A 56,015-nucleotide genomic window follows, 5' to 3' on the forward strand; every position below is an offset into this window, starting at 1 on the left:
ATGCCGCCGAAAGCGTCGACGGCGGCCGCGGCCATGGCCTGGCAGGACCGGGGATCGGCGACGTCGACGGAGACGCCGATGACCTTGCCGGACCCGAGGCCATCGAGGCCGGCGACAGCGGTGTCGAGGTCGTGCAGCGACCGGGCGGCGACCGCGACGTTGGCCCCGGCGGTGGCGAACACGGCGGCGATGCCGTAGCCGATGCCCTTGGTGCCGCCGGTGACGATGACGTTCTTGTTGGTGAGATCGAACACGGGTTGTCCTGTCGTCAGTGGATGAGAGTCGGTGCAGCGGCGGGAACGTCGACCCGGAACCAGGATGGGTCGGTGAGGTAGGCCTGCGCCAATTGCGCTGTGCCGGAGGCATAGTGGCCGCCGAGGGTCTGTGCCGGCCCGGATTCGGGATGGGAGCCGATCCAGGCCGTGAGCATCAGGCGGCGGAGCATGACGAAGGTGGGGATCTCGACGAGGTCGGCGGCGGGAATGTCGCGGACGCTGCGGTACCCCGACAACCACTCGTCGACGATGCGCGCGGCGCCGGGGGAGTCCTCGACGAACGACACCACGGCACCGAGGTCGGCGAGGTACCACGACCAGCCGCAGTCGTCGAAGTCGATGACGGTGATCTTGCCGCCGTGCACCATCAGGTTCGACATCCGCAGGTCGGCGTGGACCAGCCCGAAGCGTTCGGGCCCCATGCCGTACTCGGTGAGCCGATCGATGACCTTGCGTTCGGCTGCTTCGATCACGGCGGCGTCCTCGGCCGTCAGGGCCGGGGCGTCACGCCAGTTGCCCCACCGGCCGGCGGCGCCGAGCATGGTGTCGAGGTCCCAGCGGAACCGCGTGAAGGTCTCCGGTCGCTGCCAGCGCTGGACGTGCTCGTGCAGTGTCGCGGTGATGGCGCCCAGCTCGCTGAAGCTGATGTCGGAGGCGTCGTCCTCTGCGATGGTGCCCTCCACGAACGTGAACAGATCGACCAAACAGCTCTCGTCGCCGATCCGCGCCTCCACCACGCGGCGGCCGTCGGGAGCCGCGATCACCTGCGGCGTCGTGATGGACGAGTCGGTGCGCAGGCTCTCCATCCAGTCGAGTTCGGATTCGATGGCGGGCAGCGAGTGGTAGCCGGGTCGGTGCACGCGCAGGACCTGTCGCTCGTTCCCTGATTCCACGAGGAAGGTGCCGTTCTCCGAGTAGCTGAGCAGCGTGACGGTCGCCGCGTCGAGCCCGTAGTGCGGGAGCGCGGCACGCGCGAAGCGTTCGTAGTCGGCGGCGGCCATGTCGCTCATTGTGGCTCTCCTGAACTGGCGGTGTGGGCACGGTCACGTTTTGGTCTGGTCAGTTGTACCGCACTTCGAGCCGAAAGTGAACCAAATCCAAAAATTGGTAACGACGGATTTACGCGCCGGAAACGCGGCAAGATTGGGGTATTGACCACGCTAAACCGGTCTGGTACCAATAGCGCTGTGCCGATGGCCTGGGGGTCCATTGGTCCACTGGATAGCTGAACTGCCGCTCGATAGAGCAGACCAAAGAAACCAAAACCAGATCCGGATCGGTTGGCACCCATGAGTGAGATCGACGATTACCCACGAACTGCCCCAGTCACGGCGGCGCCGGATGGCGCCCCCGGAGTGCAGCGACTCAAACGAAACGCCGTCGGCTTGGTCGGCGTGCTGTTCATGGCGGTGGCCACTGCCGCCCCCATCACCGCGATGGTCGGCAACGTGCCCATCGCCATCGGATTCGGCAACGGCGCGGCGGCCCCCGCGGGGTACCTGATCGCGACGATCGTGCTGGGGCTGTTCTCCGTCGGCTACGCGGCGATGTCAAAGCACATCACCGCGACCGGCGCCTTCTACGGCTACATCTCCCACGGCCTCGGCCGGGTGGTCGGCCTGTCGGCCGGTTTCCTGACCATGCTGGCCTACGTCGTGTTCGAACCGGCTCTCGTCGGCATCTTCGCGTTCTTCTCCCGGGACCTGTTCACCTCGCTGTTCGGCGTCAAGCTGCCGTGGCTGATGTTCGCGGTGGCGATGATCGTCGCCAATGCCGTCCTGACCTACTTCGACGTCAACCTGGCCGCGAAAGTGCTTGGTGGACTGCTGGTTACCGAGATCGTCATGCTGACCCTGATGGCCGGGTCCGTCGTCGTCAGCGGTGGTGGCCCTGAAGGTTGGTCGCTCGGATCGCTCAACCCGATCAACGGGCTGAAGGGCCTGAACGCCGTCGTGCCGAATGTCAACGGCGTGGGCACCATGGCCGTGGTGGGATCGGCGGGCGTCGGACTGTTCTTCGCGTTCTGGTCCTGGGTCGGTTTCGAATCCAGCGCCATGTACGGCGAGGAATCCAAGAACCCCAAGAAGATCATCCCCATCGCGATCATGTCGTCGGTGCTGGGCATCGGTGCCTTCTACGTCGTGGTGTCGTGGCTGGCGATCGTCGGCACCGGACCCGCCAAAGCCATTGCGCTGGCGCAGGATACGAACACGGCCGGCGAGATCTTCTTCGGTCCGGTGCGCGACCACCTCGGCGGGTGGGCGGTGACCATGTTCCAGATCCTGCTGGCCACCGGCTCCTACGCGTGCGGCATGGCCTTCCACAACTGCGCGGCGCGTTACATCTACGCGATCGGCCGCGAAGACATCATCCCCGGGACCGCGAAAACCGTTGGGCGCACCCACCACATCCACGGCTCGCCGCACGTCGCCAGCTTCGTGCAGAGTGGCCTGGCGCTGCTCATCGTCGTGTGGTTCGCCGTCTCGGGCCGCGACCCCTACAGCGGGCTGTACGGCCTCGGCGCTCTCCTGGGCACCGCTGCCATCCTGATCGTGCAGGCGCTGGCGGCGTTCTCGGTGGTCTCGTACTTCCATGTGCGCAAACAACATCCGGAGACGGCGCACTGGTTCCGCACCTTGGTGGCGCCCGGACTGGGCGGTGTCGGGATGCTCTATGTGATCTACCTGCTGATCAAGAACGCGTCCTTCGCCGCCGGTACCGCCTCAGAAGACATCGTCTTCACCTCGATCCCGTACGTGGTCGGCACCACCGCCACCGTCGGAATCGTCATCGCCCTCGTACTGCGGGCCCGATCCCCGCAGCGCTACGACCGGCTGGGCCGCGTCGTACTCGACGACGAGCGCTGACGGCACACCCGCACCCAGCGCCGACCGCCACTATCGCAAGGACAACGAACATGGCTTTCTCCACAATCATGGACTCCAACAGCTACACCGGCGGGGAAGCGCTGGACCCCACCACCGATGCCATGGTGGAGAAGCGGCGTTCGACGCTGGGTCCGTCGTACCGGCTCTTCTACAGCCGGCCCGTCCACCTGGTCAAGGGCTCCGGCGCCCACCTGTTCGACGCCGAGGGCAACAAGTACCTCGACGCCTACAACAACGTGGCCAGCGTGGGGCACTGCAACCCGCGGGTGATCGAGGCGGTGACCCGCCAGATGTCGGAACTGAACACCCACACCCGCTACCTGCACGGCGGCATCCTCGACTACTCCGAGCAGTTGCTCGCCACGTTCCCCGCGGAAATCTCCTCGATCATGTTCACCTGCACCGGATCTGAGGCCAACGACCTGGCCGTCCGGGTGGCCGAGCAGTACACCGGCGGGACCGGGATCATCGTCACCGAGGAGGCGTACCACGGCAACAGCGCGCTGATCTCGGCGATGTCGCCCTCGCTGGGCGTCGGGCTGCCGCTGGGCACCAATGTCCGCACCGTGCCGGCCCCGGACTCCTACCGGATCGATCCGGCGGAACTGGGCCGCTGGTTCGCCGACCAGGTCAGCGCCGCGATCGCCGACCTCGAACGGCACGGCCACAAGTTCAGTGCGCTGCTGCTGGATTCGATCTTCTCCTCCGACGGCATCTACGTGGACCCGACGGTGCTGGGGCCCGCGGTCGAGGTGGTCCACCGCGCCGGTGGCGTGTTCATCGCCGACGAAGTTCAGCCCGGTTTCTCCCGGACCGGCGAAGCGATGTGGGGTTTCCAGCGGCACGGCGTCGTGCCCGACCTGGTGACCATGGGCAAGCCCATGGGCAACGGCATTCCCGTCGCCGCGATGGCCGCCCGCCCGGAGATTCTCGATGCCTTCGCGCGGGAGACCCCGTATTTCAACACCTTTGGCGGAAATCCGGTGTCGATGGCCGCGGCGCAGGCCGTCCTCGACGTCATCCAGGGTGACGGGCTCGCCGCGCACGCCGTCGAGGTCGGTGATCAACTGCGCGCCGAACTGCGCGCGCTGGCCAAGGACCACCCGTTCGTGGGTGACGTGCGCGGCACCGGGCTGTACACCGGTGTCGAGATCGTCACCGACCCCGGCAGCAAGGAACACGACCGGGCCCAAGCGCAGCGCATCGTCGACTTGATGCGGGAAAACCGGGTTCTGATCTCTGTGTGCGGCGGACATGGCAACATCCTCAAAGTGCGCCCACCTCTTGTGTTCTCGATGTCGGACCTGGACTGGTTCATGACGGTGTTTTCCGCCGTGGCCAAGGAGGTCTCGTGAGCGCCTATCGCGAGGCGTTCGAGGCCGCTGCGCAGCGGCCCGACAACTTCTGGCTGACGGCCGCCGAGGCCATCGACTGGACCGTCCCGCCGACCCGCGCGCTCGACGATTCCGCGGCGCCGCACTACCGCTGGTTCCCCGACGGACAGCTCAACACCTGTTACAACGCCCTCGACCGGCACGTCGAGGCCGGCAACGGGGACCGCACCGCGCTGATCTACGACTCGGCGATGGTGGGCGTGCAACAGTCCTTCACGTACGCCGAGCTGCTCGACCGCGTGGCGCGCTTCGCCGGAGCACTTGCCGCACAAGGCGTCACCAAGGGCGACCGCGTCGTGGTGTACATGCCGATGATTCCCGAGGCGGTCGTCGCGATGCTGGCCTGCGCCCGCATCGGCGCCGTCCACTCGGTGGTTTTCGGCGGGTTCGCGGCCAACGAGCTCGCGGCCCGCATCGACGACGCGCAGCCGGTGGCCCTGCTGACGGCCTCGGGTGGGCTGGAGCCAGGGCGGACGGTCGAGTACCTGCCCGCTGTCGCCAAGGCGCTGACGTTGTCGTCTTCGGTGCCCGCGACGGTGATCGTGAAGAACCGCGGCGAGATCGCCGGTGCGGCCTCCGACTACCCGGGTTACCTGGACTGGGACGAGCTGGTGGCGGACGCTGCGCCGGTCGCTCCCGTGCCCGTCGCTGCCACCGACCCGCTCTACATCCTCTACACCTCCGGGACCACCGGGAAGCCCAAGGGCGTCGTGCGCGACAACGGTGGGCACGCCGTCGCGCTGGCCTGGTCGATGAAGAACGTCTACGACATCAGCGCCGGCCAGGTGATGTGGACCGCCTCGGACATCGGGTGGGTCGTCGGCAGCTCGTACATCGTCTACGGACCCCTGATCGCCGGTGCGACCACGGTGCTCTACGAAGGCAAGCCTGTCGGCACCCCCGACGCCGGCGCCTTCTGGCGGGTCGTCGAACAGCACGGGGTGCAAGCGCTGTTCACCGCACCGACCGCACTGCGCGCCATTCGCAAGGCCGATCCGAACGCGTCGATGCTTGCGGGGCATGACATTTCGACTTTGCACACGCTGTTCGTCGCCGGCGAACGCCTGGACCCCGACACCTACGAGTGGGCGTCGGACGTCCTGCACTGCCCCGTCGTCGACCACTGGTGGCAGACCGAAACCGGCTGGGCCATCTGCGCCAATTTGCGCGGGCTCGAGCCGATGCCCATCAAGGCCGGATCGCCGACCGTGCCGGTGCCCGGTTACCAGGTCGGCATCGTCGACGCCTCCGGTAACCCCGTCGCATCCGGCGTCGAAGGCAACATTGTCATCAAGCTGCCGCTGCCGCCCGGCACCCTCGCCGGGTTGTGGCAGAACCCCAAGGGATTCGTGCAGTCCTACCTGACGGCGTTCCCCGGCTACTACCTGACGGGCGACTTCGGCTACGTCGACGACGACGGATACCTCACCGTACTGGGCCGCACCGACGACGTGATCAACGTTGCGGGACACCGGCTTTCGACCGGAAGTATCGAGGCGGTCATCGCCGGGCACCGGGCAGTGGCCGAGTGCGCCGTCATCGGTATCCACGACGACCTCAAGGGGCAACGGCCGAGTGGCTACGTCGTGCTGAAAGCCGGCGCGGACATCGACGGCGGGGTGCTGCAACAGGAACTCGCGGCGATGGTGCGCGACCAGATCGGGGCGGTCGCCACCTTCCGCGACGTCACCGTCGTCGGCGCCCTGCCCAAGACCCGGTCGGGGAAGATCCTGCGAAAGACCATGCGGCAGATCGCTGAAGGCGTCGACTACGTCGTCCCGTCCACCATCGAGGACAGTTCGGTGATCGACGCGCTGATCCCGGTGCTGCGGCCGACGTCGTAACCCGCGGCGCCGGGTAAGTTGGCGGCAATGTGGGGTTCTGTGGCGGTGCTGGCGCTGCCGATTGCGTTCGACCCGGTGCGCCTCGGCGTCAACCTGTTGCTGATCTCCCGGCCGCGCCCGGCGCAGAACCTGCTGGTGTACTGGGTCGGCTGTGTGGCCGCGAGCGTCATGCTGCTGTTGCTTCCGCTGCTGGCGCTGCACGTCACCGATGTCGCGTGGGTGCACGATCTGGCCAACCCGCGGACCACCGCCAGCGCCACGATGCGGTACATCCAGGTGACTGCGGGCGTGCTGCTCCTGGCCATCGCGGCGCTGATGGCGGTGCGGATGGTGACGCGCAAGCGCGCTCCGGACACGGACGTCTCACCCATCTCGAAGTTGTTGCAGCGGGACCCGGACGCGCCTGCGCGGGGCGGATTGTTGGGACGTGCCCAAAGAGCCTGGGAGAGCGGGGCATTGTGGGTCGCGGCGGTGATCGGCTTCTGGGCCGGCCCGAACCCGTCGCTGGTGCTGTTCGCCCTCACGACCATCCTGGCGTCGGGCGCCGCGATCGGCACCCAGCTCGGCGTCGCGGTGGTGTTCATCGTGGTGAGCCTCGCGGTCGTCGAGGTGGTGCTGCTCTGCAACGTCGTCACCCCCGCGAAAACCCAAGCGATGCTGCGGAAAGTGCACGATTGGGCACGTGGCTATCAGCAGCAGATCGTGGTGGCGATCATGACGCTCGTCGGCTTGGCGTTCGTCGCCAAGGGCGCCGGGTTGTTGAACTAGGCCCGACGGGGCGCGGCGAGGCGCTCGGTGCGGAGCAGGTCGACCTCGGGCAGTTCCAGGGGCGGCAGGTCGCCGACCACCTGGGCCAGCAGGTAGTCGGCCAGCTCCGGATTACGGGCCAGGCACGGGCCGTGCAGATAGGTGGCGACCACGCTGCCCTGCACGACGCCGTCGTAGCCTGAGCCCGCGCGGTTGCCGGCGCCCTTCTCCACTCGCGCCAGGGGTGCGGCCAGCGGTCCGAGATCGGTTCCACCGCGGTGGTTTTCGAAGCCGGTGAGCTTGGTGGACAACCCGTCGATCACCGGGACCGAGGTCACCTCGCCGATGGTGCGCTCGGGCTGTGGTGACGTGGTCACATCGAGCAGTCCGACGCCGTCGACGCGCTCGCCCGACGCCGTCTCATACCAGTGCCCGAGCACCTGGATCGCCGCGCAGATCGCCAGCACCGGAGCGCCGCGTTCGGCCGCGCGTTGCAGACCCGGGTACTGCAGCAGATGCCGGGTTGCCAGGCGCTGCGCGTAGTCCTCGGCACCGCCGAGCGTGTACAGATCCATCGAGTCCGGCACCGGGTCGTTCAGGGTGATCTCGACGATCTCGGCGTCAATTCCCCTGAGCCGCAAGCGCTGTCGCAGCACGACGGCGTTGCCGCCGTCGCCGTAGGTGCCCATCACGTCGGGGAGGACGAGGCCGATCTGCACCGTCATGCGAGCTCCCGGTTGAGTTGCAGGAACGCCGTGTAGTTGGCGATCACCTCGACGTGCCCGGGCGGGCACGACTTGATGGCAGCAAGCGTGTCGTGCACCAGCGTGTGGTCGACGCCCGCGTAGCCCAGGCGCACCGCGAGGTCGGTACCGCGCTCGCCGGCCGACACGATGGGCGCCGGGAAGTCCACGAAGTGCTCGAAGTTCACGTCCCACAGCCAGGACAGGTCTTCGCCGTCGGGTACCTGGCCGTTCACCGAAATGACCGCTCCCGCAACATCACTGGAGACCATCGACAGCGCCTCCTGCCAGCCGGCGGGGTTCTTGGCCAGCAGCATGCGCACGGTGTGTTCGCCGACCTGCAGGGTCCGGTAGCGTCCGGCGACCTCGTCGACCGTCGACACCGCGGCCACCGCGGCCGCAGGCGACGCACCCAGCGCCACCGCGGCGGCGACGGCCTGCGTCGCGTTGCCACGGTTCACCGTGCCCGGCAGGGCCAGCGTCATCGGCGCGGTAAAGCCTTCCGGCCCATAGATATTCGTCTCGTCGTACCACCACTGCGGAGTCGGCCGGGAAAAGTCGGTACCGGTCGAATGCCACTGCCCGTTCTCGCGGACGATCACCTCACCGCTGCGCGGACAGCTCACCGAGTCGCCGGACCAGCCGCCGCCGGCGGCGACCCACACCACGTTGGGACAGTCGTAGGCCGCCGACGTCACCAGCACGTCGTCGCAGTTGGCGACCACCACGGCCGAAGGGTGACGGGCCAGCCCGGCCCGCAGCGTCCGCTCGATGTGGTTGATCTCGCCGACGCGGTCCAGTTGGTCGCGGGACAGGTTGAGCAACACGATCACCGACGGGTCCACCGCGTCCGACACGTGCGGCACGTGCATCTCGTCGACCTCGAGCGCGGCGAGCGTCGCCTTGCGCGACCCGGCCAGCGCGGCGATCAGTCCGGCGTCCATGTTGGCGCCCTCGCTGTTGGAGGCCACCGGCCCGATGGTCGCCAGCGCGGCGGCAGTCATGCGCGTCGTCGTGGACTTGCCGTTGGTGCCGGTGACGACGACCGAGCGCCGCCCGGAACCCAGCTGTCCCAGGATCGACGGGTCCAGCTTCATGGCGACGAGCCCGCCGATCATGGCGCCGGCACCGCGGCCCGTCACGCGCGACGCCCAGCGGGCGGCGGCACCCGCGCCCAGCGCGATGCGTCCTCGTGCGGTGATCATCCCGGGAATTCTAGGAGGACCGCCCCGGATGTGACGACACGTGTGAGGCTGACCACCTACAGGAGCTTGGGCCGGCGCGGCACCAGTCCGTCGTCGAGCATCTGCTGGAAATGGTCGGTGATGGTGTCGGCGACCGGCCGATACGTCAGTCCCAGCTCGCCCTGGCTGCGGCTGGCGTCGAAGGCAATGGGGTAGCCCACGTTGGTGTCGACGAACTCCCTGGTCAGCCCGATCGCCGGAGCCACCACCTTGACCGCCACCTTGGGGACATTCATCCACGGGAACGGATAGAGCGAGCCGAACTTGCCGCGCAGGATCTTGCCGATCTCCAGCAGGCTCAGCGAGTCGGCGTTGACGAGGTAGCGGTCGTGCGCTCCGGGGGTGAAGCCGGCGCGCACGTGCGCATCGGCGACATCGCGCACGTCCACGACTCCCATGGTCAACGCCGGTGCCCCGGTCAGCATGGTGCCGTCGGTGAACTGCTTCATGGTGGCCAGGCTGGCCGAGTCGCTGGCACTGGTCAGGGCAGGTCCGAGTACCAGGCCCGGATGGATGGTGACCATGTCCCAGCGGTCCTGTGCCTGCTGGTACCGCCAGGCCTCCTGCTCGGCCACGGTCTTGGAGTACGAATAAGGCTGGTGGTCAACGCTGCTGGTGGTGTTCCACCGTTCTTCCGTGAACACTCCGCCGGTGACGTCCCGTGATTCGCGGGCGTCACCGTAGATCGCGACCACACTGCTGGTCAGCACCACGCGCTTGACGCTTTCAGTGCGGTTGACCGAGTCCAGCACGTTGCGGGTGCCCTCCAACGCTGGGCGGACCAGTGCTTCCTCCGGATCGGTGACGCCCTGGAGCAGGAACGGCGACGCGGTGTGCATGACCAGCTCGCACCCGGCCATGGCCTCGTCGAAGCTGCCGGTGTCGAGCAGGTCCGCCTTGAAGAGTTTGAGCCGACCCGGGTGGCCTTCCGACAGCGCGTGCAGATGGTCCAGGCCCGTGGCCTTCTGCGGGTTGCGCACGGTGCCGTGGACGGTGCGGCCGGCCTCCAGTAGGCGACGGACGATCCAGCTGCCGATGTACCCGCTGGCTCCCGTGACGAGGACGGGGGCGTCGGGGTCGATCGTGGTCATTGGTTCAAATCCTTTCCAGCCAGCATGCCCGTGACGATAGCCTCGACCACCTCATCGAGGGGATCATCTTCCACAATCAACATCTGTTGCCGCTCCAGAGCACGTAGCCGACGAGGTGACAGCGCGTCATGAAGCGGCTGTCGCCGGGACGTGGCGGGACAGGAAGGCGAGCTGGTCGGTGACGTTGCGTTCGAAGGCGTCGCCGACGTAGATGTCGAAGTGGCCGGTGTCGTAGAGCTTGATCTCGCTCCGAGGTGCCTGCGCGGCGTACTTCTGCGTCGGATTCGGCGGAGCGACGGCGTCCTGCTCGCAGATGGCGAAGAAGATGGGACAGGTGACGTCGCGGGCCTGACGGCCGGGGAAGTGGCGCACGATCTGCAGGGCGAACCGGGCTGCGACGTCATGCTCGAATTGGGCTCCCGGCGGCAGGAGGTTCTGGATACCGGCCACCGAGTCCGGTGAGGTCATCAGCGCCGTCGACCCGGGCGGACCGTAGGTGGGAACCATCACCGGCTCGCGACCCAAGAGTGCGCCGATCGCGTCCCGCAGCGCACGCGCGGTGACTTTGGCCGACGTCAGTGGCGGGATGGCAAATGACGACGCGAAGCCGTCGGTGAACGGGCACTGCGAGATCGCCGCCGCGATCCGCTTGTCCTGCGCGGCGGTGACGATCACGTGCCCGCCGCCGAACGACGTGCCCCAGACGACCACGCGGTCGGGGTCGACGCCGTCGAGGGTGCGGGCGTGGGCGACCGCCGACTTCCAGTCGGCGAGCTGGGTCTTGATGTCGAGCAGCTGCCGGGGCTGGCCGCCGCTGGCACCGAAATGCCGGTAGTCGAACACCAGGCATGCATAGCCGGCGGCGGTGAACCGTTCGGCGAACGCGTCCAGGCGCTGTTCCTTGACACCGCCGAGGCCGTGGGCCATCACGATGATCGGCCGCTTCCCGGTGGCGGGGGTTGTGGGTGTGTACAGCCAGGCGGCGCAGGTGCTGTCGCCGGAAGCGAAGGTCAGGTCGGTTCGGGTCATGCACACAGATTATGGATGTCCATCCAAAGTTGTAAGTACATACAACTGTGGCACCGGTTACACTATCGACATGGCGATGGAGAGCCAGGCTGACCTGGAAGCGATGACGAGGACCCAGCGCAGGGCCGCGGCCAATCGCCGCGCTGTCGTCGACGCCGCGCGCGAGATCGTCGCCACCGAGGGCGTGCACGGGCTGAGTCTCGAGGCGGTTGCCGAGCGTGCCGACGTCGCCGTACAGACCATCTACAACCGGGTCGGCGGGCGATCAGCGCTGCTCACCGCGGTGGCCGAGCAGGCGATGGAAGAGAGCCGGGTGTACATGGACGCGGCCTATGCCGCCGACGGCACCGTTGAAGAGCGAATCATGCTGGCGGCCAGCGCCTATGCGCGCTTTGCCCGCGAGCGTCCCCACGAGTTCCAGATTCTGGTCGAGCCGCCCGACGAGCCGGACGCGGTGAACCGCATCGCCGAGCTGACCCGGACGCAGAACGCCAAACTCGCGGCAGTGCTGCGGGAGGGCGTCGAATCGGGGCTCGGCCGCGCAGACTTGGACCCCGACGACCTGGCCACCGTGTTCTGGGCGACCCTCAACGGTCTGCTGGCTCTGGCGTGGCGTCCGGGCGCGCTGCGGTTCGGTCCTGAAGAAGTCGACCGACTGCTGGCTGCCTACCTCGCCACCGTCGCCGACGGTGTGCGCCCCCGCGCCTGATTCGGGCGGCGACACGCTGCGGTGCCCACCGAATCTGTCAGGGGGCCGTGCCATCCTTGCCACGTGGACGAAACCAACCTCGGCTGGGGCCGACCGGCCACCGAGCCGGGCGCGGGTTGGGCTGTCGTCGACGTCGAGACGTCGGGTTTCGATCCCGGGCATGCCCGGGTCATCAGCGTCGCGGCGCTGGCCCTCGGGGACGACGGGAACGTCGAGCATTCGTTCAGCAGCCTGCTCAATCCGGGCGTCGATCCCGGTCCCACGCACGTGCACGGGCTGACCCCCGAGATGCTGGCCGGCCAGCCGACCTTCGGTGAGGTCGTCGGCGATCTGGCCGCCGTGCTGTCCGGCCGCACTCTGGTCGCCCACAATGCCGGCTTCGACTACGCCTTCCTGGCTGCCGAATGCGAGCGCGTCGGCGCCGTGCTGCCCGTCGACAACGTCATGTGCACCGTCGAGCTGACACGCCGCCTCAACCTGGGCACTGAGAACCTGCGTTTGGAGACCCTGGCGACGCACTACGGCGCGACGCAGATCCGCCCGCACGATGCCCTGGACGACGCCATGGTGCTGGCCCAAATCCTCAAACCGGCACTGGCCGCCGCGCGTGAGCACCGGCGTTGGCTGCCGATCCGCAACGTGGGCCGCAAGCGCTGGCCCAGCGGCGCCATCACCCACGACGAACTCCGGCCGCTGAAGGTCCTGGCGTCGCGGCTCCCGTGCGCCTACGCCAACCCCGGCCGGTTCGTGCCGGGACAGCCGCTGGTGCAGGGCATGCGGGTGGCGCTGTCGGGCGAGATGCTGCGCACTCACGAAGAAGTGATCGAGCGCATCGTGCACGCGGGACTGTCCTACTCCGACAGTGTCGATGCGCAGACCTCGCTGGTCATCTGCAACGAGCCGGCGCCTGCGCAGGGCAAGGGTTACCAGGCCAGGGAGCTCGGTGTGCCGCTCGTCTCCGACGCGGACTTCATGGCGCTGCTCGGCCATGTGGTCGGCGGCTCGGACGTCGAGGAATTCGTCGACCGGACACCGGCCGGCGACCAGTTCATGTTGTTCTAGCGGTCGCTTGCCAAAAAACTTTGGTCACTTTGTTTGCGCTGGTCACGATAGGTAACTAGCGCCACATTCCCGACGGTTTCTTGTCGGTGTCTCGAACTAGTGTTCGAGTATGGACATTGCCAGCACCGCCGCCGTGGAGGAGGTCTACACGGACCTCGACACGGCACAGGCGCGGGTTGCGGCGGTGGACTACATGGCGTTGTCGGTGCCGGAGTTGTTGGCGGTGCAATCCCACCGTGAGCAGATGCGGTGCGCCGCCCAAGCCGTTGATCATGCCGTGGTGGCCGCATTGCAGGCCCAAACCACCGCACAGGAGATCGGGGCGAGAAACTGGGCCGACGCGATGCGTGCCCGGGACCGGCTCAGCAGCGAGGAGGCTCGCCGCCGGGTCCGGCACGCTGAGTTGTTGGGCCCGCGGCGATCGTTGACCGGGGAGCTGTTGCCGCCGCTGCGTCCGCATGTCGCTGCCGCCGTGGCTGCGGGAGCGATCAATGCTGATCATGTCGATGTCATCGAATCGTTCTTCGCGAAACTGCCCACCTGGGCCGGCCTGGACACCCTCGATGAGTGCGAACTGGCGCTGGTGGCCGCCGCCCGCAACCTCACCCCGGAAGGGTTGCGGTCGGTGGTCAAACGCAAGCTCTACGAACTCAATCAGGACGGCCCCGAACCCGATGACCGCGACCCCGAACCCGACCGGGACCGTGCCCTGGTGCTATCGAAGCAGGCTGCCGATGGCAGCAGTGAGCTGCGGGGTCGGCTCACCCCGACAGCACGCGCGGTCTATGAAGCGTTGATGGTCAAGTACGCGGCCCCTGGCATGTGCAACCCTGCCGACGAACACCCCTGCACCTCGGGAACGCCCACCCAAGAGCAGATCGACAACGATCACCGCACGCTAGCTCAGCGCCAGCACGATGCCTGGGAAACGATGGGCCGACTGCTGTTGTCCACTGATCTGGGTGAGCACAATGGCTTCCCGGTCACCATCGTGGCGACCTGCACTCTCGAACAACTCGAGCAGCGCGCCGGGGTCGCGCAGACTCACACCGGCAGCTCCCTGCCGGTCAAGGACCTGCTGAACCTGGCCGCGCAGGCCGGGGCGTCCTGCTATCTCACGGTGTTCGACAACCATGCCGATGTTCCGCTGTACATGGGTCGGGCGCGGCGCACCGCGACCACCGGCCAACGTCTGGCCCTGTTCGCCCGCGACAAAGGCTGCAGCCGCCCGGACTGCACACGGCCCGCCGCCGACTGTCAAGCCCACCACGCGGTCGCCGACTGGCGCGACGGCGGCCAGACGAACATCACCGACCTCACGTTGGCCTGCGGACCCGACAACCGCCTGGCCACCGACGGCGGCTGGACCACAGAAATGCGAAACGGCCGCGCGCACTGGACTCCACCACCACTACTGGACGTCGGCCAACCCCGCACCAACACCATCTACCAACCCCAGCTCTACCCCACCGAGGGTGAAGATGGTGACGGCGAAAGTAACAGTCCGACAAACTGATTCAACATCGCAGCGACCGACCGGTTGCGGCGTGGCACGCGGGTGCCCGGGGCCCGAAGTGGACGTCAGCCTGCGATGCGCCGGCTGAACGTGCCGTGGAACCCGATCGGCAGATGGTGCTCCAGATGCGCGGTGGCCAGCGGGCCGTCCTCGATGGTGCGGGCATCGAAGATCGCCAGTTGCGAACGGTGGCTCGGCAGATCGTGATTGAGCACCAGCAGCCAGCCGTCATCCTCGGCGGCCGTGCGGGAGCGGGGTACGAACAACGGCTCGCCGGTCTGGGCCAGGCCGAAATCGAAGGTCGTCCGCGTTCCGGCGGCGTGGTCGAACTTGGTCACGGCGTTGTAGTGGCCGACGTCCTCCGTGGCCGCGGCGGCATACGTGAAATTGTGTTCGCACGTTGACCGACGCCAGTCGTACTGCGGGAATTCCATTGGTGCACTTTCGGATAACACGGTTTCGGTCACCCGCCCGGACTTGCTGATCCGGAATCGGGACAGCCGCCCCGATGGCCATTGATCGATGGTCAGGTGTGCGCGCGGGTTGGTCGGATCCGCCGGTTCCTGCCATGTCTTGCCCAGTTGCCCGAAGATGTCCGGGTCGTCGAACCGGACGAACTCGACCACGGTGTCCGTGCCGTCTTCAAAGGCATTGGTGACGTGAATATGTGCCATCGGTTCGTGCTCGATGACGCGAGGTTTGGAGCCATCACGCGGCACGATGGCGAACCGCGTCGACCCGTTGCGGGCTTGGTAACTCAGGGATTGCTCCAGCGACCGGGTCCGTAGAAACGTAGGGATGTTGGGTCGCAACGGATCCAGGACGAACACCAGGTTGTGTTCGGTGAGGGCGAAGTCGTGATTCCAGACGAAGTCCCACAATGGAAGTGAATTGATCTGGGTATTCCGGCCTTTCGCGTCCACGCGATAGCACCGCAGCCGTGGGGTGGGCAAGAGGTCGAAGCCGAAGTTGAACACCTCGCCCGTGCGTGGATCCCATTTGGGATGGGCGGAGAACGCGCCGAGATATCCGAAGCGATCACCCTCGAAACGCTTGTACCCCAGGGTTTCCAGGCTGTCGGGATCGATCTTGTACGGCGGGCCGCCCTCCCATAGTGCCAGCAGGTCACCGCAGATGTTGGCCATGTTGGTGTTGCCGGTGTTGGCCGGCGGTTGGAGATTGCCGCGCAAAGTCGGGGCGTTGGTCGTGATGCCGCGCTGGCTCATCTGGTTGCCGCTGCGGTACTGGCGCGTGCGGACGTAGCGGTTGGTGAAGCGGACGGTCTTACCGTCGAGCACGAACCGCGACACCATGCCGTCGCCGTCGAACATGGTCTTGAGGACGGTGTCGCCGACCTCGAACTTTCCGGGGCCGACGCGGAACAGGGTGCCCGTCAGGTCGGCCGGCAAGGTCCCGTCGACGCGTTTGACCTGGTAGTCCATTTCGTCATAGAGGGACTCGAACGGACGGCCGTGCAGTTGCTTGAGCGTGGGCTCTGCGGTGGTGGTCATGCAACCCCAATCTGAGGACGGATGTCCTCAGTTTCGTGTCGCGCCCCGACGATGTCAAGGTTTCACGCCGAATGGCCACCTGTGACACGGAAGTCTCGGGGGTTCGTGCGATAGCTGGCCACTCGGCGGAGCGGGCGGTGAGCTATCCGCCGAAGAGCAGGTACAGCCCGGTGAACGTGTAGCCGACCATCACCAGCATCATCGCCAGCTGCCCGGTGAGCTGATGCCGCTTGGGCAGGATGCGCAGCGCACAGTCGTGGGCGGCGACGACGCCGGCGATGTGCCCGGCCACCACGAACAGCACCTTGGTCGTGGCCAGCACCGAAGGGTGCAGGGACAGTACGTAATAGACATGCGCGTCGTGCAGGCCGAGCAGCAGGTAGACGGTCTGCTGGCCCTTCTCCACGAGGTAGGTCAGGTAGTGCGCGAACACGTAGCCGATGACGATCGGGATGAGGGAGTGCGCCAGCAATCCGGGCAGTTGCCGGCGCCGCACCCGGTCCACCCCGCCGGTGGCACGGGCGGCGAGGCTGAACGTCAGTGCGACCATCGTGACAAACACCGCCAGCCCAACGGTTTTGAGTGCCGTGGCCTGCCAAGCGCCGTTGGTGTGCGCATCGACGAACCCCCGCCACGCCGGCGTCGCCGAGAAACTGTCGAAGGCCGTCGAGCCCAGCAGCACCGCGAGCACCGTTACCGTGCCGGGCCGGATGGGCAGCGTGGGCAGGTGGTTGAACGGATTGCCGATGGCGATCTGGCCATCGGCGTTGCGCCGCACCGGTGCGCACCGCGACGCCACGACGCTGTACACCTCGAACGGGTCGGCGTGCGAGCACCAGCGGGTGCCGCACGTCATGGCCCCGGCCAGTGTCACCGCAAGGTAGGCCAGCAACCAGATACGCACGGCGCCAACAGAACCCGGGTCGGGGCTGGCCAGCTCGAGCCAGACGAACGCGAACAGCCCGGCGGCCGCAGGCCAGTAGCCGAGGCGTGCGGGATACGCATCCCGGCTCAGTCGCAGCAGCCGGGCGATGGTCCGCACCGGCGACAGCACCCGCCACACCGGGCCGAAAAGCACTGACAGCGCAACGATTCCGACCCACAGCAGCACATAGAACACGCCTGGTAGCGGGTTGCCTGATCCGGGCGGTCCGACGATCGACGCCACGAAGACCCACCCCGCGAACGCCAGCGCCAGCAGGCCGACCGTCCACCGGGTGACGGGCGCGTCCACGGCCGTCGTCACCCAGCGCGGCAATGCCCGCCCCGGTGTCTCGGGATTGAACCGTGGCTTGCGCCAGGCCAGCGCCACCACCGCGAAGGTGAAGGTCAACGCCCACGCCGCGCCGATCAGGGCATAGGTGAGCGGGATCGGAAGATCACTGGATCCGCCCAGCCCGTGCGCCAGGACGGCCGAGGTCACTGCACCGTGATGGTGGCGACGGTCTTGTCCAGGTGGTGCAGTTCGACGTCAACCTTGCCCGGCACGTCCACCGTGAACTGGAACTGCTGATCCTTCTCCGCCTTGATGGTGAAGGTGTGCTCGGGATTCGAATGCACGTGCAGCTGGTCGGCGGCGTCACTGTTGACGCGGACGATGATCGGCTGGCCCAGCTTGGCCTCCACCTGCTGGTTGAGCGGTGTCGCGGTGCCGCCGGCGATGGTCACGTCGATGTAGACGCGCGCGGGCGGGGCCTGCGGATTGCTCAGTTGCGTTGTGGCCGTTGCCGAGGCGCTCGACGAGCCGCTGGGCGCCGTCTCCTTGTTGCTGCAGCCGGCGAGCGCCAGGGCCACGACGCCTGCCACGGCGAGGGTCTTCACAAAGGTCACGCGGAACCGTCCTCATCGGTCGAAACTGCTGTCTCCGAATCGGATTCGGCACCGTCGGAGCCGGCGCTTTCTTCTGCTCGTCGGTCCTTCATGGCCACCCAGGCCACGACCCCGGCGACGACGAACGCAGGGGCAAACGCCGGCAGTGCCAACAATAGCGAGTGATCGGCCAGATAGGTCACGGCTGTCCGACGGGTTCCTTCGTCTCGGCGGCGCTGAATTGCTCACGCGAATTGATCCGTCCCGCACCCCAACTCAGCAACGCGATCAGGATCAGCGAGCACACCAGCACGATCAGGGAGGCTGCGGAGTACAGCCACGACGGCACATCCAGGTTGCGCTCGCGCTGCAGGACCTGGATCTCCTCCATGAAGTTACGGGTCGTCGAGAGCGCCGGCGTCTCCTCGGCGCCGATGCCGGGGTCGGCGGGCAGGAAGATCGGGACGGCGGCCATGGTGCGTCCATCTTGCACGCGCAGCACCGTCTTCCAGGTCCCCCATACCGGGATCGGCCGCGTGGACCGGTAGTGGCCGGGGCCGACCTGCTGCAGGTGATCGACCACCAGACCGCGGTCATGGGCGAGCTTGCCCTGCCACGCCATCAGGCTGACCCACTCGGGGTCGTCGCTGACCAGGTTGGTGGGCGTGATCTGGATGTCGGCGTTCACCAGGCGTTGACCGGCGGGGCTCGGTGCCTCGGTGAGGGTGATCTGCGCCCGGGCGTGCTCCGGGACGGTGATGTTCAGGCCGTTGGCGACGGCGCCACCGACGACCAGAACCGTCGCGACCACGACGGCGATACCGATCGGACGCGCAGGCAGGCGCTGGCCGGACAAGACGATGGCCAGCAGCGCGCCGCACATGCCCATACAGATGGCGACTGGTGTGGACATCGCCAGCGCCTCGCCCCACATGCTGGTGGGCCACGGGGTGCGGAACACCGCGTCGACCCAGAACGATTCCAGCCACATGCCGACGGTGCCCACGCCCAGACCGGCCACGGCGCCGAACAGGATGGGGCGGTTGACCAGTGGGGTGAGCCCGATCAGCTCGACGACGATCGCGGAGCCGAGGTAGAGCGCACACCAGCTGTACGGGGAACCCAGAATGGGGCCGACGGCCAGCGCGACGAGCCCGCGGATGAACAGCGCAAAGGCGATGGCGCCGAAAGTGGAGTACCGGCCCAGTGTGAGCCGAGTGGCCACCAGTGACATGGCTGCTGCGCCGGCGATCAGCATGGGGTGCAGCACCAGCCGGAACTGTTCGACGCCGAAGTCGTATTCGACCGGGAACACCGACAGGCCGATCACCAGGCCGCCGAAGGCGAAGTACGGCAGCACCTTGTTGCGGGCGGGTGGTGCGTCGGCGCCCATCGCGATGTCGCCCTCGCGCTCCAGCAACAGCATGGCGACCAGGGACAGGCCCGCGCCGCCGATGAGCATCAAATGCGTTGGGCCCCAGAGGGTGACGTCCTGGCCGAAGATGCGGTGCCAGATGTCGTCGAGCGGGAAACCGATCAGCGCGTACAGACCGCAGCCGGCCATGAGGATGCCGCCGACGGGCGCGTACCAGGTTTTGGTGATCTTGATGGCGGCCGGGCCGGGCTTGTCGTACGGCAGGATGATCGACAGCGATCCGGCGATGAACAGCAGGAACAGACCGACCAGGATGAAGTAGTGCGCCGGGTTGGCCAGCGGCCCGGCGTCGCGGCCCTTGCCGATGTGCAGGCTGACGTCCCAGATGAAGCCGAACATCGCGCAGATGATCGTCGAGATGAACAGCAGTGAGGGCAGGGCCACCCAGCTGGGCCGGTTCATCTTTCGGCCGGCCGCTTCGGCCAGGTCCTGCAGCCAGGTGATGCGGCGTTGCCGATGCAGATACCCGATCCACAACAGACCGGCGGTGATGATGCCGGTCGCGATGGACATCCCGAGAACCTGGTCGAGGGCCGCGCCTCCACCTTCGGTTCCGGCCGCGGCCACTACGGTGACCTGCTCGGCGAGCTGTGCTGCCATGTTCCACCCCGCTGTGTAGATGAAGCCTGAACCTTACTCGTCGGTAATGTTGCCAGAAGACGGTGTTTGAAACGGGAGTACGTCTTCCTTCCTCGGATTTTGACATCATGAGCCAGTCGGGGGGAGGGGTTGCACCAGATGGCTGACAACGGATCGGGCAGCGCGCCGGAGCGTAAGTACTCCGGCAGGTCCGCGGAGCAGCGGCGGGCCGATCGGCGACGGCTGCTGCTGGACGCGGCCGAAGCGCTGTGGCGCGAGGGCGGACTGTCGGCCCTGAGCGTCCGGGCCGTCGCGGCGCGCGCCAAATTGACCGACCGCTACTTCTATGAGCAGTTCGCGGGGTTGGCCGCGCTCATCGGCGCGGTGATCGACGACGTGTTGGAGGGACCTTTCGCCGCGATGCTGGCCGGCGGGAGCGCGCCCGCGTCGGCGACCGTGCAGACCCGGCTGACGCTCGGCCTGGCGGGATTCATCGAGCACGCCGAGAGCGACCCACTGGCGGTCCGAATCTTCCTGACCGATGCCCGGCACATCGAATCGGTGGCCGCGCACATCCGGATCGCGCAACACCGCGTGGCCGCCGCAATCCTGGCTTTGCTGCTGCCCGACCGCGACGCCGACCAGGAGAGCTTCGACGCGGCGCTGTTCTGCGTCGGCGGGGTGGCCACCCTGATCAATGAGCGGCTCCTCGACGAGACGAAAACCGTTACCGCACACGACTTTGCGGAACAGGCGGTCAGCTGGTGCGCCCGGGTACTCCGGGTGGCCGAGGCGCCGGGCGCACCGGCCTGACGGCCGGCGGCAACTCACTCTTGTAACCACTACGTTCGTAGTGATAACGTCGGCGTATGACAACCACTACCGATGTAGTACATCGATCATTTCGGCAGGTCTGCCATCACCGCGGCTACTTCTTCCGCGAAGCGGCGATGCTGACCATCGCCATGGGCGTCTGCCTGCACCTGTACCGCGTCATCTGCGGTGACGAGGCCACGCTGCAGTACGCCATGACACCGCTCACCGACGCGATCCTGCTCGTGCCGATGACCTTTGCCGCGGTCACCGGCATCCTGACCCGACGGCGCATGGTGTTCGTGAACCGGCCGCACATGATCGCGGTGACGGCCGCCATCGCCTACATCAGCCTGAGCGTCCCGCTGCACCTATACGTGCTGCTGGTCATGAAGGACGTCTCGTTCTACGTCGGGATGGCCGGGCCGTGGTTCAGCTATCTGCTGCTGTGCGCCGTCTACCCGATGTTTTTGGCGATGCTGTGGCGGGTGCGGTACAAGAACTAACCAATGGCTCCCAACCCTGAACGGCGCGCCCGGCTTCTCGATGCCGCCATCGAGGTGCTGGGCGACGCCGGCGTCGGCGGACTGACCCACCGTGCCGTCGACGACAGATCCGGTGAGCCATCCGGCACCACGTCCAACTACTTCCGCACGCGCAGCGCGCTTCTCGAAGCGACGGCGCAGCGCATCGTCGACCTGCAATGGCAGTACGTCGGCACGCTGCAGGCGGGCCTCGGCCGACTCACCCGCGACACCCTGGCCACGATGATGACGACCATGGTCACCGAGCTCGGCGGCGCCAACGGACGTCGGCAGTTGGCGCGCTACGAACTGTTCAACGAAGGCGTGCGACGCCCCGAACTCAGGCCGTTGATCGCCGAAATGCAATCGGGCGCACTGCGATTCGCGCGGATCATCCTCGAAGCGGCAGGCCTGGAGCCCTCCGACGAACAGGTCGGTGAACTCGCCCGGCTACTCAACGGTCTGGCCTACAGCAACCTGACCTTCACCGCGGACCAGCCGGGTCGTGAAGACCCGGCCGGTCTGATAGAGCGGATGTTGACGACGGTCTTCGGTTAGCCGCGTGCGGCCCGGTTCACGGCCGAGACGACGGCCCGCAGCGACGCCGTGGTGATCGACGGCGCGATGCCGACGCCCCACACCGTCTTGCCGCCGATCGATGCCTCGACATAGGCCGCGGCCTGCGCTTCCTCGCCGGCCGACATGGCGTGCTCCGAGTAGTCCAGCACGTTGACGTGGAAGCCGACGGCGCCCAGCGCATCGGTGAAGGCCGCCAGCGGTCCGTTACCGGCGCCGACGATCTCGCGCTCTTCCCCGTCGATCTTGACGATGGCGGTGATGGTGTCGGTGCCGCCGTCCTCTTCGGCCGCGTCGACCTTCTGCCGCATGCGCTCCAGCGGCGTGATGGGCGCCAGGTACTCCTCGTTGAAGACGTCCCACATGACCTTCGGGGAGACCTCGCCGCCCTCGCCGTCGGTGATCTTCTGGATGGCCTGGCTGAACTCCATCTGCAGCCGGCGCGGCAGCACCAGCCCGTGATCGGCCTTCATGATGTAGGCGACGCCGCCCTTGCCGGACTGCGAGTTCACCCGGATGACGGCTTCGTACGTGCGGCCGACGTCCTTCGGGTCGATGGGCAGGTAGGGCACCTGCCACAGGATGTCGTCGATGTCCTGATCGGCCTCGTCGGCGTCGATCTTCATCTGGTCCAGGCCCTTGTTGATGGCGTCCTGGTGGCTGCCCGAGAACGCCGTGTAGACCAGGTCACCGCCGTACGGGTGCCGCTCGGCCACCGGCAGCTGGTTGCAGTACTCGACCGTGCGACGAATCTCGTCGATGTTGGAGAAATCGATCTGCGGGTCGACGCCGCGGCTGAACAGGTTCAGGCCCAGCGTCACCAGGCAGACGTTGCCGGTGCGCTCGCCATTGCCGAACAGGCAGCCCTCGATGCGGTCGGCACCGGCCAGGTAGCCCAGCTCAGCGGCCGCGACGCCCTCGCCGCGGTCGTTGTGCGGGTGCAGGCTCAGGATGATCGAGTCGCGCGGCGCCAGGTGCCGGTTCATCCACTCGATCGAGTCGGCGTAGACGTTGGGCGTGGCCATCTCGACGGTCGCCGGCAGGTTGACGATCAGCGGCCAGTCGGGAGTGGGCTGCACGATCTCGGCGACCGCGTTGCAGACCTCGACGGCGTACTCCAGCTCGGTGCCGGTGTACGACTCGGGCGAGTACTCGAACCGCCACAGCGTGCCCGGGTACTTCTTGGCCTCCGCGACGCACAGCTTCGCGCCGTCGGTGGCGATCTTCTTGACGGCCTCGCGATCCGCGCGGAACACCACACGGCGCTGCAGGATCGACGTCGAGTTGTAGAAGTGCACGATGACGCGGGGGGCGCCGGCGCACGCCTCGAAGGTGCGCTCGATCAGCTCGGGCCGGCACTGCGTCAGCACCTGGATGGTGACGTCCTCGGGGATCGCGCCCTGCTCGACGATCTCGCGGACGAAGTCGAAGTCGGTCTGGCTGGCCGATGGGAAGCCGACCTCGATCTCCTTGTAGCCCATGCGGACCAGCAGGTCGAACATCCGGCGCTTGCGCTCCGGGCTCATCGGGTCGATCAGGGCCTGGTTGCCGTCGCGCAGGTCGACCGCGCACCAACCGGGTGCGACGGTGGCGACCTTGTCGGGCCAGGTGCGGTCGGGCAGCTTGATGTTCTCGACCTCGTCGGCGAACGAGCGGTACCGGCTGACGGGCATCGACGAGTTGCGCTGGGTGTTCCAGGACGGCTGGCCTTCGCGGCGCGGGCCGGACGGGGTGCTGATGGCGCGTACCGACGAGAAGGAGTCGGCAGATGAATCGGGGGAGTAAGTGGTCACGGTTTTTTGCTCCGGTCTGTCTGGATGGGACCTGGAAGGTCAGGACCGGCGCATCTCAAACCCCCGCGACGGGAGGCCGGTCGGATCAGACCCCGTCGCGGCGTCCGAGGAGGAGCACCCGCGCGATAAACATCACTGGCGAGTTTACTCCCGTCCAGTAGTTCGCCAAAACCCGGTCGCGCTGTCCGGGATCAAGCTCCTGGCCAGGCGTAATGGGCACGGTGGTGGCTGTGCCGATACAGTTCGACCGTGTTGACGAGATGGTTGTTGAGCCTGGACCGCAGCTGGAAGATCGGCATCGCGGTCGCGCTCGCCGTCGTCATCGGCCTGGTGGTGTGGCAGACCGAGTTCCGTGGGCCGACTCCGGAGTGCAAACCGGTGCGCGACATGCTCGATTACAACAAGGCCCAGGCCGTGCAGATCGAGTCGAAGATCGACAAGAACTCGGGCGGGGTCCCGACCATCGCCGAAGAGACGGCCTACCGGGCCTGGGCCGACGGCATGGCTGAGCGGGCGCAGAAGGTGACCGGCGACAAGGTCGCGGCCAACGCGGTGCAGTTGGCGACGCTGGCGTCGCAGTTCGCCTCGGCGCTGGACTCCTACCGGATCGCCGCGCAGGGCCGGGCGCCCGGCGCTCCCGCGCCGACCGAGGCCTACCAGCTGTCGGCGATCAACGTGCAGATCACCGATCAGATGAAGGCGCTGAGCGACGCCTGCCCGGCGCAGCGGAAGCTGACCGACCTCTTCTGACGCGGGCGAGAGTGACGAACGTCTCGCGCGTTGCAGGTCCGGCAGACGACCGGGCAACAAAATTGGCTTCGGCCCTCCCTTATCCTTGGAGCAGCATTGATGCGAATGCTTGCTGCCAATTCAGAGAAGGAAACGCGAACAGTGGCGCTCGTCGTCCAGAAGTACGGCGGATCCTCGGTGTCGAACGCCGAGCGGATCCGTCGAGTCGCCGAGCGGATCGTCGAAACCAAGAAGGCCGGCAATGACGTTGTCGTCGTGGTCTCGGCCATGGGCGACACCACCGATGATCTGCTGGATCTGGCCCGCCAGGTCTCCCCGGCGCCACCCGCTCGGGAGATGGACATGCTGCTCACCGCGGGTGAGCGCATCTCGAACGCGCTGGTCGCCATGGCCATCGAGTCCCTCGGCGCGCAGGCCCGGTCGTTCACCGGTTCGCAGGCCGGCGTGATCACCACCGGTACGCACGGCAACGCGAAGATCATCGACGTCACCCCGGGCCGCCTGCGCGACGCCCTCGACGACGGCCAGATCGTGCTGGTCGCCGGCTTCCAGGGTGTCAGCCAGGACAGCAAGGACGTCACCACGCTGGGCCGCGGTGGCTCGGACACCACCGCCGTGGCGCTGGCCGCCGCGCTGAACGCCGACGTCTGCGAGATTTACACCGACGTCGACGGCATCTTCACCGCCGACCCGCGCATCGTGCCGAATGCCCGTCGCCTGGACACCGTCTCCTTCGAGGAGATGCTGGAGATGGCGGCCTGCGGTGCCAAAGTGTTGATGCTGCGTTGCGTGGAGTACGCCCGCCGCTACAACGTTCCGATTCATGTCCGGTCGTCGTACTCCGACAAGACCGGCACCATTGTCAAAGGATCGATCGAGGACATCCCCATGGAAGACGCAATCCTCACCGGAGTCGCCCACGACCGCAGCGAGGCGAAGGTCACCGTTGTCGGCGTCCCCGACGTTCCGGGATATGCCGCCAAGGTGTTCCGTGCGGTCGCTGATGCCGACGTGAACATCGACATGGTCCTGCAGAACATCTCGAAGGTGGAGGACGGCAAGACCGACATCACCTTCACCTGTTCGCGCGAGAACGGCCCGGGCGCCGTCGAGAAGCTGACCTCGCTCAAGGACGAGATCGGTTTCTCGCAGGTGCTCTACGACGATCACATCGGCAAGGTGTCGCTGGTCGGCGCCGGCATGCGCAGCCACCCCGGCGTCACCGCCAAGTTCTGCGAGACGCTGGCCGAGGTCGGCGTCAACATCGACCTCATCTCCACCTCCGAGATTCGAATCTCGGTGCTGGTCAAGGACACTGAGCTGGACAAGGCCGTCGCGGCGCTGCACGAGGCCTTCGGCTTCGCCGGCGAAGAAGAGGCCGTCGTGTACGGCGGGACAGGGCGTTAGTCATGGTGAACATCGGTGTGGTGGGCGCGACCGGCCAGGTCGGCCAGGTCATGCGCAGACTCCTCGAGGAGCGCGACTTTCCGGCGAGTTCCGTGCGGTTCTTCGCCTCGGCGCGGTCCGAGGGCAAGAAGCTGACGTTCCGCGGCCAGGAGATCGAGGTCGAGAACAGCGAGACCGCCGACCCGTCGGGTCTGGACATCGCCCTGTTCTCCGCAGGCGCGACCATGTCGCGGGTGCAGGCGCCGCGGTTCGCCGCCGCCGGAGCCATCGTCGTCGACAACTCGTCGGCATGGCGCAAGGATCCCGATGTGCCGCTGGTGGTTTCGGAGGTCAACTTCGACCGCGACGTTCGCGGCAAGCAGCTCGCCAAGGGCATCATCGCCAACCCGAACTGCACCACCATGGCCGCCATGCCGGTGCTCAAGCCGCTGCACGACGAGGCCGGCCTGACCCGACTCATCGTGTCGAGCTACCAGGCCGTGTCCGGTTCAGGGCTGGCCGGGGTCGACGAACTGGCCTCGCAGGCGCGCGCCGTGATCTCCGGTGCCGAGCAGTTGGTGCACGACGGATCCGCGCTGGCGTTCCCGGCACCCGTGAAATACGTTGCGCCCATTGCCTTCAACGTCATCCCGCTGGCCGGTTCGCTCGTCGATGACGGCTCGGGCGAGACCGACGAGGATCAGAAGCTGCGCAACGAGAGCCGCAAGATCCTCGGCATCCCGGAGCTTCTGGTCAGCGGCACCTGCGTACGCGTGCCGGTGTTCACCGGGCACTCGCTGTCGATCAATGCCGAATTCGCCCGGCCGATTTCGGTGGAGCGGGCCCGCGAGCTGCTGGCCGACGCGGCCGGTGTTTCGCTGGTCGACGTGCCGACGCCGCTGGCTGCCGCCGGTGCCGACGACTCGCTGGTGGGCCGTATCCGCCAGGACCCGGGCGTGCCCGACGGTCGTGGCCTCGCGCTGTTCGTCTCGGGTGACAACCTGCGAAAGGGCGCGGCGCTCAACACCGTTCAGATCGCCGAACTGCTCGCTGCACGCTGATCTTGCGCGCGCTCGCGGCCATTGCGTCGATCTCGACGTTGCTGGCGGCGTTCGGGGTCGCTGCGGCGCAGGCTGATCCGCCTGCGCCGGTGCCGACTCCGGTGCTCAAACCGCTGACGGTCGGCGAGGTGACGCGCATCGGTCCGGTGGCCGGAACCGGTACACCGACAGCCGATTACGGCATCGGGGCGACCGATCTGTGCGAGTTCATGGAGTTCCCCAGCGGCATCCTGCAGATCTGCGGCGACAGCTTCGCGGGACAGGGCGTCGGATTCGGCGGCTGGTTTGCGCCCGTCGCGCTGCACGTCGAGACCGACTCCATCAACTCACCCGACGGACTTCGGTACCGCGGCGTCATGGGCGTCGACAAACCGCTGCTGGCCGACCCCAAAGTTCCTGGTACATCTCAACTTCCGGCCGGGGTGGTCAGCATCAACCGGGAGAACTACCTGTTGATCACCACCACGCGCGACCTGAAGCCGGCGAGTTCACGGCTGGTCAAGGCCGACCCGGCGCGGGGGTCCTGGCCGACGGTGCCGGGGTCCGTGCGGCCGGCCGGCTACGCCGGGGGAGCGCAGAGCCAGATCACGGGCTACTACGACCCGGTGCCCACTGCCGACTCGCCGCGCGGCTGGGTGTACATCGTCGCCAACAACTTTGACCGCAGCAGCGCGCCCTTCCTGTACCGGGCCACGCCGCAGTCGTTCACCGACCGGTCCAGCTGGCAGGGCTGGTCCGCCGCCGCCGGCTGGGGCAAGCCCCCAACCCCGTTGTGGGGCAATCTGATCGGTGAGATGAGCATGAAGCAGGTCGACGGCAAGACGGTGCTGTCCTACTTCAACAGCAGCACCGGCAACATGGAGGTCCGGGTCGCGAATGCGCCGACCGAGCTCGGCGCCGCACCGGTCACGACCGTCGTCGTCGCCGGCGGCTGGCCGGAGCAGGCCGACGAACTTCCTGTGCCGCAAGACAATCAGCTGGCCCAGCCGTACGGCGGCTACATCTCGCCGGGCTCGACGCTCGACGAACTGCGCATCCTGGTCAGCCAGTGGAACACCAAGCCGCGCGACACCGCGCCGTACCGCGTCATCCAGTTCGCGGTGAATCCGGTGAAGCCGTAGGCAGGCGTCAGCGCAGCACCAAGTCGATTCCGGCGCTGTCGAACACGTCGAGCAGCCCGGTCCACGTGCGGGAATCCAAGGCCTTCTTGGCTTTTGAGCTGTCGGTCAGCACGAAACGGAACGGCTCGTCGTCCGGGGTGCCGAAGCCGCCGCCGAGACAGTCGGCCAGCGCGTCGAGATTGCTGCCGAAATAGCCATCGGTGCCGTTGACCGCGTGGCCCAGCTCGGTGAAAAGGTCTGCGCGGGAATGGATCCGCGCACCCCGCACGGTGAAGGTCTTCACGCTCCTCCGATCTGGCAGAACGTCTCGTAGTGATCGCCGGTGTAGTAGAACTCCGGTGGGTTGGCCGGCGGTTCACCGCCGGTGATGACGCGCCGGGCACCGCGAGTCTTCGCACCTGGAGTCGGCACGGTGTACTCGTGGTAGTAACCGCGCTGCTGGTTGGGCAGCCGACGTTCGAAATTGCCGAACACGATGCCGTCGCGCGAGTACGGGAACGGCCCTCCACGGTGGATCAGGTCGACGGTGCTCCCGGCCTCGGCCGGCAGCGACGACAGCTGGCAGACGGGCAGCCCGGACTTGCTCCGGGTCGTCGTCGAAGGCCCTGCGGGCGGCGCGTGCGAGGCCGCCGTCGGCGACGCCGTCGGAGCCGGCCCGGTGAGCACCGTCGACTGTCTGGTGCACGCCGGGGTGAGGGTCAGCAGCAACGCGGTGCCGCAGGCGAGGGCCGCGGCGCGCACGGTGGTTCTGGACATCGCACCTTTTCTGCCGCGTTCTGATATCGGAGCTTCGGCCGGCCCCCAAAGCCCGGCCGACGCTCCGGTACACAGCCCACGCTACCGCGCCTCGAGCCTCATAGCTGATTCTTACGCGCAACCCAGCCACTGCAGTGGTTGACGGACGGATCATCGATGACATGAGTGACGAAACCCCTAAAGAAACGCCAGAGACGCCGGATACCCCGACGGACTCGTTCCCGCCTGTAGCAACGGCCACCGCAGTGGCCGCGCCGCCCGCCGAGCACAAGCCGAGCAAGCTCAACAAGGTGCTGGCTTGGGTCGGCATCGTCGCCGGCATCGTGTTCATCGTCGCGACGATCTTCTTCTCCGGCTTCATCCTCGGCGCGCACTCCGGCGGTGGCCACCACGGCTGGCACAAGCACCACCGCGGCCATGACATGTCGGAATTCCGCGAGGGGCACGACGGGCCGCGCGGTGGTGGCATGTGGCATCCGATGTTCCCCGGTGGCCCCGGCTGGCAGGGACCCAGCGGAGGCTGGCAGGGCCCCGGCGGACAGGGCCCCGGCGGCCCCGGCGGACAGGGCCCCGGCCAGTCCGGCCCGGCCCAGCCCGGTCGCTGACCTCAGCCTGCATCAAGCGACAGGCCGTGCCCGATCAGGGTGCGGCCTGTCGTGCGTTCGGGCGCGCTGCCGGTGACTGGCATCATCGAAACCATGACTGCGCGCCCGATCTGGTTCACAGCCTGCGTCACCGCTGCACTCGCCCTGGCGCCGGCCGCGGCGGCCAGACCGTCGGACCCCGGCGTGGTGTCGTACGCGGTCCTCGGCAAGGGCTCGGTCGGCAATGTGGTCGGCGCCCCGATGGGCTGGGAGTCCACCTTCACCGCGCCGTACCAGGGCTTCTTCGTCGACCTCCCGGTGTGCAACAACTGGGGCGACATCGGGCTGCCCGAGGTGTACGGCGACCCCGACCTGGCGTCGTTCAACGGAGCCGTGGCGCAGACGACGGCCACCGACGACAGGCACTCGGCCAAGCAGGCGGTGGGCGTCTTCGCCACGTCCGAGGCCGCCGCACGCGCGTTCCACCGGGTCGTCGACCGGACCGTCGGATGCTCGGGGCAGACCACCGCGATGCACCTCGAGGACGGCCGGACCGAGGTCTGGAGCTTCGCGGGCGCACCGGCCGGCCCGACCGACGCCGCCTGGGTCAAGCAGGAGGCAGACACCGATCGGCGCTGTTTCGTGCAGACCCGGCTGCGGGAGAACGTTCTGCTGCAGGCGAAAGTCTGCCAATCCGGCAACGCCGGTCCTGCGGTCAACGTACTGGCCGGGGCCATGCAGAACGCCCTTGGGCAATGACGGTGGCCGAGGCGAGTCAGGCCGCGCAGAGATATTGCGCAGATTTTTGTCGGTACCTCATGGCATCGTCGGACGAACACTAGGGAACACCAACCAACGGATGCGGGGGTCGACCCGGATCTCGGAAGGGGATGTTCAGATGGGCACCGCTACCGCCGTGCGTCGACCGCACGCCGAATACCCCGAGTTGTCCAGCGCGTACGGCGCCGCCTTGCTGGCCGGCGGCGGGTGCTTGCGGGACGGGCCGGTGGGCCGCGTCGGCCTCGAAATCGAGGCGCACTGCTTCGAACTGTCCGACGTGACGCGGCGGCCGGGGTGGGATGAACTGAGCGAAGCCGTGGCAGCCGTTCCGCAGTTGCCCGGCGGCAGCGTGATCACCATGGAACCCGGCGGCGCCATCGAACTGTCGGGGCCGCCGCTGGACGGCGCCGGGGCCGCGATCGCGGCCATGCAGGCCGATCAGACCGTGCTGCGGGAATCGTTGCGGCGCCGCGGACTGGGCTTGCTGCCGCTCGGCGTGGACCCGCTCCGTCCGCAAGCCCGGGTGAACCCCGGCGGTCGCTATCGGGCCATGGAGGCGTTCTTCGCGGCCGGCGGGACGGGTGCGGCCGGGGCGGCGATGATGACCTCGACCGCCTCGCTGCAGATCAATATCGACGCGGGCCCGCGTGACGGTTGGGCTGACCGCGTCCGGCTGGCCCACGCCCTGGGCCCGACCACGATCGCCGTGTCGGCGAGTTCGCCCATGCTGGGCGGCGAGTTCACCGGATGGCAGAGCACGCGCCAGCGGATCTGGGGACAGCTGGACACCGCACGCTGCGGGCCGATCCTCGGCGCCAGCGGTGACGATCCCGCCAGCGACTGGGCGCGCTATGCGCTCAAAGCGCCGGTGATGCTCGTGCACACGCCCGAGGCGGAACCGGTCACCGAATGGGTGCCGTTCGCGGACTGGGCGGACGGGCGCACGCTGCTGGGCGGGCGCCGGCCGACCGAGGCCGACCTGGACTACCACCTGACGACGCTGTTCCCGCCGGTTCGGCCGCGGCGCTGGCTGGAGATCCGCTACCTCGACGCCCTGTCCGACGACCTGTGGCCGGCAGTGGTGTTCACCCTGGTGTCCTTGCTCGACGATGCCAGGCTGTCGCAGATCGCTTGGGAGGCAACCGAATCGGTGGCCACCGCGTGGGATCAGGCGGCGCGGGTGGGGTTGGCTGATCCGCGGCTGCGGGCCGCGGCGGTGCGGTGCGTGCAAGCGGCTGCCGAGGTTGCGCCGGCTGACGTGGCGGGCTCGATGGACCGGCTGCTGCGGCAGGTGACGCAGGGGCGTAGTGCGGCCGACGATTTCGCGGACCGGGTCGTCGCGCACGGAATCGATTCGGCGATCACCGGGTTGGCACTTGATGACCGGCTGAAAGGTGGGGTGTGAGTACGCGCGAGCTGTTGGCCCGAGGGCTGACCCGAGCCCGGGACCGGACTCTGGCCCTCGTCGAGTTCGACGATGCCGAACTGCTGCGCCAGTACGACCCGCTGATGAGCCCGCTGGTGTGGGATCTCGCGCACATCGGCCAGCAGGAGGAACTGTGGCTACTGCGCGGCGGCGACTCGAATCGCCCCGGGCTGCTGCCGCCGGACGTCGACAGCCTGTACGACGCGTTCGTGCATTCTCGCGCCAGCAGGGTGTCCCTGCCGCTGCTACCGCCGACCGATGCGCGCGCCTTCTGTCGCACCATCCGGTCCAAAGCCCTTGACGCCCTTGACCAGCTGCCCGACGAGGCCGGCGCCGAATTTCCATTCGCCCTGGTCATCAGCCACGAGAATCAGCACGACGAGACCATGCTGCAGGCCCTGAATCTGCGCAGCGGCCCACCGCTGTTGGGGCCGGGCGCCGTCTTGCCGCAGGGGCGCGCAGGGGTAGCGGGCACGTCGGTGCTGGTGCCCGGCGGACCGTTCATGCTCGGTGTCGACGCATCCGACGAGCCCTTCGCGCTCGACAACGAGGGACCCGCGCACGTCGTCGATGTGCCGTCGTTCCGGATCGGCCGGGTGCCGGTCACCAACGCCGAATGGCGCGAGTTCGTCGCCGACGGTGGCTATCGACAGGCGCGCTGGTGGTCCGTCGCCGGCTGGGAGCATCGGCAGCAGGCGGGCCTGGTCGCGCCACAGTTCTGGAGTGCCGACGGCACCACGCGAGTCCGGTTCGGGCATGTCGAGGAACTGCCCGCCGGCGAACCCGTGCAGCATGTCAGCTTCTACGAAGCCGAGGCCTACGCCGCCTGGGCCGGTGCGCGGCTGCCCACCGAGGTCGAATGGGAGAAGGCCTGCGTCTGGGATCCCGCGGCGGGCGCGCGGCGCCGATATCCCTGGGGTGCAAGCGAACCCGATTCGCTCCGGGCCAATCTCGACGGCGCCGCGCTGCGCCCGGCGCCGGTGGGGGCATACCCGGACAGCGCGTCGGCCTACGGTGTCGAGCAGATGTTGGGCGACGTATGGGAGTGGACCACCTCTGCGCTGCGGCCCTGGCCGGGATTCACCCCGATGATCTACGACCGGTACTCGCAGCCGTTCTTCGAAGGCACCGGCAGCGGTGACTACCGGGTCCTGCGCGGGGGTTCCTGGGCGGTGGCGGGCGACATCCTGCGGCCCAGCTTCCGCAACTGGGACCACCCGATCCGGCGGCAGATTTTCTCCGGCGTGCGGCTGGCCTGGTCGGTGGACAGCTGATGTGTCGTCACCTGGGCTGGCTCGGCGACCCCGTCTCGGTGTCGTCACTGATCCTGGAACCTGCGAACGGCCTGCTGGTGCAGTCCTATTCGCCTCGGCGGCAGAAGCACGGGCTGCTCAACGCCGATGGCTGGGGCGTCGGGTTCTTCGATGGCGCGACACCGCGCCGCTGGCGCAGTGCCGCGCCCCTGTGGGGCGATGCGTCACTGGCATCGGTGGCGCCGGCGTTGCGCAGCGGGTGTGTGGTGGCCGCGGTCCGCTCGGCCACGGTCGGGATGCCCATCGAGCCGTCGGCGTCGGCGCCGTTCACCGACGGCGAGTGGCTGCTGTCGCACAACGGCGTCGTCGACCGGGCGGTGCTGCCGGTGTCACGGTCCGCCGAATCGACGGTGGACAGCGCGATCCTGGCCGCCCACATCTTCGCCGAGGGACTGGACAACCTGGCGGACACCGTGCGCAAGGTCGGGGAGTCCGACCCGTCGGCGCGGCTGAACATCCTGGTGGCCAACGGTTTTCGGATGCTGGCCACCGTGTGGGGCGACACGCTGTCGGTGTTGCGCCGACCCGATGGCGTGGTGCTGGCCAGCGAGCCCTATGACGACCACCCGGACTGGCAGGACATCCCGGACCGTCACCTCGTCGAGGTGACGGCCGCCGGTGTCGAGGTGACGGCACTGGCATGAACTGGAGAGGACCACAATGACACCGAGCAAGACGGCACCGCTGCTGACCAACCATCTCGCCGCCGACTGGGCACCTCGTGCACTGCGGCGCGATGTCCGTGACGGCCTGTCGCAGTCGCCGAAATCCTTGCCGCCCAAGTGGTTCTACGATGCCGTCGGCAGTGACCTCTTCGATCAGATCACCCGGCTGCCCGAGTACTACCCGACGCGCACCGAGGCGCACATCCTGCATGAGGCGGCCGGTGCGATCGTGTCGGCATCCGGTGCGGACACGCTGGTCGAGCTGGGCAGTGGGACCTCGGAAAAGACGCGCATCCTGCTCGATGCCTTCCGGGACGCCGCCGCGCTGCGCCGATTCGTGGCGTTCGACGTCGACGAGAACGTGCTCAGCGCGGCACTCACCCAGCTGTCCGACGAGTATGACGGTGTCGAGATCAGCGGGGTGCGAGGCGATTTCGAGCAGCACCTGGGCGAGCTGCCCGTCGTGGGCCGCCGGCTGATCGTGTTCCTCGGGTCGACGATCGGTAACTTGACGGCCGGTCCGCGGGCGGAGTTCCTCGCGAGCCTCGCCGAGGCGATGCGACCGGGCGACACACTGCTGCTCGGCACCGACCTGGTGAAGGACACCACCCGATTGGTCGCGGCCTACGACGACAGCGCCGGGGTCACCGCGCAGTTCAACCGCAATGTCCTGGCAGTGGTGAACCGGGAGCTGGACGCTGATTTCGATCTCGACGGCTTCGAACATGTGGCACGATGGAACACCGAGTACGAGCGTATCGAGATGTGGCTGAGGTCCGTTGCCGCGCAACGGATTCAGATACGCGAGTTGGGTCTCTCGGTGGAGTTCGAGGCGGGTGAGGAGATGTTGACCGAGGTGTCGTGCAAGTTCCGCCCCGAGGGCGTCGCGGCCGAGTTGGCGGCCGCCGGGCTGCAACAGACCGACTGGTGGACCGACCCTGCCGGGGACTTCGGGCTGTCACTGGCGGTCAAGCCGGACCTGCGGACGTGAGCGGGGCCGATCCCACCGTCGCGCGCCTGTGGCGTGCCGCCCGGCCCAAACCGCTTGGCCTGCATTTCGACAACGCCGCCTGCTCGCGGCAGAGCTTCGCCGTCATCGACGCCGCCGCCCAGCACGCCAGACTGGAAGCGCAGGTCGGCGGTTATGTCGCAGCCGAATCCGCGGAACCCGTCCTGCAAGCCGGGCGGGCTGCGGTGGCCGCGCTGACCGGGATGTCCGCCGGTGACGTCGTGTTCACCACCGGGTCGTCCAATGCACTCAATCTGCTGCTCAGCAGTTGGGATGGCGAGAAGACCATTGCCTGCCTGCCGGGCGAGTACGGCCCCAACCTGGTGGTGATGGAAGCCAACGGGTTCACCGTCCGCGAGCTACCGGTCGACGAACAAGGGCGGCTCGACGTCGAGGTGGCAGTCGCGCTCTTGCAGAGCGATCCGCCGGCCCTGGCCCATCTGACGGCGCTCGGCAGTCACCGCGGCGTGGCACAGCCGTTGTCCGAGTTCGTGCTGGCGTGTCACGCGATCGGCGTGCCGGTGGCTGTGGACGCGGCACAGGCGCTGGGCCATCTGGACTGCGTGGTGTCACCCGACGTCATCTACGCATCGTCGCGTAAGTGGCTGGCCGGGCCGCGCGGGGTCGGTGTGCTGGTGATCAGTTCGTCTGTGTCGCACCGGCTTCGGCCGCGCATCCCGCTGCCGGAATGGGGGACGCCGTTGCCGGTGCTGAAGCGGCTGGACCTCGGCGAAGCCAATGTGGCTGCCCGCGTGGCCTTTTCAACGGCGCTCGAGGAACATCTGGTGGCCGGGCCGGAACTGGTGCGGGCGCGGTTGGCCGAGGTGGGTCGGCTCACGCGGACCGCGCTGGCGGCCCTGCCGGGTTGGCGGGTGGTCGAGAATGTCGATGAGCCCACGGCCATCACCACGTTGGAGCCGACGCGCGGCGCCGACCCGAATGCCGTGCGCGCCAAACTGATTGCCGACCACGGCATCGTCACGACTGTGGCAGGGATCGATCGGGCCCCGCACGAGATGAAGATTCCGGTGCTGCGGGTATCGCCGCACGTCGACGTCACCGGCGAAGAACTGGAGTCCTTCGCCGGTGCGCTGACTGCCGCGTCGACCTGACGCTCAGGCCTTGTGTGCCGTGAGCAGGAACGCCGGCATCTTCATGCGGCCCTTCTCGTCGAGGGCGTGCGGCGGCATCTGCAGCGGCGGCTGTCCGGGGACCGACGGGGGTGCCACCATGCCCGCGTGGATGAACGCCGGGCGAATCTCGTCGATCGCCCAGTACTTGCCGACGGCCGCACGCAGCTCGTCCTCGGTGACCTCGTTCGGCTTCATCTCGGCTTCGGCCGGGAACGCGCCCTTGGCGAAGACCAGGATGAAGTACTTGGCGCCCGGCGCGGCGGCACGGAACACGGACTGCTGATAACCGTCGCGGCCCTCCACCGGGATGGAGTGGAACAACGTCGAATCCATGATGGTGTCGAACCGGCCGTCGAACCCGGTGAACGACGTGATGTCGTCCTGGACGAACGTGGCGTTGGTCAGATTCCGTTCGGCGGCAGCTTTTTTCGCTGCAGCCACTGCCGTGGGCGTGAGTTCGATGCCGACCACGGTGTAACCGTCCGCAGCCAGCGCGAGTGACAGTTCGGCGTAGCCGCAGCCGGCGTCGAGTACCTCGCCGGTGACCTGGCCGGCGGCGATCAGCGCCGCCAGTTCGGGCTGCGGTTCGCCGATGTTCCACGGCGGCGGCCCATCGAATCCGGCTTCTTCGCGATATGCGCTGTCCCAGTCCATCACTTCGTTGGAGGAGTCCGTCATGGGTTCCAACGTACGCGGACCTACCGGCGGGTGGCGATGGCGATCTGTGGCGCGCACAGGCCGCCGCGCAACTCGATGTCGACGCCGGCTCGATCGGCCAGCGCCCGCAGCGCGGCCGGGCTGTAGGCCCGCAGCGAGCTGATGACGCCGTCATGCACGAACGGCACGAACGGGGCCAGCGGGAGCATGGCGGCCAGCCGCATCACGTGCAGTGGAGCCGGCGGCCGGGGCAGGTCGATGATGAGCAACTTGTCCGCCACCCGGGTGCCCTCGGCGAGCACCCGGACAGCGGCGGACGGGGGCAGATGATGGAACGACAACGCGAAAACGGCCAGGGCGTAAGCACTGTCGGCCGCGTCGATGGCCGTCGCATCCACGGCGCGCACCGTCACCCGCGGATCGGAACCCAGGTCCCCTGCGGTGATGGCGGCAACCGAATCCGGCTCCAGATCAGTGACCGTCAGGGTTGCTGTGGGGTGCATCTCCAGCACCTTCTTCGACAGCCCGCCGTGGCCGGCTCCGAGCTCGAGGATGCGCGGGTCCGGGATGTCGGCGACCTCTTCCATCGCGATGTGGGCGAAGCGCTCATGGAGGCCGAACCAGTTGCCGGTGAGCTCCAGAGCGCGGACCACGCTGCGCTTGACGGCGGGGTCGACGTCGTCGCGGTCGAGATACTCGGGCAGGTCGGTCTGCAACGCCCGATCGAGGCATGACGCGCGCGGACCGCCGCGCGGCATGCGATCGATGTCGGCGTTCATCCGAGCGAGGCTGTCAGCGAGGCGGGTACCTCGATGTCGGCCACCGCGAGGTTCTCCTCCAGGTGCGCGACAGAGGACGTGCCGGGGATCAGCAACATGTTGGGTGCCGCAGCCAGCGTCCAGGCCAACGCGACCTGTGCGGGAGTGCGGCCGAGTTCGCCTGCGGCCTGGCGTATTTCGGGGTGGCCGAGCACGGGATTCTCCGGATTGAACGCCGATCCCAGCGGAAAGAACGGGACGAACGCGATGCCGCGCGCGGCGCAGGCGTCCAGCACCGGCTGCGAGGAGCGGTCGAGCAGGTTGTAGGCGTTCTGCACGCACGCGATGTCGGTGCGCTGCAGCGCGAGCTCCAGGTGTTCGAGCGAGGCACTGCTCAGGCCGATGCCGTCGATCAGCCCCTCGTCGCGGGCGGCGATCATGGTGGTGAGCTGGCGGTCGAACAGTTCTCGGTCGACCTCGCCCGGTGCACTGGCATCGCCGTCGGGGCTCATCACCCGCAGATTCACCGCTGCCAGCCGGTCTGTGCCGAGGGTCGCCAGGTTCTGCTCGATGGCAGCCCGCAGTTCGTCGGGCTGTTGTGCCGGTAACCAGTTGCCGGTCTGGTCGCGGCGGGCGCCGACCTTGCTGACCAGAGCGAGGCCCTGCGGATAAGGGTGCAGGGCCTCGCGGATCAGCTGGTTGGCCACATCGGGGCCATAGAACTGCGCGGTGTCGATGTGATTGACGCCGAGCTCCACCGCGCGTCGCAGCACGGCGATCGCCCGGTCACGGTCGCGTGGTGGACCGAAGACGCCGGGCCCGGGCAGCTGCATGGCCCCGAATCCGACCCGGTGGACCTGGTACTGACCGAGCGCGTACGTCGTCATGTAGCCAGGCTAACGCTAGTCGGACTCGCCGAGAATCTGATAGATCTCGCGGCGGGCGTTGTTGACGATGTCCAGGATGCGTTGCTGCTGTTCGGCATTCGCGGAATGCACCGACTGAGCGACCGCGCCGAACAACTGGCCGAGCGCGTTGCGCAGGTTCATGGCGGCGGGATCGGCACCCTCGGTGATCTCTTCCCAGGGGGCGGTCTCGATCGCGTCGGCGGCCGTGCGGCCGTCGTCGGTCAGCTCGAAAGTCTTTTTGCTGCCATGACTTTCGGCGGGCTTGATCAGACCCTCGTCCTCCAGGAGCTGAAGGGTGGGGTAGATCGAGCCCGGGCTGGGCTTCCACAGGCCGTCGCTGCGTGCGGCGATTTCCTGGGTCATCTCGTAGCCGTGCATCGGCCGCTCGGTGAGCAGCTTGAGGATGGCGGCGCGAACGTCGCCACGCCGGCTGCGGCCACTGGGACGTCCTCGGCCGCCATGACGTCGTCCGCGGGGACCGCCCGGTCCGAAGGGACCCGCGCCGAAGCCGGGGCCGAAGCCGGGACCAAAACCGAATCCGGGGCCGCCGAAGCCCGGGCCGAAGCCAAAGCCGGGGCCGCCCTCGCCGCGGTGTTCCCGCACGTGGTCACGGAACTGTTCGCGCATGTCCCTGCGGGTTGCGCGGCGCTCGTCGTGCCGGGCGCGCCGGTCAGCGGGGCCGACGAACGGTGAACGATCGCCGGGCGCGAAACCGAAGCCGCCGCCGTGCGATGGGTGATTGAAAGGGCCGCCGTCGAACGGGCGGCCAGGTGGAGTGAATGGGGTGTCCATAGATGTGTTCTGCTTTCGGGAGGGAGGCACCTAGCGCGCCTCCGATGCATTAACGATATATCGGAAACTATCGGAAGGCAACAGATTGGGCTGTGATGTACGTCGATGCCTGCCCGTCCGCTGAGAGTTCACCGCGCTCAGCCCGCACCGGCGCGGCCGCGATTAGGGTGTGGCGATGGCGGTGAAGTGGCTGGACGATCCCGAGGATCATGACTACGACGCGGCGGCCGACTACCTGACCATGCTGGCCTCCAAGGACGAGGTGGCCAAGGTGGTCGCAGCGCTCAAGACCGCGAAGACGACGACGCGAAAAGCGAAAGACATCCTGCGCGCGGCACAACTGCCGTTGCTGCCGGAGGCGAACGCCCATGTGCGGGCCGACCTGGGCAAGATCAGCGACGGCAAGAAGCTCTCGCCGATTCTGTTGGTACGCGGCGATGTTCACAGCGGGGCGCCATTGCAGATCGGCGACGGCTACCACCGGGTGTGCGCCAGCTATCTGACCGACGAGAACACCGGCATTCCGTGCCGGCTCGTGTCGTGGCAGTCCTGACCACGGCGTTGACCGGCTGACCGATGGGCGATTTCGGATTCCATGCCCTGGCGCTGCTGGCCGTCATTGGACTGGTGGGGCCGCTGCTGGCGGCGGTGCCGAAGCTGCGGATGCCGGTGATCGTCGGCGAACTCGTGGCCGGAATCGTCGTGGGGCGGACCGGGTTCGGCATCGTCGACGCGGACAACCCGACGTTCGTGCTGCTGGCAGACATCGGGTTTGCGCTGGTGATGTTCATCGTCGGCACGCATGTGCCGGTGCGCGACCAGTCATTGCGCGGGGACCTGCCCAAAGCGCTGCTGCGGGCGATCGTGGTGGGTGCCTTCGCGGCGGTGTTCGGTGTCGTCATCGCGCATCTCTTCGGCACTGGGCACGCCCCGCTGTATGCGGTACTCATGGCCTCGTCGTCGGCCGCGCTGGCGCTGCCCGTCATCCAGTCGCTGGGTCTGACGGGGCCTCCGGTGCTGTCCGTTACCGCCCAGATCGCGATCGCCGACGCCGCGTCGATTGTGTTGTTGCCGTTGGCCATCAACCCGGCCGGTGCTGCGCGTGCGGCCGTGGGGGCGCTGGCGATCGCCGCGTGCGCGGTCCTGCTCTACTTCTTTCTGCAGTACGAAGCCAAGCGCGGATGGCTCAAGCGAATGCACAAGTACTCGCACAGCCGGCACCTGGCGCTGGAACTGAGGATCAGCCTGATCGTGCTGTTCGGCCTGGCGGCGCTGGCGAAGTCGACGCACGTCTCGATCATGCTCGCGGGTTTTGCGCTGGGACTGTGCCTTTCGGCGGTCGGCGAGCCCCGCCGGCTGGCGCGCCAACTGTTCGGCATCACCGAGGGGTTCTTCGCGCCGTTGTTCTTCGTCTGGCTCGGCGCGTCATTGCAGGTGCGGGAACTCGGGGAGCATCCGGATCTGATCGGGCTCGGTGTGGCGCTGGGCGTGGGGGCGGTGCTTGCGCATCTCAGTGGCCGGCTGTTCGGGCAACCGCTGTCGCTCGGGGTCCTGGCGGCAGCGCAATTGGGTGTTCCGGTGGCGGCTGCCACGTTGGGTACCCAGCAGCACCTGCTGAGTCCGGGGGAGCCGTCGGCGCTGATTCTGGGCGCATTGTTGACCGTCGTGGCGACGTCCGTTGCCGGCAGCATCGCCAAGCGTCGGCAAACTGCCGCTGCCTGAATTTCGCCACGCCGTAGGGCTCGACGCACCGTCTCAGTATGTGGACTCGGGGCCGGCGTCGAGCGTTCCCGGAATATTGCCCGCGGCTATGAATGACGCTTGCGAAAATTATGCGTAGCGAAATTTGCTGAAGTCGCAATTTATCGACGGCTCGCATTTGCGGTCCGTCACTCAATTGTGGGTGTGACGTGGGTCTCGTCCTGCTGTGAAGTGGCGACGACGTGGTCCATTCGAATTTGGGCGGTCTGACTGGCGAAATTTGCTGATTCTGTAGCACGTCTAACTTGCCTGTCAGAACAGCAATCTAACGCATTTGACAATTTTACGATCGATCGATTCTGGTTAGCTGGGAAATGTGTGTGTTCGTCAAAAACACCCATTTACTAGGGGTAAGTTTCTGCGTCACACGGGTGTCGCGATAACTGGGAGGATTCGAATGCAGCTCACCATGAAGCCGTATCTCACTGCGGGCGTTGCTCTCGCGGGGGCGAGTGTGATTGCTGTGGCGCCGATGGTGCCGCAAACGGCAACGCACCTGCCGGCAGTTCCTCACGTGCAGGTATCCGACGTGCACTTGACGGCATTGGTCAACCCGATCACGGCGCTCGGGAACATCTACAACGCCCTCGCCGAGACAGTCGGGCAAACCAGCTACATGGTGGAGACCAGCGTGAATCCGCTGGTGCGCCAGGTGGTGCTCGATGCGAACTACGGCGTGCAACAGGGCATGCAGTTGATCGGCAACATCACCGGCGCGACGTTCACCCTCGGTGGCGCGTTACCGGGCACTCTCGTCAATGTGCTGGGGAACCTCGGCACCCTCAATGTCAACGGCGCCATCGACTCGCTCGTCGGTGGTCTGCTCCCCGGCGGTTTGCAATTGATCACCGGCATCAACGGCCCGGTGCAGAACATCCTGCAGCAACCGTTGGCGGTAGCGGAGGCAATGGTGCCCGCGGTGCTGGATTCGGTCACCGCATTGGTCGCCGGCCTGGCGATCTCCACTGTCGGAATCGGGTGCGGCCCGTGCCTCGGCACCACGCCGGTGGTTCAGCAGGTGGTCAAGAGCGTGACGGGAATTCTGCAGTCGGTACTCACCCTGAATCCGGGCACGATCTACAACGGTGTGCTCAACAATGTGGTGAGCCTCGTGCAGAACATTCAGAAGAATGTCACGGATTTTGAAACCGGCACCGTGCCGTACATCGTGAATCGGATCATCACGGCGCTGAACGTGAACCCGAATGCTCCTGGAGGCGTCACCGTTCCTCTGGCCGCAGCGCCGGTTGCGGCGCTGGCGGCGGGTACGGCGGCCGAGAGCTCGAAGACGGCGACGGACACCTCGGCGGCAGACCCGGCTCCGGCGACGACCAAGAAGGCGGCCACGGCCACTGCGGCGACCTCGACCGAGGCGGCGCCGGCCACCGACGCGGCGAAGGACACCTCGGCGAAGGACACCTCCACCAAGGAAGCCGATGCCAAGGCCGCTGATGGCAAGGCCACCGACGCGAAGGACGCCGACAAGAAGGACGCCGACGCCAAGGCTGCTGACGCCACGGGCACCGACACCAAGGGTGCGACCAAGGATGCCGATGCCAAGGGCGCTGACGCCAAGGGCACCGACAAGGTGACGACGCCCAAGGACGGTGCGCCCAAGACCAAGAAGGCGCAGAACCCCGTGTCAAAGGTGGCGAAGTCGATCACCAACGCGATCAAGGGTGCCACCAAGGCCCCCAAGGGCAAGACCGGCAGCAGCAAGTAGCCGAACAGCGGACTGTGGCCCCAACGCCGAAAGGCGTTGGGGCCACAGTACGTTCAGCGACTATTGCCGGCTGCGGAAGGTGGCGGCGACGATCGCTGCGGCGACCAGTGCCAGCACCGCGGCAGTCGCCGCGGTGGCGCCGATCCCCGAATCGAAGGCGACGCGTGCCGACTCCATCAGGTGGTTGCCGAGCTCGGTCGGCAGGGTCCGGGCGACCGAGATGGCGCCGCCGATGCTCTCCCCGGCGTCAGCCGACTGACCGGGTGAAAGTGCCCCGGGCAGTTCGACGTTCGCGCGATAGAACGCGGTGAACATGGTGCCCAGCCCGGCGGTGCCGATCACCGCACCCAACTCGTAAGCGGTCTCCGACACCGCTGACGCCGAGCCGGCCTTCTCGGGCGGCACCGACGCCACGATGGTGTCGTTCGAGATCGTCTGCGACACACCGACACCCAGCTCGAGCACGGTGAACGACACGATGACCCCGACCATGGTCAGGTCGTGGCGGAACATCAGGATCAACAGGAAGCCGGCGGCCACCAGGAGCAGGCCGGTCACCATCAGCGTCTGCGGCGTGAACCGCTTGGCCAGCCGCACCACGCCGATGCCCGCGATCGTCGAGGCCGCCGCACCCGGCAGCATGACCAGCGCAGCGGTCAGCGGGTCGAGCCCGAGTACCAGCTGCAGGTGCTGCGAGACGAAGAACAGGAACCCGATGAGGCCGACCATCGACAGGAAGTTGGCCAGGATCGACGCCGTGAAGGGGCCATGACCGAACAATCGCATGTCGAGAATCGGTGTGGCACTGCTGTTCTGCCGACGCACGAACCAGATGCCCGCGGCGATGCCGAGGGCGACGGCGGCGAGCGTCAGAGCCGAGATGCCGTCGTGCGCGGCGGTCTTGATCGCCCACACCACCGGCAGCATGGCCGCCAGCGACAGCAGCACGCTGAGCGCGTCGACCGGGCCCGGGTTCGGGTCCCGCGATTCAGGCACCAGCTTGGGCGCCAGCACCAGCAGCGGCAGCAGGATCGGCACGGCGATCATGAAGACCGCGCCCCAGTGGAAGTGCTGCAGCAGCAGGCCACCAACGATGGGGCCGAGGGCCGAGCCGGCCGCGAAGCACGACGCCCAGACCGCGATGGCGAGCCGGCGCGACGTGGCTTCGGTGAAGATGTTGCGGATCAGCGACAGCGTCGACGGCATCAGCATGGCGCCGAAGACACCGAGCGCGGCACGAGCGGCCACGAGGTAGCCGGCGCTGGGCACGAACGCCGCGGCGGCCGAGATGACGGCGAACCCGACGGCGCCGATGAGCAGCAGCCGGCGCCGGCCGAACCGGTCGCCGAGGCTGCCCATGGTCACCAAAAGTGTTGCCAGCACCAGGGAATAGATGTCGACGAGCCACAGCTGCGTGGCGGCTGACGGGCGGAACTCTGCGGCGATGCTGGGCAGCGCGAAGGCCAGCACCGTGTTGTCGATGGAGATGAGCAGCACGGGCAGCATCAGCACTGCCAGCGCCCACCAATGGCGTTGCGGTGTCCGGTTCGTCACCTCGTTGGTGACGAGACTGGTGGACATGGGTGTTACCTAACTTGTTGAGGTGAAAGCAAACTCAGGCGGATCAGGATGGATCCGGGGTGATGGTGCCGGCCGTCAGGCTGGCCATGATGGCGTCGACGATCTCGACCCGCGGCGCGATGTTCCGGCGCAGTGCCTCGTATCCGGCGTCGAGCAGGGCCCAGAAAACCAGGCGCGGCCACTCCGGTGGGCTGGTCTGCGGTCGTGCCGAAACCCGCGCCAGCACTTCGGCTATCGCCTCGTCGCCGGTGTCGAGGATCGCGGACAGCTCCGGATCGGCGACGATGGTCGGCTCGTTGTAGACGAAAGGCACGATGGGGCCGAGGTCCAGTTGGGATTCGACCACGCGGCGCAGCGCTGCGAGCGGCGGGCCGCAGGTCGGCTCGGCTTTGTCGATGGCGGCGTTACATATCTCGTGCACGTACAGGGCGACGGCGCGGATCAGCTCGGAGCGCTCGGCGAAGTAGCGGTGCAGCGTGCTGCGGCCGACGTTCGCAGCGGTGGCGATATCGCTCAACGACGCCGCGGGGTTGGTCGCCAGGACGGCGGTGGCGGCATCGAGGATCGCCTTCCGGGTACGCGAACGCACACCGGTGTCGAGCGATTTCAGTTCAGCCATGCATCAAAAATAGCACGATTGACCGAAAATAGGACATAGATGTCCCAATGTGGAGATGGAGCTCACCAAGGTGGGGCGGGCCAACCATGTCCGGGGACTCGGGCCATGTCATCTGCAACGTCAAAAAACTAGACTTGACGCTAGCTATTACTGATTTTTGTTTGGTTGTTTCCGGAGGCGGGCCATGGCCACGTACAGGAAGATTGCATCGACAACAGCACTCGCCGCGGGCCTCGTAGCTGCGGTTCTGGGTATCGGTTCGGGAACTGCCGGCGCCTCGCCGGCACATGACCCGGGCATGATTCCGATGGACCACGGTTGGGGCGGCGGCGACTGGGACGACCACCACGGCTGGGGCTGGGGCCACCGTGGCTGGGGCGGCAATCAGGGCTGGGGCGGCCCCGGGTGGCCGCCGCCGTGCGTCACCGTTCCGTTTGTCAGCATCTGCGCATAAGTCGACCGGGCCTTCGGCAGTAAGGCCGGCTGGGCGCCAAATCCCGGGTCGGGTTGCGGCCCGGGTGGGTGGCCGCTGTTGTCCTGCAACAAAGCAGGCCCCGACCAGATTTCCCTGGTCAGGGCCTTGCTCACTTGTCGGGGTGGCGGGATTCGAACCCACGACCTCTTCGTCCCGAACGAAGCGCGCTACCAAGCTGCGCCACACCCCGTGTGAAGCCACGACAGCGTATCGCACCGGTGCCCTCAGAAGCCAAACGGCCCTTGCCAGGTGATGTAGCCGCAGGTAGATGGGGCTAGCGGCGAAGATCACGTCCGTTATCGGGATGCATTTACCCGCATCGTGCGTTTAATCCGGTAACTGTGGTGAAACAACCGCCGAACGCGACGAAGCGAGGGACGAACATGACCGGATTGGGAGCTCTGCTCTACTGCGGATTCTTCGGTCTGGCGGCGCTGTGGCTGTTCGCGACTTCTGACTACCGGACGGCCTGGATCGGCCGTCAGGGTCACGCCCAGCGGCCGGAGCGCTCGAACTCCGTCAGTGCCGCCACGGCATCGATGGAGTCCAGCCCGCGGCTGCTGACCCACGCGTCGTCGAAGTAGGTATCGGCGTAGCGGTCGCCGCTGTCGGCGAGCAGCGTCACCACCGAACCGCTACGGCCCTGCGCCACCATCTCGGCCAGCAGCCCGAACGCACCCCAGATATTCGTCCCCGTGGACGGACCCACCCGGCGGCCCAGAACCTTGCTCACGTGCCGCGCTGCGGCCACTGAGCCCGCATCGGGGACGCACACCATGGCGTCCACCACGCCGGGCAGGAACGACGGCTCCACCCGTGGCCGGCCGATGCCCTCGATGCGCGACGACGCCCCCGTGAACACCTCCCGGTCGCCCGTGGCCCACGACGGATAGAACGCCGAATTCTCCGGATCCACCACGCAGAGCCGGGTGGCATGGCGACGGTAGCGCAGGAACCGCCCGATCGTGGCGCTGGTGCCGCCGGTGCCGGCGCCGACCACGATCCACTCGGGAATCGGATGGGTCTCGTCGCGCAGCTGCGAGAAGATCGACTCGGCGATGTTGTTGTTGCCGCGCCAGTCGGTGGCCCGTTCGGCATTGGTGAACTGATCCAGGTAATGACCGCCGGTCTCGCGCGCCAGGCGTTCCGCCTCGGCGTACACCTGAGACGACTGCTCGACGAAATGGCAACGGCCACCCTGGTTTTCGATGAGCTCGATCTTGGTCGCGCTCGTCGACGACGGCATCACCGCAATGAACTCGAGCCCCAGCAGCGCCGCGAAATAGGCCTCGGACACCGCGGTCGACCCGGACGACGCCTCGATGACGGTCGTCTGCGGTCCGATCCAGCCGTTGCACAACCCGTACAGGAACAGCGACCGGGCCAGCCGGTGCTTGAGGCTGCCGGTGATGTGTGTGCTCTCGTCCTTCAGATACAGCTGGACGTCGACGCCCGCGCTCCACGCGGCAGGCAACGGATAACGCAGGAGATGGGTGTCGGCGCTGCGGCGGGCGTCGGCCTCGATCAGGCGGACAGCGTTGTCCACCCAGTCCCGGTCGACGCTGCGCGCCGCCACCGGTGCGGTCACCGCGCCGAGACGGCAGGCTGCGTCATGTCGGCGCCGATGCCGGCGTGCCCGCCGCCGGTCGGTGCGGCCACCAGCGTCAGCAGCGTCACCTCCGGCCGGCAGCAGAAGCGCACCGGCGTGTACGGCGAGGTGCCCAGACCGGCGGACACGTGCAGCTGCGTGTGCGCGCCCCAGCGGGACGGACCCTTCACCCGGGAGGTGTCGATGTCGCAGTTGGTCACCAGCGCGCCGTAGAACGGCACGCACAGCTGCCCGCCGTGCGTGTGCCCGGCCAGCACCAGCTGGTAGCCGTCATCGGCGAAGCGGTCCAGGACGCGCGTGTACGGCGCGTGGGTGACGCCCAGCGACAGATTGGCCGCGGGGTTGGGCCGTCCGGCGACGGTGTCGTAGCGGTCGCGACCCAGATGCGGGTCGTCGACCCCGGCCACGGCGATGAGCTGACCGTTGACCTCGATCTCACGCCGCGTGTGGGTCATGTCCAGCCAGCCGCGCTCGGTGAACGCCGCGCGCAGGTCCTGCCACGGCAGCGGCCGGCCGGTGATCCGCTTGTGCTTGCTGAAGAGGTAGTTGGCCGGGTTCTTCGGCTTCGGCGCGAAGTAGTCGTTGCTGCCGAACACGAACACGCCGGGCACTGCCAGCAGATCACCCATCGCCTGCACCACGGCCGGCACCGACTTCGGGTGCGAGAGGTTGTCTCCGGTGTTGACCACCAGATCCGGCTCCCAGCGGGCCAGCTCGCGCAGCCACGCCTGCTTACGGCGCTGCGCCGGCATCATGTGCAGATCGCTCAGATGCAGCACCCGCAGCGGCGACGAACCGGGCGTCAGCACCGGCATGGTGACCTCGCGGACCACGAACGCGTTGCGCTCGATGAGCGACGCGTAGGCGAGGCCTGCAGCAAGTGATCCGGCGACTGTGACGGCGGCGTTGCGGGCGATGGCAGACATGCAGGCAGCCTACTTGCTCACTGCTGCAATTCGCCCGTTGTCGCTGGTCATCGTTAGAAAGCCCACAGGGTTGGCTTAGGTCGTTCTGAGGTTTCGGCCGGGCCTATGGGGGCGGGGGACCGAGCACCGGCACGGTGATCGGCGGCAGGCCCGGAATCTCCACGACCGTCGACCCGATCTGTACCGGCGGCAAGCCGTCGAGGCCCGGAATTCCCACTGGCGGTGGTGGCGGCGGAGGCGGTGCGATGCCGTTGCTCACCAGGATCGTGACGATCGAGCCGGGGATGGTCTGTCCCGACGGCGAGGTTCCGATCACCGAACCGGACGGCGACGCGCTGTTGACCCACGACGGCTGCGGGGCCAACTGGAAGCCGGCTTCCTTCACGCGGGTCTGCGCCAGGTCGATGTCCATGCCCGCGACGCTCGGCACCTTCGAGCCCGGTCCGCCGTCCACGTAGCGCGGGTCTGTCGGCGGCATCACCACGTTGGGCGGGGTGAACTGCTTCATCGCGGCGAACCAGGTCCGGGCCGGCTCGTGGCCGCCGTACAGATCACCGCGGCCGCACTGGCGCAGCGGAAACGAGCACAAGTCAGACGGCGTGGGCGAGTCGTCGTAGATGTAGTTGGCGGCGGCGTACGCGCTGGTGAAGCCCAGGAACGCCGAGGACCGGTGGGCCTCGGTGGTACCGGTCTTGCCCGACACCGGGAAGGTCCAGCCCACTGACTGCGCGGCCGCGGCGCCGGTGCCGCTGATGGCGTCCTTGTTCATCGCGTTGGCCAAGGTGTTGGCCAGGCCCTCGGGGACCGCCTGCTCGCAGGTCTGGGTGGTCACCGAGACCTCGTTGCCGTGCCGGTCGTACACCTTGTCCACCGGGTTGGGCGGGCACCAGGTGCCGCCCGAGGCCAGCGTGGCCGCGACGTTCGACAGCTCGAGGGCGTTGACCTCGAACGGTCCCAGGGTGAACGAGCCGATGTTCTGCCGCTTGATGAAGTCGGCCAGGCTCTCGTTGCTGTTCGGGTCGTACGGCCGGGCGGTGCCCGGCGCGGCGTAGGACCGCAGACCCAGCTTGACCGCCATGTCGACGGTGCGCTGGACACCGATCTGCGAGATCAGCTTGGCGAAACCGGTGTTCGGCGACGATGCCAGCGCCTCGGTGACGTTCATGCTGCCCCGGTAGCGGCCGTCGTTCTCGACGCACCACTTGTCCTTCGGGCAGCCCTTGGCGCCACCGCTGCCCAGGCCTTTGGCCTCGAACCGGCCCGGCACGTCCAGCTGCGCGTTGATGCCCATGCCCATGTCCATGGCGGCGGCCGTGGTGAACAGCTTGAAGATGGACCCGGCGCCGTCACCCACCAGTGAAAACGGTTGCGGCTGCATGGTTTCCCCGGCCGCGGTGTTCAGGCCGTAGGTCCGGTTGCTGGCCATCGCCACCACCTGGTGGTTGTCCTTGCCGGGGCGGATGACGCTCATGACGCTGGCGATGCCGTCGATGCCGGGGGAGGCGATGCCGTCGATCGACGACTTGACCGAGTTCTGGATGTCCGGGTCGATGGTGGTGCGGATCAGGTAGCCGCCCTTGGCCACCTGGTCCTTGCTGATCCCCGCCTTCGACAGGTAGTCGAGCACGTAATCGCAGAAGAAAGCGCGGTCACCGGCGGCGATGCAGCCACGGGGCAGCTGGTTGGGCTGCGGCAGGATGCCGAGCGGCTCGGCCCTGGCGGCCCGCAGCGCTTCAGCTTCCTGGGGGACATTCTGGATCATGGTGTCCAGCACCAGGTTTCGACGTGCCAGGGCGCCGTCGGGATTGACGTACGGGTCCAGTCCGCTGGTGGACTGCACCATGCCGGCGAGCAGCGCGGCCTGCTGCCAGTTCAGCTGGGAGGCGTTGACGCCGAAGTACGTCTGGGCGGCGTCCTGGATGCCGAACGCCCCGTTGCCGAACGACACCAGGTTCAGATAGCGCGTCAGGATCTCGGACTTGGTGAACGTCTTGTCCAGGGTCAGCGCCATGCGGATCTCACGCAGCTTGCGGGCCGGTGTGGTCTCGATGGCGGCCCGCCGTTCGGCGTCGGTCTGAGACACCACGAGCAGCTGATAGTTCTTGACGTACTGCTGCTCGATGGTGGATCCACCGCGCGTATCGGCGGACCCGGACATGTAGCCGGACAGGCCCGTCAGGGTGCCCTTCCAGTCCACCCCGTTGTGCTCGGCAAACCGTTTGTCCTCGATCGAGACGATGGCCAGCTTCATGGTGTTGGCGATCTGATCGCTCGGAACCTCGAAGCGACGCTGCGAATACAGCCAGGCGATGGGGTTGCCCTTGGCGTCCACCATGGTCGATACGGCGGGCGCGTCACCTTCGACCAGCTGTGCCGAACCGTTGGCCACGACGTCGGATGCCCGGTTGGACATCAGGCCGACACCCCCGATGAGCGGGAACATCATCGCGGCGAGGACCACGCTGGCGAGCAGGCAGCACCACGTCATCTTGATGACGGTGACCGCGGTCGGCGGACGATTCTGCGGTCGCTCGGACATGGGGTACAGCCTAGCGACCGTGGTAGCGAGCGGCCGAGTGCTGGTCGATTACCACGTCCCTAGGGCATCTAGGGGGCTGCGACACGGGCAAAAATTAACGTTTGGACACACGTCCCAAAAAAGCGGCCCCAGACCCATTGCGCAATAGGCCCCTGACCACCTAACTTGAACACACAATGCGATCTAGGTAACACTACTAGCCGCAATGTGGCGTAGATCGCATCAGTGATCTACTCGGGAGGACTCAGCCGTCGGGAGACGGTGTGACGAAGGGATCGCTGGTGGCAGGTACACAGCCAGTAGTTCGCGCGACTATCGCTCCCCAGGCCGGAAACGGCGCGATGCAGGGTGTGGTCCAACCTGAAGCTGAAGCCAGAATCGCCTGGGTTTCCCAGGCTCGATGCCGACAGGCCGACCCGGATGAGCTGTTCGTCCGCGGCGCCGCGCAGCGCAAGGCCGCGGTCATCTGCCGGCATTGCCCGGTGATCGTCGAATGCGGTGCCGATGCCCTCGACAACCGCGTCGAGTTCGGCGTCTGGGGCGGCATGACCGAGCGTCAGCGCCGTGCCCTCCTCAAGCAGCACCCCGAGGTGGTGTCCTGGGCGGAGTTCTTCGCCACCCAGCGCAAGCACCGCAACGCGGTCTGATTTTCTTGTAGCGCAACGCATTACCGCAGTTCCCTGCGGTAACCTGCTGCCCATCACGCCATGCTCGACGGTGGAAATTGCCGTCGATGACCCCGCTGTGTAGCGCCATAGACTGGCTCTGACGCAATATCCCGGGGGAGGGGCGGCGTGGCATGAGCGCGTTGGAGACGTTCAACTCGATCTGGGATCGGGCGCGGGCAACGTTCGGGGAGGGCGTACCCGTCGACGGAACCGGGTACGACGACAGCTCGCAGTTCCGGGAGTTTCAATCGCAGCTCCAGTCGGCGACCCCTGGGACGCAGTGGACCGGGCGCGCGGCAGACAAATACTCCGATGCAAACGATGCGATGGCAGGCAAGTTCGGTCGGATGGCCGAGCTTGATCGGAAGCTCGGGGTGGAGGTCACCCGATCAGCAGAAGCTGTCATGGCCGGCCGTCGCGAGCTGGACGCGGTGCGCCGCTGGGTGAATGACGCCGCCACGGGGTTGCCCAAGACTGCCGCCGGCGACGCGCAGCTGAACAAGATTGTGGTCAAAGGCAGCGGTGAGATCGCCGACATCATCAAGCGAACGCACGGCGACATGGCAGCAATCTCTGGGCGGGTCAATGACATTCGGGCCGCCTGGGAGGGCCTCGCCGACAAGGCGAAGCAAGACCGGTTGGCGCCGGGCCCGCTTACGGACATCAAACAGGGGCTGGGCGACGGCACAGTGGTCCCAGGAAACCCGGTGCGGCCGTTCGACGGCGTGCTCACTGACGAGGAATGGCGGATCGCGCGACTGTCGCCCACCCTGCTCGACGAGTATGAGGAAGCCAAAGCCAAAGGCTGGCAATTCACCTCGGTCCCGGGGAAGGGCACCTACACCGATTCGCGCGCCAAAATCATCAACATCGATCCCGACCTTGCCAAGAACGGTCCGTTCCAACGCGTCAACGCCATCTCTCACGAGTTGGGCCATGCGCTGAAAAGCCCACCGGTGGACCAGAGCTCAAAGGACGCCTACGTCGATTCGCTGTTGGACGGTGAAGGCGCAGCCTGCATGAATACGATGAAAATCGAGCGGGAGATTCTCGCGGCCGGCGGCCCGGAGATCATCCCGCCGCAGCCCAATGACGACCACTTCAAGACCGTCTACGACACCTATCTCCAGACGGGCAGCACGTCGGAGGGCTATCAGCAGGCGATCCGCGAGATCGGCAGAGTTTGGGGCACATTGATTCCGTCGACCGATCCGTCCACGACCTACCGTGAGTATTACGGGCGGGGCTACCACCGATGAAAACAATCGCCGCAATGGCCAGCTGTGTCCTGCTCTGTGCAGGATGCTCACAACCAACAGATGGAGTAGCCGTGGCCGCGCCGAAACCCCAGGACGTATGGCAATTGGCCGAGCAAATGGTGGCCCGGACGCCGCTCACCGCAGACAAGTTCGCGGAGCTGCTGGGCACCGACCTGCAGCCCGACAAGGCGAATCCAGTGCGCCTAAATGGCGGTCCGGTGCAGCTGAGCCCGACGCTGCAGGTGTCGTCGTCGGTGATCGCGATCAGCGACGGGCGGTGGCTGTTCGCGTCCGTCGACGTCGACCCGAACCCGTGCATCACGACGGACATGGTGCGTGCGCGGTATCCGGCTGCGGAACAGACGCACGCACCGACGGGCCACTCCGCGTACGAAGAGTTCGTGTGGAGCGTCAGCTACGGCTGGGGCAGTCTCAACTTCGGGATCCGGGAGAAAGAGCAGTGCCTCACCGGAATCTCCGTCGAGCGCGCCGGAACCTGAACGGTGCCAGGGCTCAGGCTTTGACGATGTCGCCGGTGATCTGATCGGCGATGGCCCGCAACGCCTCCAGGTCGGACACCTCGAACGGCAGTGACGGCACGCCCACCAACGCCACGTGCGGGTTGGCCCCGGTGAACCGTGACAGCAGCCGCACCTCACGCTTGGAGATGATGGTGCGGTTCGCGTGAATCCGCAGCGTCGCCGCGGCCAGGCCGTCGCCGTCGGTACCGGACTTCTCGAGCTTGGCGGCAGCCTCGTCGGCCGCGTCCGCGGTCAGTTCACACAGCATCGGGTGGGTGCGGTTGAGGATCAGGCCGGCCAGCGGCATCTGCTCCTGAGACAGCCGGTCGACGAAGAACGACGCCTCGCGCAGCGCGTCGGGCTCGGCGGCCGAGACCACGACGAACCGCGTGCCGGGGCGCTTGAGGAGCTCGTAGGTGCGGTCGGCCTTCTCGCGGAACCCGCCGAACGTGGCGTCCAGGGACTGGACGAAACTGGCCGCGTCGGAGAGCATCTGCGAACCCAGCACGGTGGATAGCGCCTTCATCGCCAGGCCCATCGCCCCGGTGACGAGGCGGCCGATGCCGCGGCCCGGTCCCAGCAGCAGTTTCCACAGGCGGCTGTCCATGAAGTTGCCCAGCCGCTTCGGCGCGTCCAGGAAGTCCAGCGCGTTGCGTGACGGCGGGGTGTCGACGACGACCAGATCCCACTTGTCCTCGGCCAGCAGTTGGCCGAGCTTCTCCATCGCCATGTACTCCTGCGTGCCCGAGAGCGACGTGGCGACGGTTTGGTAGAACTGGTTCTCCAAGATCGAGTCGGCCCGATCCTCGCCGGAGTACTGCACCACCATCTCGTCGAAGGTGCGGCGCATGTCCAGCATCATCGCGTAGAGCTCACCCGGCACCTCGGGAGCCAGCGGCACCCGCTGCGGGGTGTTGCCCAGGTCCTTGATGCCCAGGGCCTGCGCCAGGCGTTTGGCCGGGTCGATGGTCAGCACCACGACGGTGCGGCCGTACTCGGCGGCCCGCAGCGCCATCGCGGCGGCCGTGGTGGTCTTGCCGACGCCGCCGGCGCCGCAGCACACCACGACGCGGTTCGCGGTGTCCGACAGGATCGCGTGCATGTCCAGCTTCAAGGGCTTGCCGCTCATTTGGTGCCAACCCCTTGCTGCTCGAGCGCTTCGGCGAGTTCGTACAGGCTGCCCAGGTCGACCCCGTCGGGGAGGGCGGGCAGTTCGAGGCGGGGCACTTCGAGGGCGTCGAGTTGGTCGGCGCTCTCGGCGCGCGCCATCATGCGCGTCGCGTGCTGGATGGTCTCGGTGAGCAGTCCGGCAAAGTCGCTGTCGGACAACGTGATTCCGGCGTCGGACAGTCCGGCGCGCACCGCGTCGGCGTCGACGACACCCTCGGCCGCCTTTGCCAGATCGTCCGGTGACAGGTACGCCGGGATGTTGCGGTTGACGATGACGCTGCCGATCGGCAACTCGAGCTCGCGGAGCTCCTCTATGGCCTCCAGGGTCTCCTGCACGGGCAGCGCCTCCAGCAGCGTGACGAGGTGGATGGCGGTGAGCTCCGAGTGCAGCAGCTTCACGACGCCGTCGGCCTGCGAATGGACCGGGCCGCCCTTGGCCAGGTCCGAGACGGCCTTGGTGACGTCGAGGAAGCGGGAGATGCGGCCCGTCGGCGGGGCGTCGACCACGACGGCGTCGTAGGGGCGCTGTCCCTTGAGTTCCTTGGCGGTCTTGCCGTTGCGGACCACGACCTCTTTGATCTTGCCGGTGAGCAGGACGTCACGCAGGCCGGGAGCGATCGTGGTGGCGAACTCGACGGCGCCGATGCGCTTCATGGCGCGGCCGGCGATGCCGAGGTTGTAGAACATGTCCAGGTATTCCAGGAACGCGGCCTCGGTGTCGATGGCCAGCGCGTTGACCAGCCCGCCGCCCTCGGCGGTGGCGATCTTCTGTTCCCCGTACGGCAGCGGTGGCACGTCGAAGAGCTGGGCGATGCCCTGACGTCCCTCGACCTCGACCAGCAAAACGCTGCGGCCGCGGGCGGCCAGCGCCAGTGCCAGCGCCGCGGCGACCGTCGTTTTGCCGGTACCGCCCTTGCCGGTGACGAAATGGAGGCGCGCTTGGTCCAGGCGCGCGGGCCAACCGGTATGGGTTTGGCCCGTGGATTCGGAGGTCACCCCAGCATGTTAACCATGCGGTACCCCTCGGCCGATAAGCTCGGCGACATGAGCGAACCGACCCGGTGGGAGTACGCCACCGTCCCATTGCTGATCCACGCCACCAAGCAGATCCTCGACCAGTGGGGCCAGGACGGGTGGGAGCTGGTTTCGGTACTGGCCAACCCGAGCGGTGAGCAGCACGTCGCGTACCTGAAGCGGCCCAAGTGAGCGTCTCGGACCGGTTGGCCGAACTCGGCATCGAACTGCCGGAAGTTGTTGCGCCACTGGCCGCTTACGTTCCCGCGGTCCGGACCGGGAACCTCGTCTACACCTCCGGCCAGCTGCCCATGCAGGGCGGCAAACTGCCCGCCGAGGGCAAGGTCGGCGCTGAGGTCACCGCGGACGACGGCAAGGCGCTGGCCCGGATCTGCGGCCTCAACGCGCTGGCCGCCGTGCACGCGCTGGTCGGCATCGACTCGGTGGTGCGGATCGTCAAGGTTGTCGGATTCGTCGCCTCGGCGCCTGGCTTCAACGGCCAGCCCGCGGTGATCAACGGGGCATCCGAATTGCTGGGCGAGGTGTTCGGCCCGGCCGGCGCGCACGCCCGGTCGGCGGTCGGCGTCTCCGAGTTGCCGTTGAATGCTCCCGTTGAGGTGGAGCTCATCGTCGAGGTGGCATGACCCATCCCGCGTATGGCGTGCTGCGGCCGGTAACGGAGACGGCCTCGGTGCTGCTGTGCGACAACCCGGGGATCATGACACTCGACGGCACCAACACCTGGGTGCTGCGCGGGCCGGGTAGCGACGAGATGGTCGTCGTCGACCCGGGGCCCGACGACGATGCGCACCTGGAGCGGATCGCGGCGCTGGGCAAGATTCCGCTGGTGCTGATCAGTCACAAGCACGAGGACCACACCGGCGGCATCGACAAGCTGGTCGGTATGACCGGGGCAGTGGTGCGGTCGGTCGGCAGCGGGTTTCTGCGGGGCCTGGGCGGGCCGCTCACCGACGGCGAGGTGATCGATGCGGCGGGGCTGCGGATCAAGGTCATGGCGACGCCGGGGCACACCGCGGATTCGCTGTCGTTCGTCGTTGACGACGCCGTGCTGACCGCTGACACCGTCCTGGGCCGCGGCACCACCGTCATCGACAACGAGGACGGCAGCCTGCGCGACTACCTGGAATCGCTGCGGCGGCTGCAGGGGCTGGGCGGGCGGACCGTCCTGCCCGGCCACGGTCCGGACCTCGCCGACCTCGCCGAGGTGACAGCCATGTACCTCGCGCACCGCGAGGAACGACTGGATCAGGTGCGCGGCGCCTTGCGGGTGCTCGGTGACGAGGCGTCGGCGCGGCAGGTCGTCGAACACGTCTACACCGACGTCGACCAGAAGCTGTGGGACGCCGCCGAGAAATCGGTGCAGGCCCAGCTGGATTACCTACGGACTGCTTAGTAGGACCAAACACAGATGCCCCCGACACGCGGTGCGTGCGGGGGCATCTGCGTCA

At 67.4% G+C, this 56,015-nt stretch carries 56 protein-coding genes and 1 tRNA gene (1 of these 57 only partly in view); 31 read left to right on the forward strand and 26 right to left on the reverse strand.

Features of this window, described 5'->3' with window-relative positions:
- Both fabG and A7G45_RS08440 read right to left on the reverse strand, forming a co-directional pair.
- Window positions 1–254, reverse strand: the beginning of a protein-coding gene (gene fabG, locus A7G45_RS08435) for a 3-oxoacyl-ACP reductase FabG (protein ID WP_260935736.1). Its footprint begins 523 nt before the window's first position; the window shows 254 of its 777 coding nt (coding positions 1–254); it begins with the start codon at window positions 252–254; its stop codon lies off the left edge, out of view.
- A 14-nt stretch (window positions 255–268) separates the two neighbouring features.
- Window positions 269–1,285, reverse strand: coding sequence for a phosphotransferase enzyme family protein (locus A7G45_RS08440; RefSeq protein ID WP_260935737.1), 1,017 nt, complete (start codon window positions 1,283–1,285; stop codon window positions 269–271).
- A gap of 279 nt (window positions 1,286–1,564) precedes the next feature.
- Between A7G45_RS08440 and A7G45_RS08445 the strand changes: the two genes are divergently transcribed.
- From A7G45_RS08445 to A7G45_RS08460, 4 genes are read left to right on the forward strand one after another with little or no spacing between them, the layout of a single operon-like run.
- The gene (locus A7G45_RS08445; RefSeq protein WP_071286515.1) at window positions 1,565–3,142 is read left to right on the forward strand and encodes an APC family permease; all 1,578 of its coding nucleotides are present in this window, start codon (window positions 1,565–1,567) and stop codon (window positions 3,140–3,142) included.
- A gap of 50 nt (window positions 3,143–3,192) precedes the next feature.
- Window positions 3,193–4,518, forward strand: a complete 1,326-nt coding sequence (locus tag A7G45_RS08450; RefSeq protein ID WP_260935739.1) for an aspartate aminotransferase family protein — start codon at window positions 3,193–3,195, stop codon at window positions 4,516–4,518.
- Entirely contained in the window at window positions 4,515–6,401 is a 1,887-nt protein-coding gene (locus A7G45_RS08455) for an acetate--CoA ligase (protein WP_260935741.1), read from the forward strand. The genes A7G45_RS08450 and A7G45_RS08455 overlap by 4 nt, the downstream gene beginning before the upstream one ends.
- A 27-nt stretch (window positions 6,402–6,428) precedes the next feature.
- Window positions 6,429–7,169 carry a GAP family protein gene (locus A7G45_RS08460; RefSeq protein WP_260935743.1) on the forward strand — a complete coding sequence of 247 codons (741 nt, stop codon included), beginning with the start codon at window positions 6,429–6,431 and terminating at the stop codon, window positions 7,167–7,169.
- Here A7G45_RS08460 and A7G45_RS08465 read toward each other — a convergent pair.
- The 4 genes from A7G45_RS08465 to A7G45_RS08480 all read right to left on the reverse strand — a co-directional run bounded on the left by A7G45_RS08465 (window position 7,166) and on the right by A7G45_RS08480 (window position 11,255).
- On the reverse strand, window positions 7,166–7,873 hold the full coding sequence (locus A7G45_RS08465; protein WP_260935746.1) for a type 1 glutamine amidotransferase: 708 nt from the start codon (window positions 7,871–7,873) through the stop codon (window positions 7,166–7,168). The two genes, A7G45_RS08460 and A7G45_RS08465, sit on opposite strands and share 4 nt — an antisense overlap.
- Window positions 7,870–9,096, reverse strand: a complete 1,227-nt coding sequence (locus tag A7G45_RS08470; RefSeq protein WP_260935749.1) for a Mur ligase family protein — start codon at window positions 9,094–9,096, stop codon at window positions 7,870–7,872. Before A7G45_RS08470 ends, A7G45_RS08465 begins: the two co-directional genes overlap by 4 nt.
- Before the next feature lie 56 nt (window positions 9,097–9,152).
- Complete coding sequence (locus A7G45_RS08475) at window positions 9,153–10,226, reverse strand: SDR family oxidoreductase (RefSeq protein WP_260935753.1); 1,074 nt, start codon at window positions 10,224–10,226, stop codon at window positions 9,153–9,155.
- A gap of 126 nt (window positions 10,227–10,352) precedes the next feature.
- A complete protein-coding gene (locus tag A7G45_RS08480; RefSeq protein WP_260935755.1) occupies window positions 10,353–11,255 on the reverse strand; it encodes an alpha/beta hydrolase in 903 nt (300 codons plus the stop codon).
- A gap of 103 nt (window positions 11,256–11,358) precedes the next feature.
- On the opposite strand from A7G45_RS08480, the gene A7G45_RS08485 reads away from it, so the two are divergent.
- From A7G45_RS08485 to A7G45_RS08495, 3 genes are all read left to right on the forward strand, one after another.
- A complete protein-coding gene (locus A7G45_RS08485) occupies window positions 11,359–11,964 on the forward strand; it encodes a TetR/AcrR family transcriptional regulator (RefSeq protein ID WP_260938063.1) in 606 nt (201 codons plus the stop codon).
- A 63-nt stretch (window positions 11,965–12,027) separates the two neighbouring features.
- Entirely contained in the window at window positions 12,028–13,026 is a 999-nt protein-coding gene (locus tag A7G45_RS08490) for a DEDDh family exonuclease (protein ID WP_043399567.1), read from the forward strand.
- 109 nt (window positions 13,027–13,135) lie between these two features.
- Window positions 13,136–14,542, forward strand: a complete 1,407-nt coding sequence (locus A7G45_RS08495) for an HNH endonuclease signature motif containing protein (RefSeq protein ID WP_260935760.1) — start codon at window positions 13,136–13,138, stop codon at window positions 14,540–14,542.
- 65 nt (window positions 14,543–14,607) lie between these two features.
- On the opposite strand, the gene A7G45_RS08500 is transcribed toward A7G45_RS08495, so the two are convergent.
- The 5 genes from A7G45_RS08500 to A7G45_RS08520 all read right to left on the reverse strand — a co-directional run bounded on the left by A7G45_RS08500 (window position 14,608) and on the right by A7G45_RS08520 (window position 19,897).
- A complete protein-coding gene (locus A7G45_RS08500; protein WP_260935763.1) occupies window positions 14,608–16,053 on the reverse strand; it encodes a carotenoid oxygenase family protein in 1,446 nt (481 codons plus the stop codon).
- 142 nt (window positions 16,054–16,195) lie between these two features.
- Window positions 16,196–17,476: a hypothetical protein gene (locus tag A7G45_RS08505; RefSeq protein WP_260935766.1), complete on the reverse strand. Its 1,281-nt coding sequence runs from the start codon at window positions 17,474–17,476 to the stop codon at window positions 16,196–16,198.
- Window positions 17,473–17,883: a hypothetical protein gene (locus A7G45_RS08510; RefSeq protein WP_260935768.1), complete on the reverse strand. Its 411-nt coding sequence runs from the start codon at window positions 17,881–17,883 to the stop codon at window positions 17,473–17,475. Before A7G45_RS08510 ends, A7G45_RS08505 begins: the two co-directional genes overlap by 4 nt.
- On the reverse strand, window positions 17,880–18,065 hold the full coding sequence (locus tag A7G45_RS08515) for a hypothetical protein (protein ID WP_260935771.1): 186 nt from the start codon (window positions 18,063–18,065) through the stop codon (window positions 17,880–17,882). Before A7G45_RS08515 ends, A7G45_RS08510 begins: the two co-directional genes overlap by 4 nt.
- A complete protein-coding gene (locus A7G45_RS08520) occupies window positions 18,062–19,897 on the reverse strand; it encodes a hypothetical protein (RefSeq protein WP_260935773.1) in 1,836 nt (611 codons plus the stop codon). The genes A7G45_RS08515 and A7G45_RS08520 overlap by 4 nt, the downstream gene beginning before the upstream one ends.
- 138 nt (window positions 19,898–20,035) lie before the next feature.
- Between A7G45_RS08520 and A7G45_RS08525 the strand changes: the two genes are divergently transcribed.
- The 3 genes from A7G45_RS08525 to A7G45_RS08535 are packed head-to-tail and all read left to right on the forward strand — an operon-like array spanning window position 20,036 to window position 21,771.
- Window positions 20,036–20,689 carry a TetR/AcrR family transcriptional regulator gene (locus tag A7G45_RS08525; protein WP_260935775.1) on the forward strand — a complete coding sequence of 218 codons (654 nt, stop codon included), beginning with the start codon at window positions 20,036–20,038 and terminating at the stop codon, window positions 20,687–20,689.
- Between the two features lie 56 nt (window positions 20,690–20,745).
- A complete protein-coding gene (locus A7G45_RS08530; RefSeq protein ID WP_260935778.1) occupies window positions 20,746–21,195 on the forward strand; it encodes a hypothetical protein in 450 nt (149 codons plus the stop codon).
- A gap of 3 nt (window positions 21,196–21,198) precedes the next feature.
- Complete coding sequence (locus A7G45_RS08535; RefSeq protein WP_260935782.1) at window positions 21,199–21,771, forward strand: TetR/AcrR family transcriptional regulator; 573 nt, start codon at window positions 21,199–21,201, stop codon at window positions 21,769–21,771.
- Here A7G45_RS08535 and leuA read toward each other — a convergent pair.
- Window positions 21,768–23,582, reverse strand: coding sequence for a 2-isopropylmalate synthase (leuA, locus tag A7G45_RS08540; protein WP_260935784.1), 1,815 nt, complete (start codon window positions 23,580–23,582; stop codon window positions 21,768–21,770). The genes A7G45_RS08535 and leuA overlap by 4 nt on opposite strands.
- Before the next feature lie 249 nt (window positions 23,583–23,831).
- Here leuA and A7G45_RS08545 point away from each other — a divergent pair, with 249 nt between their 5' ends.
- From A7G45_RS08545 to A7G45_RS08560, 4 genes are all read left to right on the forward strand, one after another.
- Window positions 23,832–24,332 carry a hypothetical protein gene (locus A7G45_RS08545; RefSeq protein ID WP_260935787.1) on the forward strand — a complete coding sequence of 167 codons (501 nt, stop codon included), beginning with the start codon at window positions 23,832–23,834 and terminating at the stop codon, window positions 24,330–24,332.
- Between the two features lie 141 nt (window positions 24,333–24,473).
- Window positions 24,474–25,739: an aspartate kinase gene (locus A7G45_RS08550; protein WP_260935790.1), complete on the forward strand. Its 1,266-nt coding sequence runs from the start codon at window positions 24,474–24,476 to the stop codon at window positions 25,737–25,739.
- Between the two features lie 2 nt (window positions 25,740–25,741).
- Complete coding sequence (locus tag A7G45_RS08555) at window positions 25,742–26,779, forward strand: aspartate-semialdehyde dehydrogenase (protein WP_260935793.1); 1,038 nt, start codon at window positions 25,742–25,744, stop codon at window positions 26,777–26,779.
- A gap of 29 nt (window positions 26,780–26,808) precedes the next feature.
- Window positions 26,809–27,900 carry a DUF4185 domain-containing protein gene (locus A7G45_RS08560; RefSeq protein WP_377042071.1) on the forward strand — a complete coding sequence of 364 codons (1,092 nt, stop codon included), beginning with the start codon at window positions 26,809–26,811 and terminating at the stop codon, window positions 27,898–27,900.
- Window positions 27,901–27,907: 7 nt separating this feature from the next.
- Here A7G45_RS08560 and A7G45_RS08565 read toward each other — a convergent pair whose 3' ends face one another.
- On the reverse strand, window positions 27,908–28,183 hold the full coding sequence (locus tag A7G45_RS08565; protein ID WP_260935794.1) for a barstar family protein: 276 nt from the start codon (window positions 28,181–28,183) through the stop codon (window positions 27,908–27,910).
- The gene (locus A7G45_RS08570) at window positions 28,180–28,566 is read right to left on the reverse strand and encodes a guanyl-specific ribonuclease (protein WP_377042072.1); all 387 of its coding nucleotides are present in this window, start codon (window positions 28,564–28,566) and stop codon (window positions 28,180–28,182) included. Before A7G45_RS08570 ends, A7G45_RS08565 begins: the two co-directional genes overlap by 4 nt.
- A gap of 251 nt (window positions 28,567–28,817) precedes the next feature.
- Between A7G45_RS08570 and A7G45_RS08575 the strand changes: the two genes are divergently transcribed.
- The 7 genes from A7G45_RS08575 (at window position 28,818) to egtE (ending at window position 35,545) form a co-directional block, all read left to right on the forward strand.
- Window positions 28,818–29,261 (forward strand): hypothetical protein, encoded by a 444-nt coding sequence (locus A7G45_RS08575; protein WP_260935800.1) that lies wholly within the window; start codon window positions 28,818–28,820, stop codon window positions 29,259–29,261.
- Window positions 29,262–29,354: 93 nt separating this feature from the next.
- On the forward strand, window positions 29,355–29,999 hold the full coding sequence (locus A7G45_RS08580; RefSeq protein ID WP_260935803.1) for a sensor domain-containing protein: 645 nt from the start codon (window positions 29,355–29,357) through the stop codon (window positions 29,997–29,999).
- A gap of 139 nt (window positions 30,000–30,138) precedes the next feature.
- Window positions 30,139–31,425, forward strand: coding sequence for an ergothioneine biosynthesis glutamate--cysteine ligase EgtA (egtA, locus tag A7G45_RS08585; RefSeq protein WP_260935806.1), 1,287 nt, complete (start codon window positions 30,139–30,141; stop codon window positions 31,423–31,425).
- Window positions 31,422–32,720 (forward strand): ergothioneine biosynthesis protein EgtB, encoded by a 1,299-nt coding sequence (egtB, locus tag A7G45_RS08590; RefSeq protein ID WP_260935808.1) that lies wholly within the window; start codon window positions 31,422–31,424, stop codon window positions 32,718–32,720. The genes egtA and egtB overlap by 4 nt, the downstream gene beginning before the upstream one ends.
- A complete protein-coding gene (egtC, locus tag A7G45_RS08595) occupies window positions 32,720–33,403 on the forward strand; it encodes an ergothioneine biosynthesis protein EgtC (RefSeq protein ID WP_260935813.1) in 684 nt (227 codons plus the stop codon). The genes egtB and egtC overlap by 1 nt, the downstream gene beginning before the upstream one ends.
- Before the next feature lie 16 nt (window positions 33,404–33,419).
- Window positions 33,420–34,415 carry an L-histidine N(alpha)-methyltransferase gene (gene egtD, locus A7G45_RS08600; protein WP_260935817.1) on the forward strand — a complete coding sequence of 332 codons (996 nt, stop codon included), beginning with the start codon at window positions 33,420–33,422 and terminating at the stop codon, window positions 34,413–34,415.
- Window positions 34,412–35,545, forward strand: a complete 1,134-nt coding sequence (egtE, locus tag A7G45_RS08605) for an ergothioneine biosynthesis PLP-dependent enzyme EgtE (RefSeq protein ID WP_260935819.1) — start codon at window positions 34,412–34,414, stop codon at window positions 35,543–35,545. Before egtD ends, egtE begins: the two co-directional genes overlap by 4 nt.
- A gap of 3 nt (window positions 35,546–35,548) precedes the next feature.
- Here the strand turns inward: egtE and A7G45_RS08610 are convergent, their stop codons facing one another.
- The 4 genes from A7G45_RS08610 to A7G45_RS08625 are packed head-to-tail and all read right to left on the reverse strand — an operon-like array spanning window position 35,549 to window position 38,681.
- Entirely contained in the window at window positions 35,549–36,244 is a 696-nt protein-coding gene (locus tag A7G45_RS08610) for a class I SAM-dependent methyltransferase (protein WP_260935822.1), read from the reverse strand.
- Between the two features lie 20 nt (window positions 36,245–36,264).
- Window positions 36,265–37,002, reverse strand: a complete 738-nt coding sequence (locus A7G45_RS08615) for a class I SAM-dependent methyltransferase (RefSeq protein WP_260935825.1) — start codon at window positions 37,000–37,002, stop codon at window positions 36,265–36,267.
- The gene (locus tag A7G45_RS08620; protein ID WP_260935828.1) at window positions 36,999–37,868 is read right to left on the reverse strand and encodes an oxidoreductase; all 870 of its coding nucleotides are present in this window, start codon (window positions 37,866–37,868) and stop codon (window positions 36,999–37,001) included. The genes A7G45_RS08615 and A7G45_RS08620 overlap by 4 nt, the downstream gene beginning before the upstream one ends.
- 15 nt (window positions 37,869–37,883) lie before the next feature.
- A complete protein-coding gene (locus A7G45_RS08625; protein ID WP_043985010.1) occupies window positions 37,884–38,681 on the reverse strand; it encodes a PadR family transcriptional regulator in 798 nt (265 codons plus the stop codon).
- Window positions 38,682–38,856: 175 nt separating this feature from the next.
- On the opposite strand from A7G45_RS08625, the gene A7G45_RS08630 reads away from it, so the two are divergent.
- From A7G45_RS08630 to A7G45_RS08640, 3 genes are all read left to right on the forward strand, one after another.
- On the forward strand, window positions 38,857–39,234 hold the full coding sequence (locus tag A7G45_RS08630; RefSeq protein WP_260935831.1) for a hypothetical protein: 378 nt from the start codon (window positions 38,857–38,859) through the stop codon (window positions 39,232–39,234).
- A 23-nt stretch (window positions 39,235–39,257) separates the two neighbouring features.
- The gene (locus A7G45_RS08635; RefSeq protein ID WP_260935834.1) at window positions 39,258–40,403 is read left to right on the forward strand and encodes a cation:proton antiporter; all 1,146 of its coding nucleotides are present in this window, start codon (window positions 39,258–39,260) and stop codon (window positions 40,401–40,403) included.
- A 436-nt stretch (window positions 40,404–40,839) separates the two neighbouring features.
- Window positions 40,840–42,165 (forward strand): hypothetical protein, encoded by a 1,326-nt coding sequence (locus A7G45_RS08640; protein ID WP_260935837.1) that lies wholly within the window; start codon window positions 40,840–40,842, stop codon window positions 42,163–42,165.
- A gap of 60 nt (window positions 42,166–42,225) precedes the next feature.
- Here the strand turns inward: A7G45_RS08640 and lfrA are convergent, their stop codons facing one another.
- Both lfrA and A7G45_RS08650 read right to left on the reverse strand, forming a co-directional pair.
- Window positions 42,226–43,746: an efflux MFS transporter LfrA gene (gene lfrA, locus A7G45_RS08645; RefSeq protein WP_260935839.1), complete on the reverse strand. Its 1,521-nt coding sequence runs from the start codon at window positions 43,744–43,746 to the stop codon at window positions 42,226–42,228.
- Between the two features lie 43 nt (window positions 43,747–43,789).
- The gene (locus A7G45_RS08650; protein ID WP_043985015.1) at window positions 43,790–44,365 is read right to left on the reverse strand and encodes a TetR/AcrR family transcriptional regulator; all 576 of its coding nucleotides are present in this window, start codon (window positions 44,363–44,365) and stop codon (window positions 43,790–43,792) included.
- Between the two features lie 184 nt (window positions 44,366–44,549).
- On the opposite strand from A7G45_RS08650, the gene A7G45_RS08655 reads away from it, so the two are divergent.
- Window positions 44,550–44,819 carry a hypothetical protein gene (locus tag A7G45_RS08655; RefSeq protein WP_260935841.1) on the forward strand — a complete coding sequence of 90 codons (270 nt, stop codon included), beginning with the start codon at window positions 44,550–44,552 and terminating at the stop codon, window positions 44,817–44,819.
- A 137-nt stretch (window positions 44,820–44,956) separates the two neighbouring features.
- On the opposite strand, the gene A7G45_RS08660 is transcribed toward A7G45_RS08655, so the two are convergent.
- The 4 genes from A7G45_RS08660 to ponA2 all read right to left on the reverse strand — a co-directional run bounded on the left by A7G45_RS08660 (window position 44,957) and on the right by ponA2 (window position 49,914).
- Window positions 44,957–45,030: transfer RNA gene (locus A7G45_RS08660), tRNA-Pro, on the reverse strand.
- A 297-nt stretch (window positions 45,031–45,327) separates the two neighbouring features.
- Window positions 45,328–46,428, reverse strand: a complete 1,101-nt coding sequence (gene cds1, locus A7G45_RS08665) for an L-cysteine desulfhydrase Cds1 (protein ID WP_260935843.1) — start codon at window positions 46,426–46,428, stop codon at window positions 45,328–45,330.
- Complete coding sequence (locus tag A7G45_RS08670; protein ID WP_043397248.1) at window positions 46,425–47,375, reverse strand: metallophosphoesterase; 951 nt, start codon at window positions 47,373–47,375, stop codon at window positions 46,425–46,427. Before A7G45_RS08670 ends, cds1 begins: the two co-directional genes overlap by 4 nt.
- Before the next feature lie 103 nt (window positions 47,376–47,478).
- On the reverse strand, window positions 47,479–49,914 hold the full coding sequence (gene ponA2, locus A7G45_RS08675) for a transglycosylase/D,D-transpeptidase PonA2 (protein WP_260935851.1): 2,436 nt from the start codon (window positions 49,912–49,914) through the stop codon (window positions 47,479–47,481).
- A gap of 341 nt (window positions 49,915–50,255) precedes the next feature.
- Here ponA2 and A7G45_RS08680 point away from each other — a divergent pair, with 341 nt between their 5' ends.
- From A7G45_RS08680 to A7G45_RS08690, 3 genes are all read left to right on the forward strand, one after another.
- Window positions 50,256–50,561 (forward strand): WhiB family transcriptional regulator, encoded by a 306-nt coding sequence (locus A7G45_RS08680; protein ID WP_020100988.1) that lies wholly within the window; start codon window positions 50,256–50,258, stop codon window positions 50,559–50,561.
- A gap of 152 nt (window positions 50,562–50,713) precedes the next feature.
- Window positions 50,714–51,841 (forward strand): EspA/EspE family type VII secretion system effector, encoded by a 1,128-nt coding sequence (locus tag A7G45_RS08685; protein ID WP_260935853.1) that lies wholly within the window; start codon window positions 50,714–50,716, stop codon window positions 51,839–51,841.
- Between the two features lie 71 nt (window positions 51,842–51,912).
- Window positions 51,913–52,341 carry a hypothetical protein gene (locus A7G45_RS08690; protein ID WP_260935855.1) on the forward strand — a complete coding sequence of 143 codons (429 nt, stop codon included), beginning with the start codon at window positions 51,913–51,915 and terminating at the stop codon, window positions 52,339–52,341.
- Window positions 52,342–52,354: 13 nt separating this feature from the next.
- On the opposite strand, the gene A7G45_RS08695 is transcribed toward A7G45_RS08690, so the two are convergent.
- Window positions 52,355–53,491, reverse strand: a complete 1,137-nt coding sequence (locus tag A7G45_RS08695; protein WP_260935858.1) for an ATPase BagB — start codon at window positions 53,489–53,491, stop codon at window positions 52,355–52,357.
- On the reverse strand, window positions 53,488–54,528 hold the full coding sequence (locus tag A7G45_RS08700) for an ATPase BagA (RefSeq protein ID WP_043397254.1): 1,041 nt from the start codon (window positions 54,526–54,528) through the stop codon (window positions 53,488–53,490). The genes A7G45_RS08695 and A7G45_RS08700 overlap by 4 nt, the downstream gene beginning before the upstream one ends.
- Before the next feature lie 48 nt (window positions 54,529–54,576).
- Here A7G45_RS08700 and A7G45_RS08705 point away from each other — a divergent pair, with 48 nt between their 5' ends.
- From A7G45_RS08705 to A7G45_RS08715, 3 genes are read left to right on the forward strand one after another with little or no spacing between them, the layout of a single operon-like run.
- On the forward strand, window positions 54,577–54,738 hold the full coding sequence (locus tag A7G45_RS08705; protein WP_090562576.1) for a Sp36 family protein: 162 nt from the start codon (window positions 54,577–54,579) through the stop codon (window positions 54,736–54,738).
- Entirely contained in the window at window positions 54,735–55,190 is a 456-nt protein-coding gene (locus A7G45_RS08710) for a RidA family protein (protein WP_260935870.1), read from the forward strand. The genes A7G45_RS08705 and A7G45_RS08710 overlap by 4 nt, the downstream gene beginning before the upstream one ends.
- Entirely contained in the window at window positions 55,187–55,960 is a 774-nt protein-coding gene (locus A7G45_RS08715; RefSeq protein WP_260935872.1) for an MBL fold metallo-hydrolase, read from the forward strand. The genes A7G45_RS08710 and A7G45_RS08715 overlap by 4 nt, the downstream gene beginning before the upstream one ends.
- Window positions 55,961–56,015: the final 55 nt, after the last annotated feature.

The sequence above is a fragment of the Mycolicibacterium llatzerense genome (assembly GCF_025331195.1).
GTDB classification, from domain to species: Bacteria; Actinomycetota; Actinomycetes; order Mycobacteriales; family Mycobacteriaceae; genus Mycobacterium; species Mycobacterium llatzerense.

Coding starts and splice junctions, on each gene's coding strand:
- A7G45_RS08440 (WP_260935737.1), bottom strand. CDS start 1,285: ATGAGCGACATGGCCGCCGCCGACTACGAACGCTTCGCGCGTGCCGCG.
- A7G45_RS08445 (WP_071286515.1), top strand. CDS start 1,565: ATGAGTGAGATCGACGATTACCCACGAACTGCCCCAGTCACGGCGGCG.
- A7G45_RS08450 (WP_260935739.1), top strand. CDS start 3,193: ATGGCTTTCTCCACAATCATGGACTCCAACAGCTACACCGGCGGGGAA.
- A7G45_RS08460 (WP_260935743.1), top strand. CDS start 6,429: ATGTGGGGTTCTGTGGCGGTGCTGGCGCTGCCGATTGCGTTCGACCCG.
- A7G45_RS08465 (WP_260935746.1), bottom strand. CDS start 7,873: ATGACGGTGCAGATCGGCCTCGTCCTCCCCGACGTGATGGGCACCTAC.
- A7G45_RS08470 (WP_260935749.1), bottom strand. CDS start 9,096: ATGATCACCGCACGAGGACGCATCGCGCTGGGCGCGGGTGCCGCCGCC.
- A7G45_RS08475 (WP_260935753.1), bottom strand. CDS start 10,226: ATGACCACGATCGACCCCGACGCCCCCGTCCTCGTCACGGGAGCCAGC.
- A7G45_RS08480 (WP_260935755.1), bottom strand. CDS start 11,255: ATGACCCGAACCGACCTGACCTTCGCTTCCGGCGACAGCACCTGCGCC.
- A7G45_RS08485 (WP_260938063.1), top strand. CDS start 11,359: ATGACGAGGACCCAGCGCAGGGCCGCGGCCAATCGCCGCGCTGTCGTC.
- A7G45_RS08495 (WP_260935760.1), top strand. CDS start 13,136: ATGGACATTGCCAGCACCGCCGCCGTGGAGGAGGTCTACACGGACCTC.
- A7G45_RS08500 (WP_260935763.1), bottom strand. CDS start 16,053: ATGACCACCACCGCAGAGCCCACGCTCAAGCAACTGCACGGCCGTCCG.
- A7G45_RS08520 (WP_260935773.1), bottom strand. CDS start 19,897: ATGGCAGCACAGCTCGCCGAGCAGGTCACCGTAGTGGCCGCGGCCGGA.
- A7G45_RS08525 (WP_260935775.1), top strand. CDS start 20,036: ATGGCTGACAACGGATCGGGCAGCGCGCCGGAGCGTAAGTACTCCGGC.
- A7G45_RS08530 (WP_260935778.1), top strand. CDS start 20,746: ATGACAACCACTACCGATGTAGTACATCGATCATTTCGGCAGGTCTGC.
- A7G45_RS08535 (WP_260935782.1), top strand. CDS start 21,199: ATGGCTCCCAACCCTGAACGGCGCGCCCGGCTTCTCGATGCCGCCATC.
- A7G45_RS08555 (WP_260935793.1), top strand. CDS start 25,742: ATGGTGAACATCGGTGTGGTGGGCGCGACCGGCCAGGTCGGCCAGGTC.
- A7G45_RS08575 (WP_260935800.1), top strand. CDS start 28,818: ATGAGTGACGAAACCCCTAAAGAAACGCCAGAGACGCCGGATACCCCG.
- A7G45_RS08580 (WP_260935803.1), top strand. CDS start 29,355: ATGACTGCGCGCCCGATCTGGTTCACAGCCTGCGTCACCGCTGCACTC.
- egtA (WP_260935806.1), top strand. CDS start 30,139: ATGGGCACCGCTACCGCCGTGCGTCGACCGCACGCCGAATACCCCGAG.
- egtC (WP_260935813.1), top strand. CDS start 32,720: ATGTGTCGTCACCTGGGCTGGCTCGGCGACCCCGTCTCGGTGTCGTCA.
- egtD (WP_260935817.1), top strand. CDS start 33,420: ATGACACCGAGCAAGACGGCACCGCTGCTGACCAACCATCTCGCCGCC.
- A7G45_RS08610 (WP_260935822.1), bottom strand. CDS start 36,244: ATGACGGACTCCTCCAACGAAGTGATGGACTGGGACAGCGCATATCGC.
- A7G45_RS08615 (WP_260935825.1), bottom strand. CDS start 37,002: ATGAACGCCGACATCGATCGCATGCCGCGCGGCGGTCCGCGCGCGTCA.
- A7G45_RS08620 (WP_260935828.1), bottom strand. CDS start 37,868: ATGACGACGTACGCGCTCGGTCAGTACCAGGTCCACCGGGTCGGATTC.
- A7G45_RS08625 (WP_043985010.1), bottom strand. CDS start 38,681: ATGGACACCCCATTCACTCCACCTGGCCGCCCGTTCGACGGCGGCCCT.
- A7G45_RS08630 (WP_260935831.1), top strand. CDS start 38,857: ATGGCGGTGAAGTGGCTGGACGATCCCGAGGATCATGACTACGACGCG.
- A7G45_RS08635 (WP_260935834.1), top strand. CDS start 39,258: ATGGGCGATTTCGGATTCCATGCCCTGGCGCTGCTGGCCGTCATTGGA.
- A7G45_RS08640 (WP_260935837.1), top strand. CDS start 40,840: ATGCAGCTCACCATGAAGCCGTATCTCACTGCGGGCGTTGCTCTCGCG.
- lfrA (WP_260935839.1), bottom strand. CDS start 43,746: ATGTCCACCAGTCTCGTCACCAACGAGGTGACGAACCGGACACCGCAA.
- A7G45_RS08650 (WP_043985015.1), bottom strand. CDS start 44,365: ATGGCTGAACTGAAATCGCTCGACACCGGTGTGCGTTCGCGTACCCGG.
- A7G45_RS08655 (WP_260935841.1), top strand. CDS start 44,550: ATGGCCACGTACAGGAAGATTGCATCGACAACAGCACTCGCCGCGGGC.
- A7G45_RS08670 (WP_043397248.1), bottom strand. CDS start 47,375: ATGTCTGCCATCGCCCGCAACGCCGCCGTCACAGTCGCCGGATCACTT.
- ponA2 (WP_260935851.1), bottom strand. CDS start 49,914: ATGTCCGAGCGACCGCAGAATCGTCCGCCGACCGCGGTCACCGTCATC.
- A7G45_RS08680 (WP_020100988.1), top strand. CDS start 50,256: ATGCAGGGTGTGGTCCAACCTGAAGCTGAAGCCAGAATCGCCTGGGTT.
- A7G45_RS08685 (WP_260935853.1), top strand. CDS start 50,714: ATGAGCGCGTTGGAGACGTTCAACTCGATCTGGGATCGGGCGCGGGCA.
- A7G45_RS08695 (WP_260935858.1), bottom strand. CDS start 53,491: ATGAGCGGCAAGCCCTTGAAGCTGGACATGCACGCGATCCTGTCGGAC.
- A7G45_RS08705 (WP_090562576.1), top strand. CDS start 54,577: ATGAGCGAACCGACCCGGTGGGAGTACGCCACCGTCCCATTGCTGATC.
- A7G45_RS08715 (WP_260935872.1), top strand. CDS start 55,187: ATGACCCATCCCGCGTATGGCGTGCTGCGGCCGGTAACGGAGACGGCC.